The organism is Sphingomonas oleivorans (assembly GCF_003050615.1).
In the GTDB taxonomy this organism is placed as follows: Bacteria; Pseudomonadota; Alphaproteobacteria; order Sphingomonadales; family Sphingomonadaceae; genus Sphingomonas_H; species Sphingomonas_H oleivorans.
Genome location: NZ_NWBU01000007.1, coordinates 168,007 through 225,677, shown reverse-complemented (window position 1 = coordinate 225,677; position 57,671 = coordinate 168,007). Strand labels below are relative to the sequence as shown.

At 66.9% G+C, this 57,671-nt stretch carries 47 protein-coding genes and 1 riboswitch (2 of these 48 only partly in view); of the genes, 27 read left to right on the top strand and 20 right to left on the bottom strand.

The window, feature by feature from the left end; translation table 11 throughout:
• On the bottom strand, nt 1-448 hold the 5' portion of the coding sequence (dapA, locus tag CLG96_RS09270) for a 4-hydroxy-tetrahydrodipicolinate synthase (RefSeq protein ID WP_107967591.1). Its footprint begins 428 nt before the window's first position; the window shows 448 of its 876 coding nt (coding positions 1-448); it begins with the start codon at nt 446-448; its stop codon lies beyond the left edge, outside the window.
• Between the two features lie 47 nt (nt 449-495).
• Between dapA and CLG96_RS09265 the strand changes: the two genes are divergently transcribed.
• Entirely contained in the window at nt 496-2,583 is a 2,088-nt protein-coding gene (locus CLG96_RS09265) for a lytic transglycosylase domain-containing protein (RefSeq protein WP_107967590.1), read from the top strand.
• Between the two features lie 2 nt (nt 2,584-2,585).
• Nucleotides 2,586-3,092, top strand: coding sequence for a transcription elongation factor GreB (greB, locus tag CLG96_RS09260; RefSeq protein WP_107967589.1), 507 nt, complete (start codon nt 2,586-2,588; stop codon nt 3,090-3,092).
• Between the two features lie 18 nt (nt 3,093-3,110).
• On the opposite strand, the gene CLG96_RS09255 is transcribed toward greB, so the two are convergent.
• A complete protein-coding gene (locus CLG96_RS09255; protein WP_107967588.1) occupies nt 3,111-3,680 on the bottom strand; it encodes a TMEM165/GDT1 family protein in 570 nt (189 codons plus the stop codon).
• A gap of 63 nt (nt 3,681-3,743) precedes the next feature.
• Nucleotides 3,744-3,876, bottom strand: a riboswitch (yybP-ykoY riboswitch).
• Between the two features lie 94 nt (nt 3,877-3,970).
• Here CLG96_RS09255 and CLG96_RS09250 point away from each other — a divergent pair.
• On the top strand, nt 3,971-4,372 hold the full coding sequence (locus CLG96_RS09250) for a cupredoxin domain-containing protein (protein WP_107967587.1): 402 nt from the start codon (nt 3,971-3,973) through the stop codon (nt 4,370-4,372).
• Between the two features lie 24 nt (nt 4,373-4,396).
• Here the strand turns inward: CLG96_RS09250 and CLG96_RS09245 are convergent, their stop codons facing one another.
• On the bottom strand, nt 4,397-7,705 hold the full coding sequence (locus CLG96_RS09245) for a PAS domain S-box protein (RefSeq protein WP_107967586.1): 3,309 nt from the start codon (nt 7,703-7,705) through the stop codon (nt 4,397-4,399).
• Nucleotides 7,706-7,944: 239 nt separating this feature from the next.
• On the opposite strand from CLG96_RS09245, the gene CLG96_RS09240 reads away from it, so the two are divergent.
• Together CLG96_RS09240 and CLG96_RS09235 are read left to right on the top strand one after the other, a co-directional pair.
• Nucleotides 7,945-8,703, top strand: a complete 759-nt coding sequence (locus CLG96_RS09240) for a sensor histidine kinase (RefSeq protein ID WP_107967585.1) — start codon at nt 7,945-7,947, stop codon at nt 8,701-8,703.
• Nucleotides 8,675-9,325 (top strand): BON domain-containing protein, encoded by a 651-nt coding sequence (locus CLG96_RS09235; protein WP_107967584.1) that lies wholly within the window; start codon nt 8,675-8,677, stop codon nt 9,323-9,325. Before CLG96_RS09240 ends, CLG96_RS09235 begins: the two co-directional genes overlap by 29 nt.
• A 14-nt stretch (nt 9,326-9,339) precedes the next feature.
• On the opposite strand, the gene CLG96_RS09230 is transcribed toward CLG96_RS09235, so the two are convergent.
• Entirely contained in the window at nt 9,340-10,914 is a 1,575-nt protein-coding gene (locus CLG96_RS09230) for a bifunctional aminoglycoside phosphotransferase/ATP-binding protein (RefSeq protein ID WP_107967583.1), read from the bottom strand.
• 112 nt (nt 10,915-11,026) lie between these two features.
• On the opposite strand from CLG96_RS09230, the gene CLG96_RS09225 reads away from it, so the two are divergent.
• Nucleotides 11,027-11,830 (top strand): universal stress protein, encoded by an 804-nt coding sequence (locus CLG96_RS09225; RefSeq protein ID WP_107967687.1) that lies wholly within the window; start codon nt 11,027-11,029, stop codon nt 11,828-11,830.
• A gap of 48 nt (nt 11,831-11,878) precedes the next feature.
• Here the strand turns inward: CLG96_RS09225 and CLG96_RS09220 are convergent, their stop codons facing one another.
• Nucleotides 11,879-12,382, bottom strand: a complete 504-nt coding sequence (locus CLG96_RS09220) for an Hsp20/alpha crystallin family protein (protein ID WP_107967582.1) — start codon at nt 12,380-12,382, stop codon at nt 11,879-11,881.
• Between the two features lie 283 nt (nt 12,383-12,665).
• Between CLG96_RS09220 and CLG96_RS09215 the strand changes: the two genes are divergently transcribed.
• Nucleotides 12,666-14,462: a PHA/PHB synthase family protein gene (locus CLG96_RS09215; RefSeq protein ID WP_107967581.1), complete on the top strand. Its 1,797-nt coding sequence runs from the start codon at nt 12,666-12,668 to the stop codon at nt 14,460-14,462.
• A gap of 12 nt (nt 14,463-14,474) precedes the next feature.
• Here CLG96_RS09215 and CLG96_RS09210 read toward each other — a convergent pair whose 3' ends face one another.
• On the bottom strand, nt 14,475-15,056 hold the full coding sequence (locus CLG96_RS09210; RefSeq protein ID WP_107967580.1) for an NAD(P)H-dependent oxidoreductase: 582 nt from the start codon (nt 15,054-15,056) through the stop codon (nt 14,475-14,477).
• Between the two features lie 184 nt (nt 15,057-15,240).
• Here CLG96_RS09210 and CLG96_RS09205 point away from each other — a divergent pair, with 184 nt between their 5' ends.
• From CLG96_RS09205 to CLG96_RS09190, 4 genes are all read left to right on the top strand, one after another.
• Complete coding sequence (locus tag CLG96_RS09205) at nt 15,241-17,124, top strand: PAS domain S-box protein (RefSeq protein ID WP_207796649.1); 1,884 nt, start codon at nt 15,241-15,243, stop codon at nt 17,122-17,124.
• On the top strand, nt 17,114-17,764 hold the full coding sequence (locus CLG96_RS09200; protein ID WP_107967578.1) for a response regulator transcription factor: 651 nt from the start codon (nt 17,114-17,116) through the stop codon (nt 17,762-17,764). Before CLG96_RS09205 ends, CLG96_RS09200 begins: the two co-directional genes overlap by 11 nt.
• Nucleotides 17,765-17,836: 72 nt before the next feature.
• Nucleotides 17,837-18,262 carry a response regulator gene (locus tag CLG96_RS09195; RefSeq protein ID WP_107967577.1) on the top strand — a complete coding sequence of 142 codons (426 nt, stop codon included), beginning with the start codon at nt 17,837-17,839 and terminating at the stop codon, nt 18,260-18,262.
• 31 nt (nt 18,263-18,293) lie between these two features.
• Entirely contained in the window at nt 18,294-20,078 is a 1,785-nt protein-coding gene (locus CLG96_RS09190; protein ID WP_107967576.1) for a tetratricopeptide repeat protein, read from the top strand.
• On the opposite strand, the gene CLG96_RS09185 is transcribed toward CLG96_RS09190, so the two are convergent.
• The 7 genes from CLG96_RS09185 to CLG96_RS09155 all read right to left on the bottom strand — a co-directional run bounded on the left by CLG96_RS09185 (nt 20,075) and on the right by CLG96_RS09155 (nt 28,027).
• Nucleotides 20,075-22,219, bottom strand: a complete 2,145-nt coding sequence (locus CLG96_RS09185; RefSeq protein ID WP_107967686.1) for a malate synthase G — start codon at nt 22,217-22,219, stop codon at nt 20,075-20,077. The genes CLG96_RS09190 and CLG96_RS09185 overlap by 4 nt on opposite strands.
• A 19-nt stretch (nt 22,220-22,238) precedes the next feature.
• Nucleotides 22,239-23,558 carry a glycolate oxidase subunit GlcF gene (gene glcF, locus CLG96_RS09180; RefSeq protein WP_107967575.1) on the bottom strand — a complete coding sequence of 440 codons (1,320 nt, stop codon included), beginning with the start codon at nt 23,556-23,558 and terminating at the stop codon, nt 22,239-22,241.
• Nucleotides 23,548-24,735 carry an FAD-binding protein gene (locus tag CLG96_RS09175; protein WP_107967574.1) on the bottom strand — a complete coding sequence of 396 codons (1,188 nt, stop codon included), beginning with the start codon at nt 24,733-24,735 and terminating at the stop codon, nt 23,548-23,550. The genes glcF and CLG96_RS09175 overlap by 11 nt, the downstream gene beginning before the upstream one ends.
• A 2-nt stretch (nt 24,736-24,737) precedes the next feature.
• Nucleotides 24,738-26,228 (bottom strand): FAD-linked oxidase C-terminal domain-containing protein, encoded by a 1,491-nt coding sequence (locus CLG96_RS09170; RefSeq protein WP_107967573.1) that lies wholly within the window; start codon nt 26,226-26,228, stop codon nt 24,738-24,740.
• 257 nt (nt 26,229-26,485) lie between these two features.
• Nucleotides 26,486-26,776, bottom strand: coding sequence for a DUF1330 domain-containing protein (locus CLG96_RS09165; RefSeq protein WP_107967572.1), 291 nt, complete (start codon nt 26,774-26,776; stop codon nt 26,486-26,488).
• Complete coding sequence (gloA, locus tag CLG96_RS09160; protein ID WP_107967571.1) at nt 26,773-27,294, bottom strand: lactoylglutathione lyase; 522 nt, start codon at nt 27,292-27,294, stop codon at nt 26,773-26,775. Before gloA ends, CLG96_RS09165 begins: the two co-directional genes overlap by 4 nt.
• Before the next feature lie 112 nt (nt 27,295-27,406).
• Entirely contained in the window at nt 27,407-28,027 is a 621-nt protein-coding gene (locus CLG96_RS09155; RefSeq protein WP_133175385.1) for a hypothetical protein, read from the bottom strand.
• A gap of 194 nt (nt 28,028-28,221) precedes the next feature.
• On the opposite strand from CLG96_RS09155, the gene CLG96_RS09150 reads away from it, so the two are divergent.
• The 9 genes from CLG96_RS09150 to CLG96_RS09110 all read left to right on the top strand — a co-directional run bounded on the left by CLG96_RS09150 (nt 28,222) and on the right by CLG96_RS09110 (nt 42,625).
• Entirely contained in the window at nt 28,222-28,983 is a 762-nt protein-coding gene (locus tag CLG96_RS09150; RefSeq protein ID WP_107967569.1) for a LamB/YcsF family protein, read from the top strand.
• On the top strand, nt 28,983-29,675 hold the full coding sequence (locus tag CLG96_RS09145) for a 5-oxoprolinase subunit B family protein (protein ID WP_107967568.1): 693 nt from the start codon (nt 28,983-28,985) through the stop codon (nt 29,673-29,675). The genes CLG96_RS09150 and CLG96_RS09145 overlap by 1 nt, the downstream gene beginning before the upstream one ends.
• Complete coding sequence (locus tag CLG96_RS09140; RefSeq protein ID WP_107967567.1) at nt 29,672-30,679, top strand: 5-oxoprolinase subunit C family protein; 1,008 nt, start codon at nt 29,672-29,674, stop codon at nt 30,677-30,679. Before CLG96_RS09145 ends, CLG96_RS09140 begins: the two co-directional genes overlap by 4 nt.
• A 101-nt stretch (nt 30,680-30,780) precedes the next feature.
• Nucleotides 30,781-32,187 (top strand): amino acid permease, encoded by a 1,407-nt coding sequence (locus tag CLG96_RS09135; RefSeq protein ID WP_243395725.1) that lies wholly within the window; start codon nt 30,781-30,783, stop codon nt 32,185-32,187.
• Nucleotides 32,188-32,337: 150 nt separating this feature from the next.
• Nucleotides 32,338-33,879, top strand: a complete 1,542-nt coding sequence (locus CLG96_RS19180; protein WP_243395714.1) for a putative bifunctional diguanylate cyclase/phosphodiesterase — start codon at nt 32,338-32,340, stop codon at nt 33,877-33,879.
• A 134-nt stretch (nt 33,880-34,013) separates the two neighbouring features.
• On the top strand, nt 34,014-36,881 hold the full coding sequence (locus tag CLG96_RS09125) for a S8 family peptidase (RefSeq protein ID WP_107967565.1): 2,868 nt from the start codon (nt 34,014-34,016) through the stop codon (nt 36,879-36,881).
• A gap of 73 nt (nt 36,882-36,954) precedes the next feature.
• Nucleotides 36,955-39,486: an ATP-binding protein gene (locus CLG96_RS09120; protein WP_165799612.1), complete on the top strand. Its 2,532-nt coding sequence runs from the start codon at nt 36,955-36,957 to the stop codon at nt 39,484-39,486.
• A 69-nt stretch (nt 39,487-39,555) separates the two neighbouring features.
• Nucleotides 39,556-39,948, top strand: a complete 393-nt coding sequence (locus CLG96_RS09115) for a response regulator (RefSeq protein ID WP_107967563.1) — start codon at nt 39,556-39,558, stop codon at nt 39,946-39,948.
• An 85-nt stretch (nt 39,949-40,033) separates the two neighbouring features.
• Nucleotides 40,034-42,625, top strand: coding sequence for an EAL domain-containing protein (locus CLG96_RS09110; protein ID WP_165799611.1), 2,592 nt, complete (start codon nt 40,034-40,036; stop codon nt 42,623-42,625).
• 21 nt (nt 42,626-42,646) lie between these two features.
• Here CLG96_RS09110 and CLG96_RS09105 read toward each other — a convergent pair whose 3' ends face one another.
• On the bottom strand, nt 42,647-43,513 hold the full coding sequence (locus CLG96_RS09105) for an HpcH/HpaI aldolase/citrate lyase family protein (RefSeq protein WP_107967684.1): 867 nt from the start codon (nt 43,511-43,513) through the stop codon (nt 42,647-42,649).
• Between the two features lie 266 nt (nt 43,514-43,779).
• On the opposite strand from CLG96_RS09105, the gene CLG96_RS09100 reads away from it, so the two are divergent.
• Nucleotides 43,780-44,568, top strand: a complete 789-nt coding sequence (locus CLG96_RS09100) for a DUF2189 domain-containing protein (RefSeq protein WP_107967561.1) — start codon at nt 43,780-43,782, stop codon at nt 44,566-44,568.
• 85 nt (nt 44,569-44,653) lie between these two features.
• Here CLG96_RS09100 and CLG96_RS09095 read toward each other — a convergent pair whose 3' ends face one another.
• Entirely contained in the window at nt 44,654-45,472 is an 819-nt protein-coding gene (locus tag CLG96_RS09095) for a shikimate 5-dehydrogenase (protein ID WP_107967560.1), read from the bottom strand.
• Nucleotides 45,469-46,461, bottom strand: a complete 993-nt coding sequence (locus CLG96_RS09090) for a LacI family DNA-binding transcriptional regulator (protein WP_107967559.1) — start codon at nt 46,459-46,461, stop codon at nt 45,469-45,471. Before CLG96_RS09090 ends, CLG96_RS09095 begins: the two co-directional genes overlap by 4 nt.
• Before the next feature lie 161 nt (nt 46,462-46,622).
• Here CLG96_RS09090 and ptsP point away from each other — a divergent pair, with 161 nt between their 5' ends.
• From ptsP to CLG96_RS09070, 4 genes are read left to right on the top strand one after another with little or no spacing between them, the layout of a single operon-like run.
• A complete protein-coding gene (ptsP, locus tag CLG96_RS09085) occupies nt 46,623-49,133 on the top strand; it encodes a phosphoenolpyruvate--protein phosphotransferase (protein WP_107967558.1) in 2,511 nt (836 codons plus the stop codon).
• Nucleotides 49,130-50,101: a 1-phosphofructokinase gene (pfkB, locus tag CLG96_RS09080; RefSeq protein ID WP_107967557.1), complete on the top strand. Its 972-nt coding sequence runs from the start codon at nt 49,130-49,132 to the stop codon at nt 50,099-50,101. The genes ptsP and pfkB overlap by 4 nt, the downstream gene beginning before the upstream one ends.
• Nucleotides 50,098-51,822 (top strand): PTS fructose transporter subunit IIC, encoded by a 1,725-nt coding sequence (locus CLG96_RS09075; protein WP_107967556.1) that lies wholly within the window; start codon nt 50,098-50,100, stop codon nt 51,820-51,822. The genes pfkB and CLG96_RS09075 overlap by 4 nt, the downstream gene beginning before the upstream one ends.
• 14 nt (nt 51,823-51,836) lie before the next feature.
• Nucleotides 51,837-53,207 (top strand): carbohydrate porin, encoded by a 1,371-nt coding sequence (locus CLG96_RS09070; protein ID WP_207796648.1) that lies wholly within the window; start codon nt 51,837-51,839, stop codon nt 53,205-53,207.
• Between the two features lie 252 nt (nt 53,208-53,459).
• Here CLG96_RS09070 and CLG96_RS09065 read toward each other — a convergent pair whose 3' ends face one another.
• From CLG96_RS09065 to CLG96_RS18745, 4 genes are all read right to left on the bottom strand, one after another.
• Nucleotides 53,460-54,263, bottom strand: a complete 804-nt coding sequence (locus CLG96_RS09065; protein ID WP_107967555.1) for a MetQ/NlpA family ABC transporter substrate-binding protein — start codon at nt 54,261-54,263, stop codon at nt 53,460-53,462.
• A 25-nt stretch (nt 54,264-54,288) separates the two neighbouring features.
• Nucleotides 54,289-54,954, bottom strand: coding sequence for a methionine ABC transporter permease (locus tag CLG96_RS09060; RefSeq protein ID WP_107967554.1), 666 nt, complete (start codon nt 54,952-54,954; stop codon nt 54,289-54,291).
• Complete coding sequence (locus CLG96_RS09055; RefSeq protein WP_107967553.1) at nt 54,951-55,934, bottom strand: methionine ABC transporter ATP-binding protein; 984 nt, start codon at nt 55,932-55,934, stop codon at nt 54,951-54,953. The genes CLG96_RS09060 and CLG96_RS09055 overlap by 4 nt, the downstream gene beginning before the upstream one ends.
• A gap of 179 nt (nt 55,935-56,113) precedes the next feature.
• Nucleotides 56,114-56,278, bottom strand: a complete 165-nt coding sequence (locus CLG96_RS18745) for a hypothetical protein (protein ID WP_165799609.1) — start codon at nt 56,276-56,278, stop codon at nt 56,114-56,116.
• Between the two features lie 171 nt (nt 56,279-56,449).
• On the opposite strand from CLG96_RS18745, the gene CLG96_RS09050 reads away from it, so the two are divergent.
• Both CLG96_RS09050 and purL read left to right on the top strand, forming a co-directional pair.
• Nucleotides 56,450-56,836: a hypothetical protein gene (locus CLG96_RS09050; RefSeq protein WP_107967552.1), complete on the top strand. Its 387-nt coding sequence runs from the start codon at nt 56,450-56,452 to the stop codon at nt 56,834-56,836.
• A gap of 88 nt (nt 56,837-56,924) precedes the next feature.
• On the top strand, nt 56,925-57,671 hold the start of the coding sequence (purL, locus tag CLG96_RS09045; RefSeq protein ID WP_107967682.1) for a phosphoribosylformylglycinamidine synthase subunit PurL. Its footprint extends 1,473 nt past the window's final position; the window shows 747 of its 2,220 coding nt (coding positions 1-747); it begins with the start codon at nt 56,925-56,927; its stop codon lies off the right edge, out of view.

Sequence of the window (57,671 nt, the reverse complement as noted above, 5' to 3'; positions counted from 1 at the left end):
GCTCCGCCATCGTCTCCACCGTAATGTCCGTCACGGTGCGCGCCGGAACGTTGTAGAGCAGGATCGGCAAGTCGCAATTGTCCGTGAGATAGGCGTAATGCGCGATCAGCCCGTCCTGATTCGGGCGATTATAATAAGGCAGCACGACCAGCGCGGCGGCAGCGCCGGCAGCCTTGGCATGGCGCATATGTTCGAGCGCGACCTTGGTGTCGTTCGATCCGCAGCCCGCGATCACCGGCACGCGGCCGGCGGCCTGATCCACGCACACGGCGACGACATGATTATGCTCCTCGATCGACATCGTGGCGCTTTCGCCCGTCGTGCCGCAGGGCACGAGCGCAGTCGAACCCTGCTCGATCTGCCAATCGACAAGGCTGCGAAATGTCGCCTCGTCGAACGCGCCCGCACGAAAGGGCGTAATCAGGGCAGGAATCGACCCGCTGAACATTCTGCACTCCCTTCACCTCGGGCCGGCCAGGCGTCATAAAGACGGCGATGAATCCCGATCCCGAACGTTGGGCGCCTGATAGGGACGCCTCCACCATCCTGTCCAGCGCCGTGCGACGCGGGGCGCTACCGCTGATGCTGGTCGCATCCGTTGCCGCCGCCGCGGCGACGCTGGGGGATGATGGCCAGATCAGGGGTGAGATTGCGCCGCAGACGAGGCCGGCGACAACGCCGCCGCCCGTGATCATGTCGCGGTCGCCCCTTACGCCGCCGACCGCCGATCCGCTATGGAGCGTGATCTCCAACTGGAGCCGGCTGCGCCAGAGCAGCTCCTATCCCTTTCAGGACTATGCCGATTTCCTGATCGCCCATCCCGGCTGGCCGGACGAGGCGGCGCTGCGCCGCGCGGCCGAACGGCAGATCGATCCGGCCAACTATTCGCCGCAATCGGTCGCGGCCTTCTTCGATCGATTCCCGCCGCTTTCCAGCGCCGGCCGGGCGCGCCGCGCCGAGGCGCTGTTCGCGCTCGGCCGCACGCAGGAGGCGCGCGCGGCGGCGATCGCCGCCTGGACGAGCAACGCGCTCTCCCCGGAAGATGAGGCACGCCTGCTCGGCCGCTTCTCGGCACAGTTCAGCCCGCTGGACCATGACCGGCGGATGGAGCGGCTGTTGTGGGACCGCGCGACCGCGGCCGCCTCGCGGCAGATCGCCTGGACATCCGCCGCGAGGCGGCCGCTCTACGAGGCGCGCCTCGCCTTTCAGATGCGTGCGCCCGATGCTGCATCCCGCGCGCTTGCACTGGGGCCTGGCGCGGACCGTGATGCCGGTTTCATCGCCGATCGCGCGGCATGGCTGCGCGACACGGGGCAGAGCGTGGCCGCGCGCACCTATCTCGCCCGCGCCCGATCGCTCGACGCGCTGCCTTTCGATAGCGAGAAGTTCCTCGAGACATTGCTGACGACCGCGCGGGCGGCAGCCAACGACGATCAGCAGACGCTCGCCTATGACATCGCCCGGCAGGTCGACGATGTCTTCGCGCCCGGCACAGTGATCCGCGACCAGCCCTTCGGCGCGCGCGACGATTATACCAGCCTTGCCTGGCTGGCCGGCATCACCGCGCTCAAGAAGCTCGGCCGGCCGGCGGACGCGATCAGCATGTTCACACGCTACACCGCCGCGTCGCAGACGCCGCAGAGCCGGACCAAGGGCCTCTACTGGGCTGGGCGCGCGGCGCAGGCGGCCGGCGACATGACGACGGCCAATAATTATTATGCGCAGGCCGCGACGCAGATCGACCAATATTATGGCCAGCTCGCCGCCGAGCGGCTGGGCCGGGCGCCCATTCTGCCGCCCGAAAGTCCGCCTGCTCCCGTGCCGGCGATGCAGCGCACCGCCTTCCAGGGCAGCGAGCTCGTCCGCGCCGCGCGCCTGCTCGGCCGGATGGGCCTGTGGCAGGATCAGACGCTGTTCGTCCGCCAGATCGCGCAGAATGTCCGCAACGAGGCCGATCATGCGTTGGCGATCGAGCTGGCGACGCAGATTTCCCGGCCGGATCTGGGCGTGATGGTCTCGCGCATGGCACGGCAGAATGGCGGGCGCGATCCGATCCGCATCGGCTTTCCCACCCTCTCCGTGCCGCCGACGATGCAGTCCCACTGGACGATCATCCACGCCATCACCCGCCAGGAAAGCCAGTTCGATCGGCAGGCGACCAGCCGTGTCGGCGCCAAGGGCATGATGCAGCTCATGCCCGCCACCGCGCGCGAGCAGGCACAGAAGCTTGGCCTGTCCTATGATCAGGCCCGGCTGGCGGAGCCGAGCTATAATGTCATGCTGGGATCGGCCTATTTCGATCGCCTGCTGAATTATTTCGGTGGCAATTATGTGCTGGCGGTCGCGAGCTACAATGCCGGGCCGGGCAATGTGAACAAGTTCATCCGCAACAATGGCGATCCGCGCATGGCGGGCGTGGACGTGGTCGACTGGATCGAGGCGATCCCGCTGTCCGAGACGCGCGGCTATGTCCAGCGCGTGCTCGAAAATGCGGTCGTCTACGATCTCATGAACCCCGGCCGTGCGCGCACGCCGGCGCAGAACCGGCTTTCTCATTATCTGGGCAAGGGAGCGCCGGGCTGATCATGGCGGGCGAGCCCAATTATATCACGCCGGCCGGCTATGCCGCGATGCGCGCGCGTTACGACCATCTGTTCGCCACCGAGCGCCCCGCGCTGGTCGAGACGATCAGCTGGGCGGCGGGCAATGGCGACCGCTCGGAGAATGGCGACTATATCTACGGCCGCAAGAAGCTGCGCGAGATCGACCGCGAGCTCGGCCATCTCTCGCGCCGGATGAAGGCGGCCAAGGTGATCGACCCGGCCGGCCAGCAGGATCGCGGCCGCGTGCTGTTCGGCGCGACCGTGACGATCGTCGACGAGGACGATCAGGAAAGGACCGTCACGCTCGTCGGCGAGGACGAGGCCGATGCGGGCGCCGGCCGGATAAGCTGGCGCTCCCCCCTCGCCCGGGCGCTGCGGGGTGCTGCCGTCGGCGACCTGCGCCGGGTGAACCTGCCGGCTGGCCCTAAGGAGATGGAGGTGCTGGCGATCCGCTATCCGGCCCCGGCCGGGGCGAATGACGCCCGCTGATCGGGGCCCGGCACAGGGTCAGATCAGGCCTGCGGTCTGCACCAGCAGCCACAGGCCGATGACGAGGAAGAGCAGCGCCGCGATCAGGCGCACCACCTTCAGCGGCACCCGCTTGATGAGCTCATTCCCCAGCAACACGGCAGGCACGTTCGCCAGCATCATACCGATCGTGGTGCCGGCCGTGACCATCATCACGTCGTGGAAGCGCGCGCCGAGCGCCACGGTCGCGATCTGCGTCTTGTCCCCCATCTCGACCAGGAAGAAGGCGATCGTCGTCGTCAGGAAGGCACCGAAACGGGCCGGCTTGTCCTCCACATCGTCGAGCTTGTCGGGAATCAGCGTCCAGATCGCCATGGCGATGAAGGAAGCCGTGATCAGATAGCGGAACCACAGGCCGTCGAGCAGCGAAGCCACTTCCGAGCCAACCAGCGCCGCAAGGAAATGATTCGCCATGGTCGCGGCGAGGATGCCGAGGCTGATCGGCATCGGCTTCCTGAAACGGGTGGCGAGGACGATGGCGAGCAGCTGGGTCTTGTCGCCAATCTCCGCGAGCGCGACCACGGCGGTCGAGGTGAAGAGAGCTTCCATCTATGGGCATGTCCGGGGTCGGGCAGAAAGCAGATCCAACGACATCGCGCCTCCCGCCCGACCGGAGCGGAAGCCCGACGCCATTGGTCTCGCCCGAACGGTATTCCGCTCCCCCCGCGCCATGGCCTCTCGGCCAAGCATGTTGACGCAGGGGCCCGTCCGGCGGACGGCTGGCTACTCCCCAGATGACACGCATCCCCCTATCCACGATGCCGGCGGAGAGCAAGCCTTGAACGGGAAAAAGGCGTATATTGCGCGGCCCGAAGACCGTGAGTCCCCGGAGGAGGATAATGTACACGACCTTCTTCGCACCATTGCTGGCCGCCCTCCTGCTGACGGGCACGACAATAGCGCAGACACCCGACTGGTCGAACGCCACCCGCATCGAGATCGACCTGTCCAATTTCAAATATACGCCCGAAACGATCAGGCTTCGGCAGGGCCAACCCTATCTGTTCCATTTCGCGAACCGATCGAGCGGCGGCCATAATTTCACCGCCAAAGCCTTTTTCGCGGCCGCAACGGTCGCACCGGAGGACAGCAAGCTGATCCTGAACGGCAAGATCGAGCTCGACGGCGGCAAGACGGCGGACATAAGGCTGATCGCGCCCGGCCCGGGCAGCTATGAGGTCCATTGCAGCCATTTCATGCATTCGGCCCTGGGCATGACAGGGCGGATCGTGGTGGAATAGCCCGAGGCGGATCGGGATCGGCGATCATCTTGCCCGCCGGGCGCGGGCCGCGACACGCAGCACGCGCGAAAGATCCTCCGCCGAATAGGGCTTGTGCAGCAGTTCGAAGCCGTTACGTCCTTCTTCCGCCAGGACATGGCTGTAGCCGCTCGTCAGCACCACCGGCAGGCCGGGCCAGCGCGCCCGGACTATCCGGCCCAGTTCGACACCACCGATCCCCGGCATCACCACATCCGAAAAGACGATGTCGAAACTGTCGGCGCTCGTTTCGAGGAGCGCCATCGCCTCCTCGGCGCTGGCCGTCCAGATCGGCTCATAGCCCAGCTCATATAATAGCTGGGTCGCAAATTCGCCGACCTGCGCATTATCCTCGACCAGCAATATGCGCGCCTGCTCCGCCGGCCGGCCCTCGGCGACGGGCGGGGGAGTTCCGGCGGGCGCCACCGGCCCCTGCACGCGCGGCAGATAGAGGGTGAAGCTGGCGCCCCGGCCGGGCTCGCTCGCCACCTGGATAGCCCCGCCGGATTGCTTGACGAAGCCATAGACCTGCGACAGGCCGAGCCCCGTGCCCTTGCCCACCCCCTTGGTGGTGTAGAAGGGCTCGAAGATGCGATCCAGCGCCTCAGGGGCGATCCCCTCCCCGGTATCGCTGACCGCGATCGAGACGAAATCGCCGACGACGGGCCGTATCCCCTGCCTGCCCGGCACGCGATCGACGGCCCTGAGCCGGATCATCAGCGTGCCCGCGCCATTCATCGCATCGCGCGCATTCACCGCCATGTTGACGAGCGCGGTATCGAGCTGGCTCGCATCCGCCTCGACGGCGCAGACGGTGCAATCGAGATCGAGCACAAGCTCCACGCGCGAGCCCACCGCGGTCCGGATCATCTCGGCCAGCGTGCCGATGCGATCGGCGACGTCGAACGTCTCGGGCTTCAGCGCCTGCCGCCGCGCGAAGGCAAGCAGCTGGCCGGTGAGCTTGGCGGCGCGATCCGCCGTGTCGGATATGGCGTCGATATAGCGGCGGCGCTTCTCCTCCGGCAGCGCATGGCGGCGCAGCAGATCGGCGGAAGCGCGGATCACCGTCAGCAGATTGTTGAAATCATGCGCGACGCCGCCGGTAAGCTGGCCGATCGCCTCCATCTTGTGGCTCTGGCGCAACTGGTCCTCGGCCTGGCGCAGCGCTTCTTCCTGCGCCTTTTCCGCGGTTATGTCGCGCCCGTCGGCATAGACGAGATCGCCTTCGTGCGAGGTGCGCCACGATATCCAGCGCGGCGACCCATCCTTGTGGCGATAGCGATATTCGAAATTGGTGCGCGCGCCGACGGTTGCCTCGTCCAGCCCCGCCTGCGCCATCGCCACATCCTCGGGCCAGACGAAATCGAGGAAGCTGCGGCCCACCACTTCCTCCGGCTCATGGCCCAATGTCGCCGTCCAGGCAGGATTGATCGCCCGGAAGATGCCATCCGCACCGATCACGACCAGGAGATCACGGCTGTTGCGCCAGATCCGGTCTATCTCGCGCGTCCGCTCGCTGACCTGCATCTCCAGCATCGCGTTCAGCGCGCGCAGCTCCGCCTCGGCGCGCTTCTGGTCGCTGATGTCGATGACGACGCCGATGAAGCGCATGCACCCGGCAGTGCCAAAGGTGGCTCGCCCGCGCATGGCGAGCCACCGCTCGACCCCGTCCTCGATGCCGATGACGCGATATTCGTCCGCGATCAGGCCCGATCCGGCCGGATCGACCGCATCGGCCATGGCGGCGGACATCCGCGCCCGATCCTCCTCGACGCATCCGGCGAGAAAGCTGTCCACGGTCACTTCCGCATCGGGGCCCAGCCCGAACAGCTCGCGACAACGCGCGTCCCAGATCAGTTCCCCCGTGGCGGGACGCAGTTCCCAGGTGCCGATACGCGCCGCCTCGATCGCCAGCCGCTTATGCGCCTCGCTCGCGGCAAGCGCTTCCTCCGCCTTGCGCCGCTCGTCTATCTCGATCACCGCGCCGACATGACCCAGAAACTCGCCGTCGGGGCCGAAACGCGGCGAGCCGGCATCGATCGCCCAGCAATAACCGCCGCTCGCCCGCCACAGCCGGAATTCGAGGCGGAAGCTCTGCTGTGCCGCAACAGCGGCACGGAAGATACCGGCCGTCATGGGCTCGTCCTCCGGATGCGTCGCATCGAGCCAGCCCAGCCCTTCGGCCTCCGCCTCCTTCTGGCCGGTAAATTCATACCATGCCCGGTTGAGATAGGTGCAGCGGCCGTTCGCATCGGTGAGCCACATCATCACCGGCGCATGGTCGGCCATGTTGCGGAAGCGCGCTTCGCTCTCGCGCAGCGCCGCCTCGATGCGCGCTCGCTCGACCGCCTCCCAGGTGCGCCCGGCAACCTCCTCGATCAGCGAGATATCCGCCGGCGACCAGTGGCGCGGCGCGCGGCTATGAACATAAATGGCGGCGATCATCCGCTTGCGCTTCCACAGCGGCACCATCACCATGGCGCCGACGTCGAGCGCAGCGAGGGCGGCGCGCGCCCGCCCGGCCGGGATACGCGGATCGGTCGCCGCATTGGCCAGGACGAGCGTCCGCCCGCTCCGGATCTCGTCCCGCGCCTCGGGCCCCAGCGCATCGAGATCGTGAAGCCCGGGGCCGGCGACGATGCCATCATCGGTCCAGTCGCGTTCGCTATGCAGGAAGCGCGTATCGCCATCGGCCATCTCGCCATAGCCCACGCGGCTGACGCCGAGCTCACGCCCGAGCGCCTCCTCCGCCGCGCCGATCAGTTCCAGCGGATCGGACAAAGCGCGCAGCCGATCGGCCAGCGCGATGCGGAAGGCCAGCCGCTCCTGCGCCACCACCCGCTCCGTCGTCTCCTCGACGATACACAGCACGCCCGCGATCGCGCCGCTTTCATCGCGGACGGGGGAATAGGAAATGTCGAAAAAGGCGGTTTCGGGATAACCGAAACGCTCCAGCTCGAACGGCTTGTCCCTCGCGGTCGCCGTCTCGCCCGTATCCAGCACATGACGCAATACCGGCTCCAGCTCGTCCCACAGCTCCGCCCAACTCTCCGCCCCGGGGCGGGCGAGCGCGCGCGGATGCTTGGCGCCGATCCGATAGGCATAGGCATCGTTATAAAGCGCCACCAACTCCGCGCCCCAGAAGAGCACGATCTGCGCGCTGGACGGCAGGATCAGGTCGACGATCATCCGCAGGCTTTGCGGCCAGTCTTCCGGAGGCCCCAGCGGCGATGTCGCCCAGTCCCGCAAGCGGAGCAGCGAAGCGACCTCGCTTTTGCCCGACGGCCAACGCCCAGCGGATACCAAATCAGCCATATCAATTATTTATCCGCCTTACGGAGGCATCCGTCCAGCATCGCCGGCGTTCCTGCTCCGCTCCCGAGCCGGGAGGAGGGGAAGGCACTTCCCCGCCCCTCCCGCCCATTCGACTCCCGCTTGCGACAATAAGGGAATCCGCCTGCCGACGGAAATGGCGGACGCCTTTAGTTACGGATAATTCCTGATTTTCCAGCGTTTTCGATCGCGCCAACACTCAATCGCAGCAAGGAGCCTTCATGCAGCGTGAAGCCAGACAGGCCGATCAGCTCCGGCGCTATGGTCGCGAATTCATCCACGACCTGCGCAACCTGTTCGGCGTCATCGCGTCCGCACGACATATGCTGGAGGACGATCCCACCACGGAAAGGCGGATGCTGCTGCTCGAGGCGATCGAGGATGCGGCGATGCGCGGCGGCCGGCTCACCACCGATCTGCTCGCGCTCAGCGATCCCGGCGATCCGATCGAGACGCTGGACCTGAACGGCCGGCTGCGCCAGCTGGAGCCGCTGCTCTGCGCGCTCGGCGGTCCGACGGCGGCAGTCCGGATCGACCTGTGTCGCGAGCCGCTTCCCGTGCGGACCAATGCCGCCGGCTTCGAGGCGGTGATGCTGGAGCTGGTCGCCAATGCGCGCGCCGCCCTGACCACGCCGGGCAGAATCCTGATCCGTACCCGCCGCAGGAACGGCAATGCTGCAATCATAGTCGCCGACACCGGCTGCGGCATGCCCCCCCAGATATTGGAACGGGCCCTGTCTCAGATCACCATCGCTTCCGCCGCAGGCAATGGCACCGGGCTCGGCCGCGTCAGGCATTATGTCCACACGACGGGCGGCCTCCTCCGCATCCGCAGCCGGACAGGGCGCGGAACCGTCGTGTCCATCCGCTTGCCGGCGCAGGAAGGCACTGCCAGCAAACCAACAGCCGAAGCGACGCACCGCGGCGCTTCCAGTCCCAAGGAGAAGGAGCATGAAAAGCGACGCTCAATTACAGTCTGACGTGATGGAGGAATTGGAATGGGAACCCAGCGTGGACCATTCCCATATCGGCGTTTCGGCCAATGACGGCATCGTCACCCTGTCCGGCTCCGTGAAAAGCTATGCCGAGAAGCTGGCGGCAGAAAAAGCCGCGCGCCGGGTGCGCGACGTGCGCGGCATCGCCGAAGAGATCCAGGTCCGCTTCCCCTCCGATCCCAAGACATCCGATCCCGAAATCGCCAAGCGCATATTGGATGTGCTGGCCTGGGACGTCACCATTCCCGACGACCGCATCTCGGTGAAGGTCGAGCATGGCTGGGTGACGCTGTCCGGCACGGTCGACTGGAACTATCAGAAAGAGACCGCCAAGAAGGATGCAAGCAAGATCCATGGCGTGGTCGGCATCAGCAATCTGATCGAGGTGCGCCAACTTCCGACGTCGCGCGACATACGCGACCGGATCATGTCCGCCTTCCGCCGGTCCGCCAATCTCGACGCCAATTCGATCAGCGTGGCCACCGATGGCGGCACGGTGAAGCTCAGCGGTCAAGTCCATGCCTGGCATGAGCGCCAGATCGCCGAACGGGCAGCCTGGGCGGCGCCGGGCGTCAACCGGGTCGAGGACAATATCGTCGTCGTCTGATCCGCCGCCGGCGCTCAGGCGGGACCGATCGGGGCCTCGCCCGAGCGCAGCCATTTACGGGCCTCGGCGGCAATCATGTCGGGCGTGCCGTCCGCCTGCACGACATGCCAGTCCGGCGGGATTTCTTCTTCCAGTCGGGATTGGGCAGCAACGACCGCCGCATCCGCGTCGGAGGCGTCCGGCCCCCGCTTGCTCACCCGGGCGATGCGCGCCTGACGCCCGGCGCGGAGCCACAGGCCGAAAAAGGGCGCGCCTGCCCCCTCAGCCACCGCGCGGATCGCGTCCCGCTCGTCCGGCCTGCCGAACACGGCATCCGCAATGACCGCGCTTCCCGCACCAAGCGCCTCGCCCGCCGCAGCGGCGAGCCGCGCATAGACCTGCCTGCTTTCCGCCGCGCCATAGGCATCGGGCGGCAGGCGCCGTTCGGGCGGAAGCCCATGCATCCGCTTGCGGACGACGTCGCTGCGCAGGATGCGCGCGCCGGGCGGACGGCCAAGCATCGCCGCCAGCGCGCGCGCCAAGGTCGACTTGCCCGTGCCCGAAAGCCCGCCGATCGCGAGCAGCCGGGGCGGCACGCAATCGAGAAAGGCGGCGGCGGCGGCGAGATAGGAAGAGGCCCGCGCAGCCGCCCCGGCCTGCCCGCCCCGCGCGGTCGCCGCCTCGACATGGGCGCGAACGGCAGCACGGAGCGACAGGAATAGCGGCATCAGCGCCAGCCCATCCTCATCCTCGGGCGAAAGATCGAGATAGCGGTTGAAGAGGATCGCCGCCCCGTCCCGCTGCTCGCGCTGCCACAGGTCCATCAGCAGAAAGGCCAGATCGTAGAGAATGTCGATAGTCGCCAGCGCCTCGTCAAACTCCAGGCAGTCGAACGGTGTCGGCTCGCCTTCGATCATCGCGATATTGCCGAGATGCAGGTCGCCATGGCCGCGGCGCACCCGCCCCGCCTCCGCCCGCGCTCCGATCAGCGGAGTGGCGACCATCAGCGCATCCATGCTGCGCGCGGCGAGCGCCGCCACCGCCGCGGGATCGAGCAGGTCCGGATAGCGTTCCATGCTGCGGCGATTGGCCTCGATCACCGCGCGAAGGCCGGCTGCCGGCTCCGCCGGCCGCACAACCTCCGCCGCGCCATGGAAGGCGACGAGCCGATCGGCGAGGCGCGTCAGCAGCGCGGCGTCCAGCCGGCCACGTTCGGCGAGCCGGACGAACAGCGCCTCCTCGGGCAGGCGCCGCATCCGCAACAGCCAGTCAATGGGCACGCCCGTGCCACCGATCGCCAGGGCGCCCTGCCCGTCCCGCGCGATCGGCATCACCGTCTGATAGAGCAAGGGCGCCGTCCGGCGGTTGAGCCGAAGCTCGGCTTCCAGCGCCGCATGACGCCGCTCGGGCGTGGAGAAATCGAGATATTCGAAGCGCACCGCGCGCTTCAGCTTCCACGCCCGGTCGCCGGCGAGGAAGACGATGGCGGCATGGGTGTCGATCCGTACCGGCGGACCTTCCGGAAAGGCCTGTCCGCCTTCCAGGAAGGCGATCGTCTCTTCCTGCTCCGGCGGATTCCGGCCCGACGCCGCCTGCCGCCTATCTTCCATCAGGCCAGCCTATCCGGACGATCGCCGCGCGGCATCCGTAGAGTCCCTGATTTTGGGTGTCCCGCTTGCAGCCTAGCCTGTCCGCTGCGGCGGCGCGGTGATGGAGGCCGGGATGAAGAATATTCTGCTGCTTGTGCACGAGGATGCCGGCCAGGAAGCACGGCTGCAGGCGGCGCTCGACATCACCCGCGCGCTGGGCGGCCATCTAAGCTGCGTCGATGTCGTCCATATCCCCCTGCTGATGGGCGATTATTACAGCGCCGCCGGGGAGGCGATGCTGCTGGCACAGGAACGCTCGCGCGAGGCGGGAAATCGCGAAAGGCTGGAGGCGCGGTTCGCCCATGAAGGCATTTCCTGGGACTGGATCGACTGTGTCGGCGACATGGCGGATTGCGTAACGCGCGCCGCGGGTCTCGCCGACCTGATCGTCGTCAATCGCCAGTTGCAGGCGACGCCCGTACCCGACATGCGCAGCATCGCCAGCACCGTGGCGATCCGCTCGCGCAAGCCGCTGGTCGCCGTGCCCGAACAGCAACGGGGCTTCACGGCGGACGGCAGGGCGCTGATCGCCTGGGATGGATCGCCGCAGGTGGCTACAACGATGCGGGGCTGCGTACCGCTGCTCCGGCTGGCGAGCGCGGTCCGCCTGTTCGAGGTGGAGGAGGGATCGCGTGGCATATCGGCGGAGGATGCCGCCACCTATCTTTCGCGCCACGACATCCATGCCGCGATCCGGCGCATACCCGATCAGGATCGCGCGGTCGATCGGCTGATCCTCGAACAGTGCGAGGAATATGGCGCAAGCTATTGCCTGATGGGTGCCTTCGGTCATGCCCGGATGGCCGAGGCGCTGTTCGGCGGCGTCACGCGCAGGATGCTGGGATCAAGCAAGCTCCCACTCGTTCTCGGCCATTGAAAGGGGCTACCTGAGGCTACCCGCCCGGCCAGCTTCGAGCGGCTCGGCTCAGAGCGTCTCGACCGCGATCTTCCGCCCTTCCTGGCCGGCCTTCGACACGCGGGGGAGCGTGATGGTGAGCACGCCATTCTGCGCCGTCGCCTTGATCTGTTCCCGATCGACCCTCTCCGGCAGGCGCACCGAACGCTCGAACCGGCCATAGGAACGCTCGGAGAGATAATTGCCCCTCTCCCCTTCGGCACGGCAGGTCCGCTTCTCTCCGGAAATCTGGAGGAGATCATCCTTTATCTCGATCTCCACATCCTTCGGATCGACACCCGGCACCTCGATGGTCAGCCTGAACGCATCGTCCGTCTCGGTCATCTCCGCAGCCGGCACGGGCATGCCGGCAAGGCGCTGGGCCATGCGGAAGCCATCGCCGAACGGCAATATTCCAGACCAGAAGCGGTCCATTTCCCCCCGCATCCAGCCGAAGGGATCGGTCAGCGCCGGCATGACGCTTTCAACCACGCTGGGAACATTGGCTTCCGTCTGCACGTCGTCGCGAGCCATCGTCCAATCCTTTCTCGATCTTTGCGCGAACGTCCGGAAATCGGTCGAAAACTAGGTGGGGCACCATGGCCGCCCCATCCGCAATGCTACGTAGACTTCCGGCAAGACCCTTGCCGTGCGGCATGTTAGGATTGCGGGACTATTCCGAACGCGATCTCCTCCGGCGACGGATTCGATTGCGGGCCCGGCAATGTGGCCCGCGGGTCCATAGGTATTGTTACCGAATTCGCCTGCCCCGCCCTTCTTCTATCGGGCCGGCAGGAGCCCCGGGGGGCGGGAGCAGATGGTGAGCGATTCGCCCGATCCTGACCAAGCCGGTCCTGACCAGCGTCAGGCGGAGAGAGAGGCCGATCCGCTCGCCGAGCTGGCCGAGATGATCGACCGATCGACGGGTGCGGCCATCGCCCGCTTCACCGGCGGCCTCGCCCCCACCACGCTGGGCGAAGCCTTTGCCGACTGGGCGACTCACCTCACCGCCTCGCCCGGCCGCCGGCTCCATCTCGCTGCCGAGGCGGGGCGCAAGGCGATGCGCCTCGCCGACTATTGCGAGCAATTAATATCGCGCGGCGCCAAGGCCGAGCCCTGTGTCGCGCCGTCGCCCCAAGATCATCGCTTCGCCGATCCCGCCTGGCAGCACTGGCCCTACAATATCATCCACCAGGCCTTCCTGCTGAACCAGCAATGGTGGGACGATGCCTGCCGGGGGATCGGCGGCGTCACCGCGCGGCATGAGGCCGTGCTGCGCTTCGCCGTCCGGCAGATGCTCGACATGGTCTCGCCATCCAACTTCGCGGCGACCAACCCGCTGCTCCAGCGGCGCCTGCTCGAATCGGGCGGCGAATGCCTCGCCAACGGCGCCTTCCATCTGGCCGAGGACCTGCTGCGCGGCGTGCGTCACGAGCCGCCGGCAGGCGCCGAGCATTTCCGCGTCGGCGTCGACGTCGCGGTGACGCCGGGCCGCGTCGTCCATCGCAACGCGCTGATCGAGCTGATCCAATATGCCCCCGCCACGGATAGGGTCCGCCCCGAGCCGCTGCTGCTCGTGCCGAGCTGGATCATGAAATATTATATCCTGGATCTGTCGTCTACCAACTCGCTGGTCCGCTATCTGGTCGCGCGGGGTTACAGCGTCTTCGTCATTTCCTGGCGCAATCCGGGGCCTGACGACCGCCATCTGGGCATGGAGGAGTATCGCCGGCTGGGCGTAGCGGCGGCGCTCGACGCGGTCATGGCGATCAGCGGCGCGCGCGCCGTCCATATGGCCGGCTATTGTCTGGGCGGCACGCTGCTCGCCATTGCCGCGGCGGCGGCGGCGCGCGACGGCGACGAGCGCTTCCACACGCTCAGCCTGTTCGCGTCGCAGACCGACTTCAGCGAGCCGGGCGAATTCGGCCTGTTCGTCGATCCGGCCCATGTCGCACTGCTTGAAAGCATGATGTGGCAGCAGGGCTATCTCGACAGCCAGCAGATGGTGGGCGCCTATCAGATGCTCCATTCGAAGGATCTGATCTGGTCGCGTCTGATCCGCGAATATCTGATGGGCGGGCGCGAGCCGATGACCGACCTGATGGCGTGGGGCGCAGACGGCGCCCGCATGCCCCATGCGATGCATTCGACCTGCCTGCGTGCGCTGTTCCTGAACAATGATCTCGCGCGTGGCCGCCACAGAGTGGACGGCCGCCCCATATCGCTCGGCGACATAAGCGCGCCCGCCTTCGTGGTCGGCATTGAGCAGGACCATGTTGCCCCCTGGCAGTCGGTTCACAGGATCCATCTGCTGACGGACACGGAATTGACCTTCCTCCTCACCAGCGGGGACCATCATACCGGCATCGTCGCCGATCCCGGCCATGCGAAGCGGCATTACCGGCTGATGACGCGCGCCGGGGACGGCGCCTCGCTCGATCCCGACATCTGGTATGAGCAGGCGGACGAGCAGCCGGGCCTGTGGTGGCCCGAATGGGCGGACTGGCTGGATCGCCATTCGGGGCCGCTCCAGCCACCGCCGCCGCTCGGCAATGCGGAACGGGGCTTCCCCGCGCTCGAGCCCGCGCCCGGCACCTATGTCCACCAGAAATGAGCGGGCACCTGGTCAGGCGCCCGCCTCGCCCATGCCGAACATCTCGTCCAGCCAGGCGGCACGCTCGGTCGCGCTGCCTTCGACATTGCCGATCAACGTATGATGCACCGGCCGAATGCCCACGAAGCGCAGCACGTTGCGCTCCAGGCTCTTCACGCTGTGGGCGCCATAATAAAGGCGGTAGAAGATGGCGGGCATCCCCATGGTGACGATCAGATGGGCGGAGCGGCCCCGGAGCAGCTTTTCCGGAAGCCTGTTGCCTTTCGGGCGGAAGGCGAAGCCGGGGCGCATCACCTGCTCGAAGAAGCCCTTGAGCAGCGCAGGCACGTCGCCCAGCCAGAGCGGATAGAAAATGGCGAGATGGTTGGCCCAGCGCACGGCATCCTGCGCGTCGCATATCTCTGGCGCCACGGGATTGCCTTCCCAGTCATTGCGGGATGCGATCAGCGCGAAATGCATCGATGCGATGTCGAGCCGGCGCACCTCATGGCCAGCGATGCGCGCGCCATCGCCATAGGAATCCGCCAGCGCATGCACGAAATGATGGCTGTCGGGATCGGGATGCCCATCGATGATGGTAATGCGCTTGGCCATGGCGCGATGAGGCCCCCGCCTGCTTCGGGCGGCAATAGGTAGAGTCACGAGTGCACCGGCATCCGGCCTCCCGATCTTTGCGCCCGCACCGTTCGCGTATAATCTAGCCCCGCATCGACCCGTCAGCGCAGGAAACACCCTGCGCCGCGCCGGAGCCCGATGCGCGCGAGGACGGATGGCGGACATGCCTTCTCCGGTCGAAAGCTGGCGCCGCGCTGTTTCCGGCTATGGCGCGGCCATTCTCTGCGTGCTCCTGGCCCATGTCGTGCGGCTGGCCTTCCAGCCCTGGCTGATCGATCGATCGCCTTATCTCCTCTTCCCCGTCGCCATTCTCGCCGCCGCCTTCTATGGTGGCACGGGCCCGGCGATCCTTGCCACGCTGGCGGCGGCAGCACTCGGCACCATTTCCTTCGGCCCAAGCGGGCTGCATGTCGCCCATCTCGCACAATTGCTCAGCTTCCTTGCCGCCGCTTCGGGAATCATCCTGCTGCGCGCGGCGATGGGCAGATGGCGCAGGCGCGCGACGCTGCACGACGAACATGCCGCCGGCGGGACGCGCGACACGGGCCAGCTCAATGACGAGCTCAACCTGCTGATCGACGGCGCGGTCAACTACGCCATCTACATGCTCGATCCCGAGGGCCGGGTGACGATCTGGAACAAGGGCGCGGAACGGCTCACGGGCTGGAAAGAGGGAGAGGTGATCGGCCGCTCCTGCGCGCTCTTCTATCCGGCGGAAGAGGTGACGGCCGGCAAGCCCGCCCAGGACCTCGCCCGCGCGCGCCGCGACGGAAAGCTGGAGGAGGAGAATTGGCGGGTCCGCAAGGACGGATCCGAATTTCTCGCCCATGTCCTCATCACCGCGCTCTACGACGAATTCGGAGCGCTACGCGGCTTCGGCAAGGTGGTGCGCGACATCACCGACCAGAAGGCGAAGGAAAGCGCGATCCGCGCGAGCGAGACGCATCTCCGCTCGATCCTCTCGACTGTCCCGGATGCGATGATCATCATCGACGAGCGCGGCGCCATCATGTCCTTCAGCGCCGCGGCCGAGCGGCTGTTCGGCTATTCGGAGACCGAAATCAGCGGCATGAATGTGAGCTGCCTGATGCCGTCGCCGGATCGCGAACGGCATGACGACTATATCGCCCATTATCTCGCCACGGGCGAGCGGCGGGTGATCGGGATCGGCCGCGTCGTCATCGGCATGCGGCGCGACGGCAGCACCTTCCCCATGGAGCTTTCGGTCGGCGAGGCGGCGGTCGACGGCCGTCGCATCTTCACCGGCTTCATCCGCGACCTGACCGAACGGCTCCAGACGCAGGAGCATCTGGAGGAGCTGCAATCCGAGCTGCTCCATGTCTCGCGCATCAGCGCCATGGGCGCTATGGCATCGACCCTGGCGCATGAGCTGAACCAGCCGATCACCGCCGTCACCAACTATGTCGAGGCGGCGCGCGACCTGCTCGCCCGGCCCGATCCGGACGATCTGCCGATGATCCGCGAGGCGCTGGACGAGGCCGCGTCCGAATCGCTGCGCGCGGGCGACATAGTGCGCCGGCTGCGTGAATTCGTCTCGCGCGGCGAGGTCGAGAAGACGATCGAGGAACTGCCCGAGCTGATCGACAAGGCGGCCACGCTGGGCCTTGCCGGCACGCGGGAGAAAGGCGTGGAGGTCAGCCTCGATCTCGGGGCGGAGGCAGCATCCGTCCTGGTCGATCGGGTGCAGATCCAGCAGGTGCTGATCAATCTCATGCGCAATGCGATCGAGGCGATGGGGGACAGCCCAGTGCGCCGCCTGTCGATCGCCACCCGGGATCAGGGCCCAGGCCTCGTCCGCGTCACGGTCGCGGACACGGGGCATGGCGTCGCTCCCGCCATCGCCGATCAGCTCTTCCGCGCGTTCGTCAGCACCAAGCGCGAAGGAATGGGCCTCGGCCTGTCCATCTGTCGGACGATCGTAGAGGCCAATGGCGGTCGCATCTGGCTCGAAACGCCGGAACAGGGCGGATCCATGTTCCATTTCACGCTGGTGAAGGCGCAGTCGGAGAAGATGGATGTCGGATAGGCGCATGATCCACATAGTGGACGACGAGGAGTCGATCCGCCGCTCGGCCGGCTTCATGCTGCGGACGTCGGGCTATTCGGTCACGACCTATGCGTCCGGAGTCGCTTTCCTGCGCGAGGCGCGCACCGCCGAGCCCGGCTGCGTCCTACTCGACGTGCGCATGCCGGAGATGGACGGGCTGGACGTGCAGCAGGCGCTGGCCGATCGCGGCATCGCCATGCCCGTGGTGGTGCTCACCGGCCATGGCGACGTTTCGATAGCGGTGCGCGCGATGAAGGCAGGCGCGGTCGATTTCATCGAAAAGCCGTTCGAAAAGGCACTGCTGCTCGCCGCCGTGGCGGCCGCGTTCAGGAGGCTGGACGAAAGCGGCGACCGCGCCGAGCGCGCAGCCGAGGCACGGCTCCGGATCGCGGCACTCACGGCACGCGAACAGGATGTGCTGAAGGGACTGGCGCAGGGTTATCCCAATAAGACGATCGCCTATGATCTCGGCATATCGCCGCGCACCGTGGAGGTGCATCGCGCGAACCTGATGAACAAGCTCGGCGTGCGCAGCCTGTCCGACGCGTTGCGCATCGCCTTCGCGGCGGGACTCGGCGGAGAGACATCGAACGAAGAACAACATAGGAACACTACGTAGCGACCGCGACGGCCATTCGCGTCATCGTTCCGCCTGATCGGGCCCCTTCGGGCCGGCTGGGCATGAATTGCGATGAACGTGGAAAGCGCCGCTCCGTATGAAGCGGAGCGCCCCCGACTGTTGCTGGTGGAAGATGATAGCGGGGTCCGGCGATCGATCCAGCTCCTGCTCCAGGCGCGCGGCTTCGATGTCCGCGCCTATGCGGAGGGATCGGCCCTGCTGTCCGATCCCGGCCCCCAAATGGCCGTCGGCCTGATCGCGGATTATCGGCTGCCGGAGCTGGAGGGGCTTTCCGTGTTGCGCTCGCTGCGCGCCACGGGTTGGGACGGGCCTGCCATCCTCATCACCGCCTATCCCTCCGAAGATCTCACGGAGTTGGCGAAGGCGGCAGGCTATGACGCGGTGCTGGAAAAGCCGCTGGCCGAGCATCTTCTGGTCGAAACGACGCTGCGCTTGCTCGGGCGCCGTCGGGGAGACGGGAGCACCGTGCCACCCTGAAACATAATCAGACTGGCGAGGAGAGCCTGTGATGAACACCGTTCCGAAATCACTGGCGCTGGCAGCCGCAGCCATGCTGCTGACCAGCGTGACGCCTGTCGCCGCCCCCTCGTTCTCGGCGGAAATGCTGGGACGGCTGGATCCTTCCCCCCAGCTCGGTTCGATCTGCGGCCGGCAGGGGATGCGGGGCCAGGCGCTCCGCGCGCGGCTGCAACTCGCCGCCGCTTATCAGCCAGCACCCGCGATGAGCGACGATCCGGTGACGTTGCTGCCCGGATTGGGCAATATCCGTTTCCGGATCAGCACCGCGAACGACATGGCGCAACGCTATTTCGATCAGGGGCTGGCCCTTACTTATGGCTTCAACCATGCCGAGGCGATCCGCTCCTTCCGCGAGGCACAGCGACTGGATCCGCGCTGCGCCATGTGCTGGTGGGGCGAGGCGCTCGCCCATGGCCCCAACATCAACGCACCGATGGCGCCGGAGGTGATCGCTCGCGCCGTCGTCGCCTCGGGCCGGGCAAGCACCTTGAAGCGGGGCGCCACGCCCGTCGAGCGGGCGCTGATCGACGCGCTGGCCCTGCGCTATTCCGATGATCCCAAGGCCGATCGCGCCGCGCTCGACCGGCGCTATGCCGATGCGATGCTGGACGTCGCCCGGCGCTTCCCGCAGCAGGACGATGTCGCCCTTCTCGCCGCCGAGGCGGTCATGGACACGCGACCCTGGGATTATTGGGAAGGAGATGGCCGCACGCCCAAGGGGAAGATCGGCGAGGCGATCGGGCTGGTCGAAACCGTGCTCGCGCGCAGCCCCGATCATCCGCAGGCGGCGCATCTCTACATCCATCTGATGGAAGCCTCGGCGGAGCCCGCGCGGGCCGAGGCGGCGGCCGACCGGCTGGCGCGCCCGCTGGCGCCCAATGCCGGGCATCTCGTCCATATGCCCGGCCACCTCTATTTCCGCGTCGGCCGCTTCGCGGATTCGATCCGCGTCAATGTCGCGGCGGCGCGGGTGGACGAAGCCTATCTCGCCCGATCGAAGGAAGCGGGCATCTACCGCTTCGGCTATTATCCCCACAATGTGCACTTCATCGTCACCTCGGCGCAGATGGCGGGCGACATGGAGACGGCGATCCGCGAGGCGCGGCGGCTGCGCGCGATCCTCAACACCGATGTTTCGGCGGCCATGCCCTGGGTGCAGCCGGTCGATGCCGCGCCCTATCTCGCTTATGCGCAATTCGCCTCGCCCGCCGAGATATTCGCGCTGCCGCCGCCCGATGCGCGCCTGCGCTATGCCACGGCCATATGGCATTATGCGCGCGCCGTCGCCCGCGCACAGCAACGCGACGATGACGGCTTCGCAACCGAGCTGGCGGCCATCCGCGAGATCCGCGAGACGACCGATTTCAAGCCGATGGAGGATCAACTCGTGCCCGCCTCCCAATTGCTGCGGCTGGCCGAGCTGGTCGCGGCCGGGCGGCGCGCCTATGCCCATGGTCGCTATGAAGAGGCGGTGGTCCTCTATGAGCAGGCGGCGTCGCTCGAGGATGGGATACGCTATATGGAGCCGCCCTTCTGGTATTATCCGGTACGCCAATCGCTCGGCGCCGCGCTCTTCCGCGCGGGGCGGCTGAAGGATGCGCGGCAGGCGTTCCTGGCGGCGCTCGCCCAATCGCCCAATAATGGCTGGGTGCTCTTCGGCCTCGCTGCCACCCACCGCGCACTCGGCGACCGCGTCTCCGCCGCGGCGGCGGAAACGGCGCTCGAACGTGCCTGGCTGGGCGATCGCCGCTGGCTCAGGATGGATCGGCTCTAGGCATCCGCCTGCTGCTTGGCCTTCGCCCGATAGGCGTGGAGCAGCGGCTCGGTATAGCCGTTCGGCTGCTCCACCCCCTCGAACACCAGCGCGCGCGCAGCCTGGAAGGCGAGGCTCGCTTCCTCATGGCCCGCCATCGGCCGGTAGAGCGGATCGCCCGCATTCTGCGCGTCGACCTTCGCCGCCATCCGCCGGAGTGCCGCATCCACCTCCTCGCCCGAACAGACGCCGTGGAGCAGCCAGTTGGCGATATGCTGGGAGGAGATGCGCAAGGTCGCGCGATCCTCCATCAGGCCGATGTCATGGATGTCGGGCACCTTGGAGCAGCCGACCCCCTGATCGATCCAGCGCACGACATAGCCCAATATGCCTTGCGCATTATTGTCGAGCTCGTCGCGCACCTCCTCCGGCGACCAGTTGGTGCCGCGGGCGAGCGGGAGAGTGAGCAGCTCGTTTAGATCCGGAACGGGATTTCCAGCGAGCTCGCGCTGGCGCGCGAAGACGTCGACTTGATGATAATGCGTCGCATGAAGCGTTGCGGCGGTAGGACTGGGCACCCAGGCCGTGGTGGCGCCGCTCTTCGGATGGCCGATCTTCTGTTCCAGCATGTCGGCCATGCGGTCGGGCGCGGCCCACATGCCCTTGCCGATCTGCGCCCTGCCCGAAAGACCGCAGGCAAGGCCGATCGCCACGTTGCGCGCCTCATAGGCCGCGATCCAGGCACTGCCCTTCATCTCCGCCTTGCGGATCATCGGCCCGGCCTGCATCGAGGTGTGGATCTCGTCGCCGGTGCGGTCGAGAAAGCCGGTGTTGATGAAGATGATGCGTTCCTTCACCGCGGCAATGCAGGCGGCGAGATTGGCCGACGTCCGCCGCTCCTCATCCATCACGCCGACCTTGAGCGTGTTGCGGCCGAGGCCCAGCAGATCCTCGATCGCATCGAACAGCCGGTTGGTGAAGCCCGCCTCCTCCGGCCCGTGCATCTTGGGCTTTACGATATAGACCGATCCCGTCCGGCTGTTGCGAAAACGGCCCAGCCCCTTCAGGTCGTGAAGCGCGATCAGGCTGGTGACGATACCGTCCAATATGCCCTCAGGCGCCTCGCTGCCATCCGCCAGCAACAGCGCAGGCGTCGTCATCAGATGGCCGACATTGCGCACGAACAGCAGGCTGCGGCCATGGAGGCTGAGCGTCGATCCGTCGGGCGCGGTATAGCTTCGGTCAGGCTCCAGCGCGCGCGTCATCGCCCGCCCACCCTTGTCGAAGCTGGCCTCGAGGTCACCCTTCATCAGCCCCAGCCAATTGGCATAGGCGGCGACCTTGTCCTCGGCATCGACCGCCGCGACCGAATCCTCCAGATCGACGATCGTCGAAAGCGCCGCCTCCAGCACCATATCCGCGATCCCCGCGGGATCGTCCCGCCCGATCGGATGCGCGCGGTCGATGACGAGTTCGATATGCAGGCCGTTGTGGCGGAAGAGGATCGCGCTCGGGTTCGCCGCATCGCCGCGATGGCCGGCGAAGAGCGAGGGATCGGCAAGCGCCGGCACCAGCGCCCCGCCCTCGACCGAATAGCCGTTCACATCGGCATGGCTGCCGGATGCCAGCGGCACCGCATCGTCGAGAAAGGCCTTCGCCCGCGCGATCACCTGCGCGCCGCGTTCGGCATCATAGCCGCCGGGCCTGGGCGCGCCGGGCAGCGCATCCGTGCCGTAGAGCGCATCATAGAGACTGCCCCAACGGGCATTTGCGGCATTGAGCAGAAAGCGCGCGTTGAGCACGGGCACGACGAGCTGCGGCCCGGCGAGCCGCGCCACCTCCTCATCCACATTGTCCGGCGAGACGGTGAAGGGCGCAGGCTCGTCGACCAGATAGCCGATCTCGCGCAGGAAGGCCTGATAGTCGCGCTGGTCGATCGGCTGGCCGCGCCGCCCGACATGCCATGCATCGATCGTCGCCTGTATCTGGTCCCGCTTTGCGAGCAGTGCGCGATTTTCCGGCGCGAAGCGAGCGAATATCTCCGCCGTTCCCTGCCAGAAGGCATCCGGCGTGATGCCCGTGCCCGGCAGTGCCTGTTCCTCGATGAAACGGACGAGCGATGGCGCGACCCGCAGGCCCGCCCGATCGATGCTATCGCCCATCATGATCCCCTCCTGTCCTTTATTTCACGCCATGTTTCCCGATATCGGCCCTGTCGGCAAGCGCCTCCGGCATGGGCCCGCCTGCCGCCCAGTCGAGCAGCTCGACGATATGGAGGACGGGCGCGGACGCGTGCTGGCCGATCTGCACCGCGCAGCCGATATTGCCCGTGACGATCACGTCCGCCTCCAACCGCGCGATATTCGCTGCCTTGCGCTCGCCCAGCCGACCGGCCAGCTCCGGTTGGAGAATATTGTAAGTGCCGGCCGAACCGCAGCAGAGATGCGCCTCCACGGGCGTACGGACCTCGAAACCCGCCCGGCTCAGCAGCCGCTTCGGCGCCTCCGTCACTCCTTGCCCATGCTGGAGCGAGCAGGGCGGCTGATAGGCGACCGTCAGCCCTGGCGCGTGGCCCAGCGGCAGCTCCGCCATATCGAGCAGCTCGCTCACATCCTTGGCCAAAGCGGAAACGCGCGCCGCCTTTTCCGCATAGGTGGGGTCGTTCCTGAGCAGATGACCATAATCCTTGATCATCGTGCCGCAGCCGGATGCGGTGACGATGATCGCGTCGAGCCCCCGCCCTTCGATCTCGCGCGTCCAGGCGTCGACATTGCGGCGGACCGAGGCGAGGCTGTCCTGCTCGCGCCCCATATGGTGGGTCAGCGCACCGCAGCAGGTCTCGCCTTCGGCGAACAGCACGTCATGGCCGGCGCGGTTGAGCAGCCGCACGGTGGCGGCGCGGATTTCGGGCCGCAGCACGGGCTCTGCGCAGCCCTTGAGCAGCGCCACTCGGCCCCGCGATTGCGCCGCCGGCGCATAGGCCGAGCTGGGCCGCTCCGCCTCGCGCGCCGGCGCCAGCGCCAGCATCGCCGCGACCGGGCGGAGCGCCGGAATGGCGGCGAGGATCGGCCGCATGGGCCGCGCGACCCGGGCGATCCGAAGCGCGGGCCGGATGCGATGCGGATGCGGCATCATCCAGGCGAGCAGGCGGCGCAGCAGCCGCTCCGTCAGCGGCCGGCGGTAGCGCGTCTCGATATAGGTCCGCGCATGATCGACGAGCCGCATATAGTTCACGCCCGACGGGCAGGTCGTCATGCAGGAGAGGCAGGACAGGCAGCGATCGACATGCTTGACGACCTGCGGCGTCGGCGCAGCCTCCGTCTCCAGCATTTCCTTCATCAGATAGATGCGCCCGCGCGGCCCATCCAACTCGTCGCCCAGCAGCGCATAGGTCGGGCAGGTAGCGTTGCAGAAGCCGCAATGGACGCATTTGCGGATTGCCGCCTCGGACGAGGCCATCGCCGGATCGGCGAGCTGGGCGGCGGAAAATTCAGTCTGCACGGGGCCTCTCCGGAAAGCGGCCCGTCTCGAAGACGCCGGCCGGGTCGAATGCTTGGCGGATGCGGCGCGATAGGGCGGCGACGCCAGGCGCCTCGGGATGGAGCGTGGGCACGAGCGCGCGATGCTCGGCCGGCGCACGCACCAGCATCGCATGTCCGCCCGCCGCCTCGGCCGCCCGCCGGACCAGGGCCGCATCGCCCCCGAAGCTCAGCCAGACGAGCCCGCCCGCCCAGTCGAAAAGCCAGCGCGCGCCCTGCCCCGCCAGCGCGGACGTAACCGCACAGCCGCCGCTCGGCGGCACGTTGATCCGCCAGAGGGGCTGTCCGTCGTCGAGCGGCGAAAGATCGCGCAGCCGGCGCCACAGCCGGCCGGCCTCCGCCTCGCCCAGCCGCTCGACCGGGCCCATGGCCGCGAGCAGCCCGGCGAGCATAGCGAAGCGCGCCTCCACCGAAGGGCGAAAGCCGTGGAGACGGAAGGCCGTGACGGCCCTTCCCGCATTCACCTCGGCCGGCAGATGCGCGGCGGCGGCGACATTGGCGGTCGATCGCATCGCCGTCGCCATGGCGGCCTGCGCCGCCGCATCCGAACGGCCGGACAGGATCAAGGTCGCGCTCGTCCGCCCGGCGGGCACCAGCCGCAGCGTCAGCCGCGTCATCGCCGCCAGCCGGCCCCAGCTTCCCGCCATCAGCTTGGGCAGATCATAGCCGGTGACATTCTTCACCACCCGACCGCCCGCGACGAAATGCTCGCCGCGCCCGGACACCGCCTCGAATCCCAGCAGATGATCGCGCGGGGCGCCCATCGACAGCCGGTTCGATCCGGCGACGCCCGCCGCGACAACGCCGCCGATCGTCGCGGCGCCCGCCGGCCGGCCGAAGATCGGGCCATGGTCGAAAGGCTCGAAGGCCAGCATCTGCCGCTCCGCCGCCACCAGCGCCTGCACCTCGGCGAGCGGCGTGCCTGCGCCCACCGTCAGCACCAGCTCCGCCGGATCATAATCGATCACGCCGGCAAATGCGCGCAGATCGAGGATCGCGGCGTCGCGCACGAGCGCGCCGATTTCCGCCTTGCTGCCGCCGCCGCGTATCTCCAGCCGCCTGCCGGCGGCCGCCGTCTCGGCGACGATATCGGCTAGGTCGCGCACCGTCACCGGCAGCAATATATTCCTGTCCGCCATGTTCAGAAGCGCGGCAGATCGGGAAATGGCAGCTTTCCGCCATGGACATGCATCCGGCCAAGCTCGGCGCAGCGATGGAGCGTCGGGAAGACCTTGCCCGGATTGAGCAGCAATTCCGGATCGAAGGCGCATTTCACGCGCTGCTGATGCGCCAGATCGATCTCGGAGAACATTTCCGGCATCAGGTCGCGCTTCTCCACGCCCACGCCATGCTCGCCGGTCAGCACCCCACCGACCTCGACGCACAGGCGCAAAATATCTTGCCCAAACGCCTCGGCCCGTTCGAGCTGCCCCTGATTGGCGTCATAGAGGATGATGGGATGGAGATTCCCGTCGCCGGCATGGAAGACGTTGACGACGCCCAGCCCATAATCCTCGGACAGTGCCGCGATCCGCCGCAGCACATCGGGCAGGCGCCGGCGCGGGATGGTGCCATCCATGCACAGATAATCGGGCGTGATCCGGCCGACCGCAGGAAAGGCCGCCTTGCGCCCGGCCCAGAAGGCCAGCCGCTCCGGCTCGTCCCGCGCCATGCGCAGCAGCGTCGCGCCATTACGCCGGGCGATGCGGGCGACCTCCTCGATCAGATAAGCGCATTCCACATCGGGCCCGTCCAGCTCGACGATGAGCAGCGCCTCGACATCGAGCGGATAGCCGGCCTGCACGAAGGCCTCGGCGGCGTGGATAGCCGGCCGGTCCATCATCTCCATGCCCGCCGGGATGATCCCTGCGGCGATCACGTCCGCGACGCACTGGCCCGCGCCCTCGACGCTCGGAAAGCCGATCAGCGCGGCGCGCGCCGTCTCTGGCCTGGGCAGGATGCGCAGGATGATCTCGGTGACGACGCCCAGCATGCCTTCCGAGCCCACGACCAAGCCCATCAGGTTGAGCCCCGCCGGATCGAGTTGTCGCCCGCCCAGCCGCAGCACCTCTCCCTCCATCGTCACCAACTCGACGCCGAGGACATTGTTGCTGGTCAGCCCATATTTCAGGCAATGCACCCCGCCCGCATTTTCCGCGACATTGCCGCCGATGGAGCAGGCGATCTGGCTGGATGGATCGGGCGCATAATGAAAGCCCGCCTCCGCCACCGCCTGGCTCACCGCCAAATTGGTGACGCCCGGCTGCACCACCGCGATCCGGTCGTCATAATCCACTTCCAATATGCGGTTGAGCCTGGATAGGCCGAGCAGCACCGCGTCCGCCAGCGGCAGCGCCCCACCCGAAAGCGAGGTGCCCGCGCCACGCGGCACCACCTTCACCCCCTCGCCATGGCACCAGCGCAATATGGCCGAAACCTGCTCTGTCGTCTCCGGCAGCACGACGACAAGGGGAGGCTGGCGATAGGCGGTCAGCGCATCGGTTTCATAGGGGCGCAGCGCCTCGGGCGCGCTGATCACGCCTTCACCCGGCACGATCCGGCGCAGCGCCGCGACGATCCGATCGCGGCGGGCAAGCACGGACTGATCGGGCGCGGGCATCGTCAACGGCATGATCCGTCCTCTTCGGCATCGTCCCAAAGCGACTTCCGCCTGGATTGAGTCACCGCGCTCAGGCCGAGCCTGTCGAAGCCTGGGTCGAGTCCGTCCGACCCAGGTGAGTCTCAGCACCCTTCGACAAGGCCAGGGTGAGCGCGGTCAGGTGAAAGCGGTCAGGTGGAAATGCTCTATCCCATCCTGCCCCGGGCCGGTAGACGATCGAGACGGAAAGCGGCTTTTCACCGGGGGAAAAGCGATCCCTATACTGCCGCTCAGTCCACGCCCTCGACGATCACCGCGCGGCCATCCGCCCCGGCGAGGCGCAGCTTCAGCGCCTCCTGATAGGCAGGGCTGCGATACCAGGCCTGCGCCTCCTCGAAGCTCGGAAAGGCGAGCACCACCACCCCTTCCGTCTCGGGCCCTTCGAGCACCTCATGCCGGCCATAGCGGGCGACCGGGGTAACGGCATGGCCCGCCCGCGCGGCGGCCGCGGCGGGGGCATAGGCGGCGAGCGCCGCCTCGTCCACCGTGCGATCGCGGAAGATGATCACATAGGCGGTCATTTGCCTGCCTCCTGCGCGGCGATCGTGGCCGCCATGCCTCGGGCGGACAATATCTCGATCCAATAGCCGTCCGGATCGGTGATGAAGGCAATGCCCTTCATCCTGCCGTCGTTCGGCCGCTTGACGAAATTGACGCCCAGCTCCTCGAAACGCGCGCAGGCCGCGTCCACGTCCGGCACGCTGATGCCGAGATGGCCGAAGCCGCGCGGATCGGCATTGCCATGATGATAGCCGGGGAAATCGGGATCGCTCTCCGTGCCCCAATTATGCGTCAGCTCCAGCGTCGTCTCGCGCCGGAAGATGAAGTCCGCCCGCTCCTCCGGATCGGTCGGGATCGATTCGCTGTCCTTCAGATAGGCGAGGAAATAGAGCGAGAAGCGCATCTCCTCGAAATCCAGCTTCTGAAGCAGCGCCATGCCCATCACGTCGCGATAGAAAGCCAGTGAGGCTTGCGGATCGCGCACGCGCAGCATCGTCTGGTTGAACCTATATTCCCTGGTTGCGGCGTCCGCCATCATGGTCTTCCTTCCAGCCGATCAGCTATCGTCGATCGGCGCGGGATAGCCGCTATGGCCGCGCTCGTCGCCCCCTGGAAGGTCGATCAGTGACAAGGATCCGGCGGGCGCCCGCTCACATCACGGGCGCCATCGTGTCCATATTGGTGGCGTCGGGCATGCAGGCGAACCGCTCGGTTATGGCCCTGCACGCCTGCATGCCAGCACGGCTCAGCCCCATGACGCAGCCGAGCATCGCTTCCGTGGTTTCACGCGCCCACAACTCCTGCGCCTCCAGCCGCTCCTCGGGCGTCCTGGCCGTCGCCAGCACATTGACGAGAGCGGACGTGGCCTCGCTATAGCGCCGCACGGCATCACTGATTTCGCGACTCCCGCACGCGACGGTTTCCGCCGCGACCATCGTTATCGCCACCATCTCGTCCGCGCCCGGCATCGAGCGGTGCAGGCTTTCCGGTACCCATTCGCCGGCACCCTCGATATTGGTCGCCGAGGGACGGCGCGGCCGGGGCGGCGTCATGCCATTTTCCGCGAGCTGCGCGATCATCAGCGGTACGTCACGTGGTGGATCGACGCTCTCGCGGGGCGGCGCATTGCCCCGCTGCGTCACAAAGCTCTCGGGATCCGGACGGCGGCCTTGGGAGGCCTCGGCGGAAAAGTTCGCCGTGGGGAAGGGCATGATTACCGTCTGGCCGGCTTCTTCCTGGCTTTTGCTGCCACTGTCCATAATCTCGGTCATTTTCGCCTCCTGCATTGCGGATGCGACCGACTCCCGCATGGGGCCGGTGTAGAATATACGGAATCTGGCAAGTGGCGAAATTTACGCAATCACCTGGATCATCCAGCGCACGCAAAGCACGCCCAGGGGCTCCACCCGCGGCGATCCCGTCGCTATGCTGCCCGGTCTAGAATGTTGTCGCAAGGGACCGGCGGATGCGGCGGATCGATCTCAATGCCGATCTCGGCGAAGGCTATGGCCCCTGGCGGATGGGCGACGATGCGGCGATGCTCGCTATCGTCACCAGCGCCAACATCGCCTGCGGCGGCCATGCCGGCGATCCGGAAATCATGTACGAAACCTTGTCGCTGGCGCGCGAACGCGGCGTAGTCGTGGGCGCGCATCCAAGCTATCCCGATCGCATGGGCTTCGGCCGGCGCCGCCTGCCCTGCACGACGGGCGAGATTGAGCGTTTCGTCGCGGCGCAGGTGGCTGCGCTGATGGGCATCGCCGCGCTCGCCGAAACCCATATTGCCTATGTGAAGCCGCATGGCGCGCTTGCCAATGTCGCCACGGTCGAGCGCGATGTCGCCGCCGCCATCCTCCGCGCCGTGCGCGCGGTCGATCCTAAGCTCGCCATTCTCGCAATCTCCGGAACCATGCTGGAGCAGCTCGCCCGCGAGCAGAATATCGCCGTCTATTCCGAGATATTCGCGGATCGCGGCTATACGGCCGAGGGCAATCTCGTGCCGCGCGGCCAGCCCGGCGCGCTGATCGATGATGCCGACGAGGCCGCCGGCCGGCTGGTGCGCTTCCTCGAAACCGGGCTGATGCCGACGGTCGACGGCGGCGAGAAGCGGCTGGAGGCCCATTCCATCTGCATCCATGGCGACAGCTTCCATGCCGTCGCCATGGCCCGCCGCGTCCGTACCGCGCTCATGGCAGCCGGCGTCGAAATCGCGCCCTTCATCGGCTGATGACGACCATTGGGCCCAGCTTCCCCCGCCTTCGCGCGGTAGGCGATAGCGGTCTGCTCGTCGAATTTGGCGATCGCATAGATAAGGCGGTCCATAACCGGCTGCTCGCCTTCGACGCGGCGCTGCAAGCCGATCCCTTCATCGGCTTCACCGAAGCCGTGCCGGCCTATGCCTCGATCCTTGTCGGCTATGATCCGCTGCTGACGGAACCAAGCGCGGTCGAGGCGCATGTCGCGCGGCTGCTCGATCATTGCGGGACGGTCGATGTGCCGCATCGCCTGCATGAGCTTGCGGTCTGCTACGATCGGGAATTCGCGCCCGATCTCCCTGCGCTTGCCGAACGAGCCGGCCTGTCGGTCGAGACGGCGATCGCGGCGCATCTCGCCGGCGACTATCGCGTCTTCCTCTACGGCTTCGCGCCGGGCTATGCCTATCTCGGCGGCGTGCCCGAGGCGATCCGCCTGCCCCGCAAGGCCGAGCCGGTGCGCGACGTGCCCGCCGGCAGCCTGATCGTCGCCGGGCCGCAATGCATCGTCACCACGCTTACCATGCCGACCGGCTGGTGGATCATCGGCCGATCGCCCACCCCCATATTGCGCGCGCAGGCGGAACGCCCCTTCCTGTTTGACGTGGGCGATCGGGTGCGCTTCCGCCGCATCGACCGCGCGGAATATGAAAGGCTCGCGCCATGAGCCGCGCCGTGCTGATCGTCGAGCAGGCGGGCGCGCTCACCACTGTGCAGAATGGCGGCCGCAGGGGCCTGCTGCGCTATGGCGTGCCCGCCTCGGGCCCGATGGACCGCGCCGCCTTCGCCATCGCCAATGCCGCGATCGGCAATCCGCCCGGCAGCGCAGCAATCGAGGTCTCGCCCGGCGGCCTTGTGCTTCGCTGCATCGAAGGCGCGGTCGGATTCGCGCTCGTGGGCGGGGGCTTTTCGGCGGCGATCGACGGCCGGGCGCTCAATGGCTGGAGCGCGGCAATGCTCACGCCCGGCGCGCGTCTCACGATCCGGGCAGGCGAATGGGGAAGCTGGGCCTGCCTCGCCCTTGCCGGCGCGCTGGCGGCGCCCCTCTGGCTCGGCAGCCGCGCCACCCATGCCGCTTCGGGGCTTGGCGGCGGGATGATCGTTGCAGGCGCGCGCATCGAGATAGAAGATGCCGCCCCGCGCGAGAACCGCCTCGGCCCGATCGCTCCCTTTCCGGAGGAGCAGGGCGCGATGCGCCTCGTCCTCGGGCCGCAGGATCGCTTCTTCTCCCCCGAGACGATCGCGGCGTTGCTGACGGGAACGTTCCGGGTCACGCCCGCCTGCGACCGGATGGGCTATCGGCTGAAGGGCCCCGCGCTGCCGGTCGCCGCGCTGCTCGACATGCCATCCGAGGCGCTGCCGCGCGGCGCGGTGCAGGTCGCCGGCCATGGCGATCCGACCGTGCTGCTCGCCGATCATCAGACGACCGGCGGCTATCCCAAGATCGCCACGCTCATCTCCGCCGATCAGGATCGCTTCGCCCAGCTCCGCCCCGGCGATCCCCTAACCTTCCACGCGATCGACGCCGATGCGGCAGTGGCGCTCGCCCGAAAACGGCATACGGCGCTGACCCGCCACATCGAAATGCTCGCCAAGGGCCCCGTGCCGCTGTCCGAACGGCTCGCCCGCACCAATCTGGTCGGCGGCGTAGTGGATGCGCTGCATCCCTGATCCTCCGGATTTCCGCGCGCCGTGCCGAGAACGGGATGGATCGACCCCACCGAAATGTTCTAGGAACCTCATACACCTTAATGGGGGGAGGAAGCGTGGCCTTGGAGTGGAACCGGCGAAAGTCGCTCGATGCGGTGACGCAGCATGAGGAGCATCATCGCCTCATCCCCACTCTCTCCTGGCCGCATCTGATCGCGCTCGGCGTCGGCGCGATCGTCGGCACGGGCATCTATACGCTGATCGGCGTGGGCGCGAACCTCGCCGGGCCGGCGGTGATCCTCTCCTTCGCGCTCGCCGGAATCGTCTGCGCCTGCGCGGCGCTCGCTTATGCCGAGATGGCGACGATGATGCCGGCGGCGGGCAGCGCCTATACCTATAGCTATGCCGTGCTGGGCGAGATCATCGCCTGGGTCGTGGGCTGGAGCTTGATCCTCGAATATTCGCTGGTGGTGAGCGCCGTCGCGGTCGGCTGGTCAGGCTATGCGGTGGGCTTCCTGTCCGGGCTCGGGCTCGATCTGCCGACGGCGCTCACCGTCGGGCCCCATGCGGGCGGGCTGGTCAATCTTCCGGCGGTGGCGATCATCTTCGTGGTGGCGGGCCTGCTGATGCTCGGCACGCGGGAGAGCGCTACGCTCAACGCCATCCTCGTCGTCGTGAAGGTGATCGCGCTGATCGTCTTCGTCGCGATCGCGCTGCCCCATTTCGATGCCGCCCGATTCGAGCCGTTCATGCCCTATGGCTTCGCCAAGCAGATGCACAACGGGCTGGAACGCGGCGTGATGGCAGCCGCCGCGATCATCTTCTTCGCCTTCTACGGCTTTGACGCCATTTCCACGGCGGCGGAGGAGACCAAGCGCCCCGAGCGCGATCTCGCCATCGGCATCGTCGGATCGATGATCGTCTGCACCGCCATCTATATGATCGTCGCCGCCGCCGCGATCGGCGCATTGAGCTACACAATTTTCGCGCAGAGCCCCGAGCCGCTGGCGCTGGTGCTGCGCGAGCTAGGCCAGGGCAAGGCGGCGGCCGTCATCGCCGCGGCAGCTGTGGTCGCGCTGCCCACCGTGCTGCTCGCCTTCCTCTACGGCCAGAGCCGCATCTTCTTCGTCATGGCACGCGACGGACTGCTGCCGCGCAGCCTCGCCGCGGTGAATCCGCGCACGGGCACGCCCGTCCTCATCACCGCGATCACGGCGGCGCTGGTGGCGGCGCTCGCCGGCATCGCGCGCCTCGACGAGATCGCGGCGCTCGCCAATGCCGGCACGCTCGCCGCCTTCACTGCCGTCTCGGTCTGCCTGCTCGTGCTGCGCCGTCGCGAGCCGGGGCGGAGGCGGATATTCCGCACTCCGCTCGCCTGGCTGGTCGGCCCGATCGCGATCGGCGGCTGCCTCTATCTCTTCCTCAGCCTGCCGAGTCGCACGCAGCTCTGGTTCCTGGCGTGGAATATCGGCGGGCTGTTCGTCTATCTCGCCTATGGCCGCCGCTCCAGCCTGCTCGCCCGGATATGAACCGGGCCCGCCTCTCATGTCCGCTCCAGCGACAGAGCGACGGCATTGCGTCCCATCGATCCGCTTGGCCGGTTCCGAGCCCTCGGTTGTGCCAGCGCCGGCAGGCACAAATTAACGCACGTTTCTATCCAGACATGCTAGCTTGACGGCGTGCTGCCTTCCCTTCTCTTCCTTGCGATCGCGCTCTGCCTCGCAACCGGCCTGTTCGCAGGATGGGCCGCCCATGCACATAGCGCCCGAAAGAGGGAAGCGGCGCTGCTCCAGAAGGCGATCGACCGGCTCGTCGCGGGCGATACGGCCATCCGCCTCAATCCCCATCGCTCCGAATCGGCGACGAGCTTCAACCTGCTGGCGCAGACGCTGGCCGACCAGCGTTTCGGTGAGAACCGGCGCGGCTCGACCGACCTGATGGAAGGACTGCTCAACCGCACGTCGCTCATAGGCGCGGAGAGCGCGACGGAGATGCAGCTCTTCGTCGCCATCGTCGGCATCGACGGTTTCGCCGATCTGCGCCACAAGATCGGCTATGCTCTTGCCGGCGATGCGGTGCGCGAGCTCGGCAAGCGCATCCGCCAGAATATGCCCGGCGCCCGGCTGGGCCGGCTTGGCCGGACGACGATCGAGTTCGGCTTCGACGCCGCCGACTGCCGCGCCGCGGAAGCCGAGCTGACGCGGCTCGTGAGAAAGCTCGAACAGCGGCTGGACCTTGGCGGCCATATGCTCCAGCTCACCGTCACCATCGGCTTCGCCGGATCGGACGAGAGCGGCGCCAGCGAGGCCGCGCTGATCGAACATGCCGAGCTCGCGCTCGCGCGTGCGCAGGACCTGCACGCCAAGCTCACCCTGTTCAGCATGCAGGATCATGCCGATCTTTCGGATCGGCTGGCACTGATGCGCGATCTGCGCGGCGCGCTGGCGCAGGATCAGATGTTCCTCTGCTACCAGCCCAAGCTCAGGGCGCGCACCAATCATGTCGACGGGGTGGAGGCGCTGCTGCGCTGGCGCCATTCCGAACGCGGCGTGATCCCGCCCGATCAGTTCATCCCGCTTGCCGAGGAAACCGGCCAGATCCGCGCGCTCACCGAATGGGTGCTGGAACAGGCGCTGCGCGATCAGGCACACCTGCGCGACGCAGGCCATGAAATTTCCTTCTCGATCAATATTTCGGGCCGCCTTCTCGCCGAGCAGAGCTTCGCCGACTGGGCGCTCGCCACAGTGCGCAAGGCGCATGGGCGGATCGCCTTCGAGGTGACCGAGACGGCGGTGATCGACGATCCCGATGGCGCGCTGCGCAACCTTCGCGCCTTCGCCGACGCCGGCATCTGGATCGCGATCGACGATTATGGCTCGGGCCTTTCTTCGCTCGCTTATCTGAAGGCGCTACCGGCGAACGAGCTGAAGATCGACAAGATGTTCATCTCCGGGCTGACGAGCAGCCATCGCGATCCGCTGCTGGTGCGCTCGACGATCGAGCTCGCCCATGCGCTGGAGATGGAGGTGACGGCCGAAGGCGTCGAGACGCCGGCGGCGCTCGCCCTGCTGCGCGTGATGGGATGTGATATCGTCCAGGGCTTTCTGATCGCGCGCGCCCTGCCGATCAACGAGCTCGAGACTTTCCTGACGCGGCAGCATCACAGAAGCGATCCCCACAGCCTCCCCACCTTCAAGCGCCCGGGCAGCTTCTGGAAATAGTTTCGTTTAAAGAACAATCTGGCTTGGCGCGGAAAGAAAAGCGACTATTAATCGTTTCTTAACATTGTCCGCTTAACGCTTTGAAGATTTCGACTAATGGTCCGGTGGGGAAACCGGAAACAGGGGACCGAACCATGCCGCTCGACAAGCGCTATTTTCGTCGCACGCTCGCCATATGTGCCATGGCCACGACGGCCCTTGCCGCAGCGCCCGCCTTGTCGGCCGAGGGCGACACGACGATCGCAACCAGCACCGTCGCAAGCAAGCCCGTGCAGCCGCGCTATGGGATCATCCGCCCCTTTTACGGGATCATCCGTCCCTTCTACGGAATCATCCGTCCGTTCTACGGCATAATCCGGCCTTTCTACGGAATTATCCGTCCCTTTTACGGGATCATCCGCCCGTTCGGCAGCGAGGAAGAGATCAAGCCTTTCTGGGGCACGATCCATCCATATGGTGCCAATGCGGACGGCGTCACGCCCGGCTGGGGCGAGATCGGCGCCTTCTGGAACGAGCTCCATCCCTTCGACGCGCAGGAAGGCGACACGCCGGCGATCGCCGGCGAGATCGGCAGCCTCGTCAGCAAATCGGCGGACTTCTGGGGCGCCGCGGTGCAGGCCAAGACCGGCAAATCCTTCAACGAAGGCTTCGCGGACGCGCTGCTCAGCAAATATGGCATCGATCCCAATAATCCCGCCTCGCTGGAGGGGTTCAACGATGCCCAGCGCGCGCTCTTCTATCTCGACTGGTATGATGGGCTGATGCAATATTCCGGGGTCGACCATGTCGATCACTGGATGACGACCATCAACTGGAACCCCGCGCTCACCCAGATCCAGGGCGAGGGCAAGGACAGCGTCATCGGCCTGCTCGATTTCAGCGTGAAGGACAAAGACCTTCAGGGCAGCATCACCCGCTATGATGGCGTGTCGGATTTCAGCAACGGCCATGGCGCCGCGGTCGCGAGCCTGCTCGTCTCGGCGCATGACGGCAAGGGCGTGATGGGCATCGCGCCCAAGGCTTCGGTCGTTGCCTACAACCCGTTCGACAGCAGCGGCACGGCGAGCTGGGAGGATGTCCGCAACGGTGTGCTGGCGCTCAGCCAGAACGGCGCCAGCATCATCAACATGTCGCTGGGCGTGCCGGATTGGACGCTGCATCCGGACTGGAACCGCGTCTTCTCCGATCCGGAAGTCGCCCGGGCCGCCCGCAGCAGCGTGTTCGTGATCGCTGCGGGTAACGAAGGCGTCAGCCAGACGCAGAATGTCGACTGGAACTTCGCCACCAATCCCAATCTGATCGTGGTGGGCTCGGTCGATCCGACCGAGGAGATTTCCTATTTCTCGAACAAGCCGGGTTCGGCCTGCCTGCTCGACCAGGGCGTCTGCAAGCCCGGCAACGAGCTGAAGAATCGCTTCATCGTGGCCCCCGGCGAGTTCATCCTGGTGTCCGACGACAAGGGCGGCGTCACGCGCGCCTCCGGCACCTCCTTCGCAGCACCGCTCGTCTCGGGCACGATCGCACTGCTGCACGATCGCTGGCCGTGGCTCGCCAGGCATCCGAAGGAAAGCGTCGACATCGTCCTGAAATCGGCCCGCGATCTCGGCGCGCCGGGCGTCGACGAAGTCTATGGCGTCGGCCTGCTCGACGTGACCGCGTCCCAGTCCCCGCTCAATTTCAACAATCTGCGCTGGTATCAATATGAAAATGGCCAGCTGAAGGAACAGTCCGCCACCAGCATCCGCACCGCCGGCGTGCAGGAAAAGTGGGAAGTCAACGGCACCTATTTCTATGCCTTCGAGCGGATCGGCAGCACCTTCCGCGACTTCGCCATCCCGCTCTCGTCCAAGCTGGTCGGCCAGTCTGTGCTCTCGGCCAATGGCAGCTACGAGCAGTTCCAGACCTATATCTACAGCCGCATGACCGACTGGATGAAGACGGGCTTCGCCGGCAGCCGGAAGGGCTTCAACAGCTTCGCCAGCTACAGCGCGCCGGTCAGCAATCCCTATGGCTTCAACATCACCATGTCGATCGCGCCGCGCACGCCGATGCTCGGCTATCGGCAGAGCAACCTGCCCTACCAGTCCTCGCTGGAAGTGAGCGCGCCGGACGACAAGGCGGCGTTCCGCTTCGGCTATGGCGACGGCGCGGTGGCGCTCGGCGGCCATGAGGGCTTCGGCCTCGTCTCCGATTATGACAGCGCGTTCGGCGGCGTGAACCCGCTGCTCGGAATGGCGTCGGGCGGCGGCTATGCCAATATCAATCTCGCGCTTTCCAGCCGCTGGTCGGTCTCGGCCGGCGCGACGCAGCGTAAGCTGATCCGCGACCTCAACAACCGGCCGATCATGGAGCAGCTCACGCTCGCCGGGGTCGATCCCTATGAAGCGGGCGCGCAGCATGTCTCGGTCCGCTATCGCGCCAATGACCGGGTGACGCTGAGCGGCAGCATCACGCGGCTGCGCGAGAGCAACTCGCTGCTCGGCGTCCAGTCGATCGATCCCACCGATTTCGCGAACGGTTCCACTACCGACGGCGTCACCTTCGGGGCGGAAATCGCGCTCAGCGGCGATCTCAGCCTGTCCGGATCGGGCACGATCGGCCGCACGCAGCAGAATGATGCGGGCAAGCAGAATATCGCGGTTGGCGATGGCGGGCTGATCTCCTCTTCCTATGAGGTGGCGCTCACCAAGGAGAAGATCTTCGACGGCCGCGACCGCGCGCGGTTCAGCATGTCGCAGCCCATGTATCTCGAACATGGCAAGCTCGATTATACCAGCGTGCAGGTGATCGATCGCCAGACGGGCGAGATCGGCCCGGTGACGAACAGCGTCGATATCGCCACCGGCCAGCGGCAATATGTCGCGGAATTCCTCTATGGCCGATCGATGTTCAACGGCACCGGCGAGATGAGCCTGTTCGGCCGGGCACATCTGCGCCCCGGCGCCACGACGCAGGCGAGCGCGAACTATATTGTCGGAGGACGGCTGCGTTTCGGCTTCTGACGGTTTGACGGCGTAGCCTAGACTTTGCCTTCCATGCCGCCCAGGCGGTATGAGATGGGGAGGAGGAGTTAGCGTGAAGCGCCACGCCGTCATGACCTGTCTGGTCCTTGCTCTGCTTATGGGCAGCGGCGTTTCCGTGCGCGCGCAGCATCCAAGCCCCCCGGAGACGGCCAGCTCGCCGGGGCGACAGTTCGACAGCCGGATCGCTTCCGCCAAGAAGGCGATGATGACGGACCCCGAGACGGCGTTGCGCGGCGCGCGCGACGCGCTCACGGCGGCGCGCACCATTCCCTATGAACGCGAACGCACCATCGCCATCGCGACGGCGCAATGGCTTTGTGGCGAGGCTTTGATCCGGCTCAATCAGCCCGAAAAGGCCGAGCCCCTCCTCGAAGAAGCGCTGCACGCCATATCCAGCATCCATCCCGGATCGAAGCTGCATGGCGATCTTGCAATGTCGCGCGGCGCGCTCTTCGCCGTATTGGGGCGGATCCAGCCTGCGCTTCAGGATTTCCAGCGCGCGCACGACATCTTCCGCGCTGCCAATGATCCGCGCAGCCAGGCGATCGCGCTGCAGAATATCGGCTCCATCTATGCCGACGCAGGCGATTATCCCCGCGTCCTCAAATATTTCGCCCAGTCGTCTGAAATCTATGACGGCGATCCCTCGCTGACGCTCTCCGTGCACAACAACCGCGCCTTCGCCCTGAAGGAGCTGGGTCGGTTCGGCGAGGCGGAGAGCGAATCCCGGCTGGCGCTGCGCGCGGCGACGGAGCTTGCCAGCCCCCTTCTCGAAGCACGGATCCTGACGAACATCGCACAAGTGCAGCTTCTGGGCGGCAAGCTCGCCGCGGCTGAAGCCAATATCGCCCGCGGCTTCCGCATCGCGGATCGCAATCCCTCGGCCGCCGGATGGAAGCCGTTCCTCTGGGGCGTTGCTGCACAGGCGGCGGCGAAGCGCGGGCAGATGGAACAGGCGGCGCGGCTGCTGGATCGGGCATTTGAGGGCATCGAGATCGGCAGGACCAGCCTGCCCTATCGCGACTTTCACGAGACGGCCTATAATGTCTATGCCGCGCTCGATCGGAATGAGCTCGCGCTCGCGCATCTCGAAGCCTATAAGCGGCTGGACGACGAAGCGCGCACGCTTGCGGCGTCCACCAACGCCGCGCTGATGGCCGCGCGTTTCGATTTCGCCAATCAGGACCTCCGGATCGCGCGGCTCAAGGCAGGCCAGCTTCAACGTGACATCCTGCTCGCCCGGTCGCGCGAACGATTGCATGCGACGGTCTTGGCAGGGTTTCTGACGACGGCCGTGATCGTCTTCTCGCTGCTGTCCTTTGGCTTTTTCAGGATCAGGCGCAGCCGCAACGAGGTGCGTGCCGCCAATGCCGGCCTCAGCGAGGCGAACCAGGCGCTGGCAAAGGCGCTGAAGGCCAAGACCGAATTTCTCGCGACCACCAGCCATGAGATCCGCACCCCCCTGAACGGCATTCTCGGCATGACGCAGGTGATATTGGCCGACCGGCAGGTCGCATCCGACCTGCGCGAGAAGATCGAGCTGGTCCATGGCGCGGGCGAAACGATGCGCGCGCTCGTCGACGATATTCTCGACGTCGCGAAGATGGAGACGGGCCATCTCACCATTCATCGCGACGACATGGACCTGCGGCGCGTGCTGGAGGATGCGGCGCATCTCTGGCGGGGGCAGGCCGCCGCCAAGGGCGTCGATCTTAGGATTGACCTGGAGGACTGCCCCGAACGAATTGTCGAGGATGAGACGCGGCTGCGCCAGATCGTCTTCAACCTCATGTCCAACGCGCTGAAATTCACCGATGCCGGATTCGTCTCGCTGACGGTGCGCTGCGAGATGCGCGACGGCGGCGAACGGCTGCTGCTCGACGTCGCGGACAGCGGCAGCGGCATTCCGGCGGACCAGTTGGAGGAGATTTTCGAATCCTTCCGCCAAGTGGACGGGGGCATGACGCGGCGGCACGGCGGCACGGGTCTCGGCCTCGCCATCTGCCGCAATCTGGCCCAGGCGATGGGCGGCGACATCGGCGTTTCGAGCAATCTCGGCACGGGATCGATCTTCATGCTCGACCTTCCGCTCACCCGCAGCCTGACGGCCGATGCGCCGGCGGCGATGACGCCCACGGAAAGCGCTCGACCCGAGAGCCTGGCGGAATGCGCGCTGCTGCTGATCGAGGCGAACCCCCTCACCCAGAGCGTGCTGCGCGCGGTGCTGGCGGGGCAGGTCCGCTCGATCGAGGTGGTCGCCGATCTCGGCGGAGCGCTCGCGGCCCTCGGCGCCGGCCATTTCGACCATATCCTTGCGGAGACAGGCTCGATCGCCGCCGAGGGGGAGGATCCGACGGGCCCGGTGCGGACGATCCTGGAAGCGGCCGGGCGCGCGCGGCTCAGCCTGTGGTGCCAGGATCCGGGCGAGGAACGGCGCGCCGCGCTGCTGCAGGCCGGCGTGGACCAGATCCTTCTGAAGCCGATCGCGGCGGGCGAGCTTGCCGCCGCGCTCCAGTCCATCTGGAACGGCCGCGAAACGGCCCGAATTTCGGTGTCCGAGCCGCATCAAGCGGCCGCCGAATAGCTGTGCAAATGCGACGAGATTGTTAAGACGATCCTGTTGCGATTCGGGCGGGGGGTCCATAGGCGCCACATGCAAATTCTCTTCGTCGAAGATGATCCCATGAACCGGCGTGTGGTGAAGGACATGCTGCGCGTCGCAGGCGCCGAAATGGCGGAGGCGGAAAGCGCGGAGATCGGCCTCAGGATGATCGACGAGGGCGCGTTCGACATCATCCTGATGGATCTGCGCATGCCCGGCATGGACGGGCTGACCGCGATCCGCCTGATCCGCGAACGGACGGATGACAAGGGCAAGGTTCCGGTAATTGTGGTGACGGCGGATACGGCGCTCAACCTGCGCGCCAACTGCATCGCCCAGGGCGCGGACGAGGTGCTGCTGAAGCCCGTGGCGATGAATGCGCTGTTCGACGCGATCGGCCGGATGATCGCGAAGCGATCGGATCGCGGAATCATATTGTCATGATGGCATGCCGGGGCCGTCGGTGAAATTTTTCGAGGACGGGGGTCGGGATCGGAAATCTGCGCGTGCGGATGTGAACGGGACGAAGATGGACGATAGCTGGTCCTCGCAAAGGAGGGTCGATCACGGCCCGCGGATCGAAACGACGCCGTCGCGCACCATCGATCCGCATGGCTCCACCATGGTGGAGCTGATGACTGCGCTTTCCATGCCAGCCTATCTGACGGACGCGGACGGCTGGATCACCTCCTATAATGAGCATGCCGCCGCCTTATGGGGACAGCACCCCGCGCCCGGCAGCACCCGCTGGTGCGGCGCGGCGCGGATGATGCGCCCCGACGGCTCCGTCCTGCCGGCCGAAGCCGGCCCCACTGCCCAGGCGCTGCTTTCGGGGCAGAACGCCGCAGGCGTCCAGTGCGTGGCGGAACGCCCCGATGGGACGCGCATCCCCTTTCTCGCCTTCGCCACGCCGCTGTTCAACGATGCCGGAGCGATTTCGGGCGCGATCACCGCGATGGTCGATCTCGGCGCGGGCGGCGGCGATCCGGCGGCGCTCATCGCCGACGAGCGCTACCGCCTCGTCATGCGCGCGACCAACGACTGTATCTGGGACTGGGATCTCGTCTCGGATCGGATCACCTGGAACGAGGCGCTGGAAACCCAGCTCGGCCATGCCACGCAGGGCGGCGTGACCTCCGCCGACTGGTGGAAGGAACATATCCATCCCGCCGACGAAGCCCGCGTCATCCAGGACATATTCGCCGCGATCAGCCATGGAGACAGCGGCCGCTGGTCCGCCGAATATCGCTTCCGCAGGGGCGACGGCAGCTATGCCGAAATCCTTGATTGCGGCTATGTCATCGTCGACGAGAATGGCTGCGCCACGCGCATGGTCGGCGCGATGATGGACCTTACCGACCGCAACGAGGCCGAACGGTCGCTGCGCGAGAGCGAGGAGCGCTATCGCTACACGATCGAGCTCAGCCTGCAGATCCCCTGGTCCGCCAATGCCGAAGGCGTCGTCACCGAGATCGGCCCGCGCTGGCAGGCGCTGACGGGCGCGCTGCTGTCCGACGTGGTCGGGCGCCATTCGCTGCCGCTGGTCCATCCCGATGACCGCCCACGGCTGGACCGGGCGTGGGGCGAATGCGTCGCGACGGGCCGGCCGCTCGACAATGAATATCGGTTGCGCCTGTATGATGGCAGCTATCGCTGGTTCCGCTCCCGTGCCGCCGCGCGGCGCGACGAGGCGGGCGATATCGTGCGCTGGTACGGCACGATCGAGGATATTCATGATCGTCGCATCGCCGAGAATAATGTGCGCTGGACGGCGCATCATGACGGGCTGACCTCGCTGCCCAACCGCACCGCCTTTCAGGAGCAGCTCGAACAGGCGATCGCGCAGGCCGCGTCGCGGGGAACCCGGATCGGTCTGCTGCTGCTCGACATCGATCATTTCAAGCTGGTCAATGATCAGCTCGGCCATGATGCGGGGGATGCGCTGCTGCGCGCCTTCGCCGATCGCCTGCGCGCCAACCTTCCCGAGGCCGATCTGATCGCCCGGCTGGGCGGCGACGAATTCGCGGTCGTGCTGCGCGATATCCGGTCGACCGATGATCTCTGCCGCGTGATGGAGCTGCTGACCGCCAATCGCGACGGCCCCTTCCTCTATGGCGGCCAGGCGCGGCATTGCCATGCCAGCATCGGCGGCGCCACCTATCCCGAACATGGCCGCAATGCCGACGAGCTGCTGAAAAGTGCCGACATCGCGCTCTATGAGGCGAAATCCACCGGCCGCCAGAAATATTGCCTGTTCGAAAGCGGCATGCGCGTGCTGCTCCAGCGGCGCGCGTCGATCCTGTCGCAGGCACGCCGCGCGCTGGACGATGATCGGGTCCGGCCCTTCTATCAGCCGAAGATCGATCTCGCCTCCGGCCGCGTGGCGGGGCTGGAGGCGCTGCTGCGCTGGTATCATCCCAGGCTGGGGCTGCAACTGCCCGGCCTCATCGCCAGCGCCTTCGAGGATCATGAGCTCTCCTTGGCGCTCGGCAGCCGCATGCTCGAACAGGTAACGGCCGACATGCGGCGCATGCTCGATCGTGGGATCGATTTCGGCCATGTCGCGCTGAACGCCACCGCCGCCGAGCTCGAAAATGGGGACTATCCGGACCGCGTACTGCAAAGGCTCGCGGCGCTCGACATCCCGCCGCACCGGCTGGAAATCGAAGTGACCGAGACGGTGTTCCTCGGCCGCGGCGCGGACGGCGTCGGGCGGGCGCTGTGCGCGCTCAGCGCGGCCGGGATCAGGCTCGCGCTCGATGATTTCGGCACGGGCTATGCCTCGCTGTCGCACCTCAAGCAGTTCCCGATCGATGTCATCAAGATCGATCGCTCCTTCACCGGCGCGCTTTCGGACAATGCGCAGGACGCCGCCATCGTCCGGGCGATCATCGGCCTGGGCAAAGGCTTCAGGATGACGACGGTGGCCGAGGGCATCGAAACGCGGTGGCAGGCGGAGAATCTGCGAGAGCTCGGCTGCGACATGGGCCAGGGCTATTTCTTCAGCAAGCCGCTGCCCTATGACGTGCTGGCCGGCTTCCTGCGGGAGCATAGCGCGTCCTGCCAGAGGAAAGACCGCGATGCCGCACTCGCCGAGGAGGAGCCTACCCCCTCGGCCTGATCCGGAAGCTCCCCTTTCCGCTCAGCCCGCCGCGATCCGCTCCGCCATGCGCCGCAGCCGCCGCGCCTGTTCGAGATGGAGCAGCTCCGCCATCCGCCCTGCCACGCGAATCGCGCCGCGCCCGGCATTTTCCGGCCGGGCAAAGGCCTCGATCACCGCATCCGCCCAGGCGAGCTCCTCGGCGTCGGGCGAGAATATCGCATTGCACGGGCCGATCTGATCGGGATGGATCAGCGTCTTGCCGTCGAAGCCGAACATGCGTCCCTGCGCGCATTCGGCACGAAAACGCTCGATATCGGTGAAGTCGTTGCACACGCCGTCGAGCACCGCCAGCCCATGCGCCCGCGCGGCCGCGACCGCGAAAGTCAGCACCGGCAGGAAGGGCGTGCGCTCGGGCGTCAGCATCGCGCGCATCTCCTTGGCGAGATCGTTGGTGCCGAGCACGAAGGCGCCGAGCCGCGTCGTCGCCACCGTCGCCGCGATCGCATCGAGCCGGGGCAGCGCCGCGCAAGTCTCGATCATCGCCCATAGCCGCATCCGCCCGCCCGCACCGTCGAGCATCGCATCGCAGGCGGCGATATCCTCGGGCTCGTTCACCTTGGGCAGCAGCACGGCGTCCGCGCCCGCCGCCGCCACCGCCGCCAGATCCGCCTCGCCCCAGCGCGTATCGAGCCCGTTCACGCGAATCACCAGCTCGCGATCGCCATATCCGCCGTCGCGCACCGCCTCGACCGCGTTCAGCCGCGCCGCCTCCTTGGCGTCCGGCGCCACCGCATCCTCCAGGTCGAAGATCAACACGTCCGCCGGCAGCGTGCGCGCCTTGGCGATCGCCCTGGCGTTGGAGGCCGGAAGAAAAAGCGCGCTGCGGCGCGGCCGGGCATCCTGCATCATTGGCTTGTCCTCTCTCGCATAAGCGGGCGCAGGGCCCGCACATGCGCGCCTATGGCGGCGCTCGGCAAGGCTTGCCCATGATTCGAGTCTCGCGACTGCCGGCCCGGGAGGAAAGGCCCGATCGGCTTTCCCCCGGACTTAAACAGGTATATTATTCGCCTTTGGCCCGCTGACGACATGTCGCGGCATGGCCGCGACATCGCCGCTCCGGACTTGATCCACCGTCACGGGCGCTCATGCCCGCGAACAGCGGAGAGCGATCGATGGGCATATTATCCGCGAACCATCAGACGACGTCGCAGGCGCCCGTCGTCAGACGGATCAGCATGGCCGATCTCAACTGGGCGCTCAGGGAGGGCTGGCGGGATTTCCAGGCGAAGCGCGGGGACCTGCTGTTCATCGGCATCCTCTATCCGCTGGCCGGCCTGATCGCCGCGACTTTCGCGCTCCGCCAATCGCTGTTGCCGCTGCTCTTCCCGCTGGTCGCGGGCCTGTCGATCATGGGCCCGGCGGTCGCGGCCGGCTTCTATGAGCTCGCGCGCCGGCGCGAGGAAGGGCATGATCCGCGCTGGCGGCATTTCTTCGATGTGTTGCGCGGCCCCTCGCGCGGGCCGCTGCTGGCGCTCACCGCCCTCCTCCTTATCCTATTCTTCGGCTGGCTGGCCGCGGCATGGACCATCTATCAAGAGATATTCGGCGCGGCGCCGCCGGCTACCCCGGGCGACTTCCTGAGCCGGCTGTTCACCACGTCCGAAGGCTGGACGCTGATCCTCGTCGGCAATCTGACGGGCTTCGTCTTCGCGCTGGTGACGCTTGTGATCAGCGTCGTTTCCTTCCCGATGGTGGTCGATCGTCCGGTCGATCCGGAAATCGCGATCGCCACCTCGGTTCGGGCGGTGATGCGCAATCCGCGCGAAATGGCGGCCTGGGGATTGCGCATCGCCTTGCTGCTGCTGATCGGCAGCCTGCCGCTGTTCATCGGGCTCGCGGTCGTGCTTCCCGTGCTCGGCTACAGCACCTGGCACCTCTATACCCGGCTGGTCGAGCGCTAGCCGGACTGCCGCCTTGACCCGCTGCGCTCAGGATGAGCACGGTCAGATGACAGACGATCTAATCCGCCTCCGCCCGATGCCTTTCTCAGCCCTGCGCGAAGCGCGCCGCCGCCGTCACCTGCTCCTCGCTCGGCCGGACGCCCGTATAGAGGACGAACTGTTCCAGCGCCTGCAGCGCGATCACCTCGGCGCCGGTGATGACGAACTTATCCAGCTCGCGCGCCTTGCGGATCAGTGGCGTTTCGGGCGGCAGTGCCACCACGTCGAACACGATCTTCGTATCGGCGACCACTTCGGGCGCGAAAGCCAGATCCTCCGCCTCGGCTCCGCCGGCCATGCCGATCGGCGTCACATTGACGACCATCGACGGCCACCCGCTCATCTCGCTCAGCCATTCATAGCCACAGCTTTCCGCCAAAGCGGAGCCCGCCTGCGGATTGCGCGCCAGGATCGCGCCGGAGGCATAGCCCGCGTCGCGGAACGCGGTCGCAACGGCCTTGGCCATGCCGCCGCTGCCGCGCAGCACGAAATCCGTGTCCTTGGGCACGGCATGCCGATCGAGCAGCGTCCGTATCGCGATATAGTCGGTATTGTAGCCGCGCAGATAGCCGTCGTCATTGACGATGGTGTTGACCGATCCAATCGCCGCCGCCGACGGATCGAGCTCGTCGATCAGCGGGATGCACGCTTCCTTGAACGGCATGGAGATGGCGCAGCCGCGCACGCCCAGCGCACGGATGCCGCCGATCGCCGCCGGCAGGTCGCCCGTCGTGAATGCCTTGTAGATATAGTTGAGGCCCAGCGCCTCATAGAGATGGTTGTGGAAGCGCGTGCCGAAATTGCCCGGCCGGCCGGCGAGCGACATGCACAGCCGGGTCTCGCGGTTGATCGAAAGCTTGCTCATCCGATATTCCTCCCCTTGGTCGATCCACGGACGACGCAGCGTCCCGCCAGCATCACCTTGCGCGGCGCCGTGTCCGGCGCGTCGAGCCGATCGAGCAGCATCGCCATCGCGGTGCGGCCGATATCCTCCACCGGCTGCTCGATCACGGTCAGCCCCTCGCCGACCAGCTCGGTCCAGGGCTCATTGTCGAAACCCGCAAGGCCCATGGCCTCCGGGACGGACAGGCCCGCCGCGTGGAGCGCGCGGCAAACCCGCATCAGCATCACGCCGTTGCTGGCGATCAGCGCGTCCGGCGGCTCGGGCCCGGTCATCAGCCGCGCCACCTCCGCCTCCACCGCGCCATAGCCATGGTCGACGAAGCTCGCCATCGGCGACAGGCCCAGCCGCGTCATCGCCCGGACATAGCCGTCATGCCGCTCCACGCCGGTGGTGCTCGCCGCGCCAAACAGGCCCGCGATCCGGCGATAGCCCTGCGCGTGGAGATGCTCCACCAGCGTCATCGCCGCCTGCTCGTTGTTGAGCACGACCGCGTCATGCATGCGCAGCGGGATCGAACGGTCGATCAGCACCATCGGGAAATCCTGGCTCTCGCCCGCCACCCGATCCGCGCTCGGCCGGGTCGGCGCCAGAATCACGCCTGTCACCCGCTCCTCATGCATCAGGCGCAGATACATGTCCTCCCTGGCCGGATCCTCGTCCGTGTTGCACAGGATCACGCGCAGGCCCCGCGCATAAGCGGCATCCTCCACCGTCCGGCTCACCGCCGTGAAGAAGGGATTGCGTATGTCGGCGACGATCAGACCCACCGTATTATTATGCCGCGATCGCAGCCGGCGCGCGGACAGATTGGGGTGATAGCCGGTCGCCGCCACCGCCGCCTCGACTCGGGCGCGCATTGCGGGATCGACCGCCCTGCCCCCAAGCACACGGGATACCGTCGCGGGGGAGACGCTGGCGAGTCGCGCCACATCCTTGATGCCTACAGCCATGATCCTCGAAAACGTTTCCTGTTATCTTTGTCAGTCATCCTACGGCAGAAAAGCCGGGATGCAAGCGTCGTCAGACAGTTGGTGATGACGCCGAGTTGACATAAGGACAGAAATCGTTTTCTGCTACGGGAATAATCTAGTCGCTTGGAGAGGGCGCCGATATGTCACCTTTGCTTGCCGGCGGGTTCCTGCCCGCTGACCTCGTTCGCCTTAACGCCAGCCCGTCCTCCAAGGAGGATGCGATTCGCGAGGCGGGGCAATTGCTCGTCGCGGCCGGCTGCGTCGATGCCGATTATGGAACGAGCATGGTCCGCCGCGAGGCGGTGGCCAACACCTTCCTCGGCCATGGCGTCGCCATTCCCCACGGGCTGGGCGAGGATCGCGGGCTCGTGCGGCGCGACGGCATCGCCGTGCTGCAGGTGCCCGACGGCATCGAATGGAATCCGGGGCAGACGGCGCGGCTGATCGTCGGCATCGCCGCCCGGTCGGACAGCCATATCACCATCCTGCGCCGGCTGACCCGGCTGATCCAGGACGAGGCCCGGCTGGAGCGGCTGTTCACCACCGCCGATCCTTCGGAAATCGTCACCGCGCTGGCCGAGGATGCCGCGCCCGCCCCTGCGGCAGCGCCCGCCATCGACCTTGCCGAGCGGCTCGACTGGACGCTCGATTATCCGACCGGCCTCCATGCCCGCCCCGCCTCCATCTGGGTCGAGGCGGCGAAGAACTCCGGCTTCCGCATCCAGGTCCGCCATGGCGACGAGGCGGCGGACGCGCGCAATCTCGTGGCGTTGCTCCAGCTCGGGCTCAAGGCCGGCGACGTGGTGACGCTGTCCGCCTCCGGCACCGACGCCGCCGCGGCGCTCGCCCGCTTCCGCGATGTGGTGGCGAGCCTCAGCGCGCAGGAAAAGGCCGATGCCGCCCGCGCCGCCGAGCGCGCCGCGGTGCCCGTGCGCGGCTGGACCCCGCCGGGTCGGCCGACCGCCATCGCCGGGATCGGCGCCAGCCCCGGCCTCGCGATCGGCACGGTGCATGTGCTGAGCGCGCAGAATCTGGCCGTGCCCGATCAGCCGGTGGCGCTGGGCGACGGCGCCGCGATCTTCAACGACGCGCTCGACCGCACGCGCCTGCAGATGACCGCGCTGGTGGACGACACCACGCGCCGGCTGGGCGCCGCCGATGCGGCGATCTTCAAGGCGCAGGCGACGCTGCTCGACGATACCGACCTCATCACGCTCACCTGCCAGCTCATGGTCGCGGGCCATGGCGTCGCCTGGTCGTGGAACGAGGCGGTGGAGCGCATGGCGGGCCAGCTTTCGGCGCTAGGCAATCCCGTGCTCGCCGCACGCGCGGCGGATCTGCGCGATATCGGCCGGCGCGTGCTGGTGCAGATCGATCCGACGCTGCACAGCGGCTCGCTTACCGATCTGCCCGAGGGCCCCTGCATCGTCCTCGCCCCCGATCTCTCGCCCTCCGACACGGCGGGGCTCGACATGAACCGGGTGATCGGCCTCGCCACCGCGCAGGGCGGGCCCACCTCGCACACCGCGATCCTCGCGCGCACGCTCGGCCTGCCGGCGATGGTCGCAGGCGGCGCGGCGCTCCTCGAAACCGCGCCGGGAACGGCGGCGATCGTCGATGGCGATGGCGGCCGGCTCTATCTCGATCCGTCCGAAGAGGATCTCGCCTCCGCCCGCGCCTGGATCGATGCGCTGGCGAAGAAGCGCGCCGAGGAGGAGGAGCAGCGCAGCCTGCCCGCACGCCTCACCGATGGGCATCAGGTCGCGATCGGCGCCAATGTCAACCGGCCGGATCAGGTGCCGCTCGCCCTTGCCCAGGGCGGCGAGGGCGTCGGCCTGATGCGCACCGAATTCCTCTTCCTCGAACGCGGCGACACGCCCAGCGAGGACGAGCAATATGAAACCTATCGCGGCATGATCGACGCGCTCGACGGCCGTCCGCTGATCGTGCGCGCGCTCGATATCGGCGGCGACAAGCAGGTCGCCCATCTCAACCTGCCGCATGAGGAAAATCCCTTCCTCGGCGTGCGCGGCGCGCGGCTGCTGCTGCGCCGGCCGGACCTGCTCGAGCCGCAGCTTCGCGCGCTCTATCGCGCGGCGAAGGGCGGCGGCGATCTTTCGATCATGTTCCCGATGATCACCTCCGTGCCCGAGGTGATCGCGCTGCGCAGCCATTGCGAGCGCATCCGGGCCGAGCTCGATGCGCCCGCCGTGCCCATCGGCATCATGATCGAGGTGCCCGCCGCCGCGATCCAGGCGGACGTGCTGGCCGCGCATGTCGATTTCTTCTCGATCGGCACCAATGATCTCACCCAATATGCGCTGGCGATCGACCGTCAGAATCCCGATCTGGCGGCGGAGGCGGACAGCCTCCACCCCACCGTGCTGCGCCTGATCCGCATGACGGTGGAAGGCGCCAGGCGCCATGATCGCTGGGTGGGCGTGTGCGGCGGCATTGCGGGCGATCCGTTCGGCGCGGCGCTGCTCACCGGCCTCGGCGTCGCCGAACTGTCGATGACGCCGCGCGACATCCCCGCCGTGAAGGCCCGGCTGCGCGAGAGCGATCTCGCCACGCTGGAGGCGCTGGCGGCCAAGGCGGTCACGGCGGAAACCGCCGAGCAGGTCCGCGCGCTGGATGGAGCCGGGGCATGACCGTGCTCACCGTCACGCTGAACCCCGCGATCGACCAGACGATCGCGCTCGACAGGCTGGTGCGCGGTGCCGTGCATCGCGCCCATTCCGTCCGCTACGATGCGGGCGGAAAGGGCGTGAACGTGGCGAGCTGCCTTGCCGACTGGGGCGTGCCCGTCGCCGTCACCGGCCTGCTCGGCCGCGAGAACGCCGCCGTGTTCGAGGCGCTGTTCGCCGCGAAGCGAATCGACGACCGCTTCGTCCGCGCGGACGGCGTCACGCGCACCAATATCAAGCTGGTCGATGATGAGGAGACGACCGACATCAACCTGCCGGGGCTGACCGCCACGCCGCAGGCGCTCGACGCCGTCACCGAAACGGCGACCGCGCTCGTCCGGCGGGGCGACATCGCCATCCTGTCGGGCAGCCTGCCGCTCGGCTGCGCGCCCGATCATTATGCGCAGCTCATCGCAGCGCTCGGCGAAAGCGAGATGCGCGTGATCCTCGATGCGAGCGGCCCGGCGCTCACCGCCGCGCTCGCTGCCCCGGTCCTGCCCTTCTGCATCAAGCCCAACCGGCATGAGCTCGCGGCCTGGGCGGGCACGTCGCTCGACACGCTCGACGATCTCGTCGCGGCGGCGCGGCAGCTTCATGCGCGCGGCGTGGCGCTGGTCATCGTATCGATGGGCGCGGAAGGCGCGCTGTTCCTGTCGGATGAGGCGACGCTCGTCGCGGGCCTTCCCGCCGCCGAGCTCGCCAGCACGGTCGGCGCGGGCGATGCGATGGTCGCGGGGATCGCGGCCGCGCTGGTGGAAGGCGCTGGGCTCGAACGGATCGCGCGGCTCTCGACCGCCTTCGCGGTCGCCAAGATCGGCCGTGCCGGCCCGCATCTGCCCGATCTCGCGACGGTGCGTGCGCTTGCCGACGAGGTGAATATCCGCGTGCTGGAAAAAATAACGGATACGGAAAAAATGGGAGAGGTGCGATGAGCAGAATATGGGCGGTCGTCGCGGCCGGCGACGCGCAGGTCGCGGGCGTGCTTGCGGGCGAGGCGCTGAAGAGCGCCGCCACCGCGCGCGGCCGCGTGATCGAGGTGGAGGTGCGCACCAATGATGGCGTGCTCAATCCGCTCCATCCCGATACTGCATCGGGCGATATGTTCCTGTCGGTCGCGCCCGAGCCGCTGAAGGATGACCGCTTTGCGGCGCTTCCGCAGACGAGCATCGGCATCGATCGCGTGCTCGCCGATGCCGGCGGGGTAATCGATGGCCTTGCCCCCGGCGCCGCTGCGCCGGCCGTCGCGGCGCCCGCCGCTGGTGCGGGAAAGATCGTCGCGATCACATCCTGCCCCACGGGCATCGCCCACACCTTCATGGCCGCCGAGGGGCTGACCCAGGGCGCGAAGACGCTGGGCATGCCCATTCGGGTCGAAACGCAGGGCTCGGTCGGCGCGCGCGATCCGCTGACCGATGCCGAGATTGCGGATGCCGATATCGTCATCATCGCCGCCGATCGCGAGGTGGATCGGTCGCGCTTCGCGGGCAAGCGCGTCTTCCTGTCGGGCACCAAACCCGCGATCAACGACGGCAAGGGGCTGATCACCCGCGCCCTGGCGGAGGCCAAGGTTCAGCCGGGCGGAGCCGCCGCCGGTACCGCGAAACCCGCCCGAGCCGAACGTGCGGGCCCCTATAAGCATCTGATGACGGGCGTATCCTTCATGCTGCCCTTCGTGGTGGCGGGTGGCCTGCTCATCGCGCTCGCCTTCGCGCTCGGCGGCATTTATGCCGACAGCCAGGAAGGCACGCTGGCCCATGCGCTGTTCCAGATCGGCGCCAAGGGCGGCTTCGCGCTGATCGTCCCCGCGCTTGCCGGTTATATCGCTTATTCCATCGCCGATCGGCCGGGCATCGCGCCGGGCATGATCGGCGGCATTCTCGCCGCCAATCTCGGCGCGGGCTTCATCGGCGGCATCGTCGCGGGCTTCATCGCCGGCTATGGCACCGATTTCCTGAACCGCAGCATCCGCCTGCCCAAGAATCTCGAAGGGCTGAAGCCGGTGCTGATCCTGCCGGTGCTCGGCACGCTGCTGACGGGCCTGTTGATGATCTATGCGGTCGGCGCGCCGGTCGCCCAGCTGCTCAGCTTCCTCACCGAATGGCTGCGCGGCATGCAGGGATCCTCGGCGATCATCCTCGGCCTGCTGCTCGGCGGAATGTCCGCCTTCGACATGGGCGGTCCGGTCAACAAGGCGGGCTATGCCTTCTCCACCGGCCTGATCGCCAGCCAGGTCTATACGCCCATGGCGGCGACGATGGCCGCCGGCATGGTGCCGCCGCTCGCGCTGGCGCTCGCCACCAAGCTGTTTCCGAGCCGCTTCACCACCGAGGAGCATGAGGCGGGCAATGCCGCTGCGGTTCTGGGCATCGCCTTCATCACCGAAGGCGCCATCCCCTTCGCCGCGCGCGATCCGTTCCGCGTGCTGCCTGCCACGATCACGGGATCGGCGATTGCCGGCGCCATCTCCATGGCGGTAGGCGCGGAGCTCAAGGTACCGCATGGCGGCATATTCGTGCTGCCGATCCCCGGTGCGGTCACGCATCTGCTTGGCTATGTGATCGCGATTCTCGCCGGGACCGTGGCGGGCGCGATCCTCGTCGGCATCCTGAAAAAGCCAGTCAATATAACGCCGGCGGCTGTGCAGCCGGCGTGAAAGGGAAGAAGAAAATGAAAATTAGCCTCTCATTCGCCGGGATGTTCGCCGGCGGGGTGGCGCTGTGCATGTCGCCGGCGGCTGCACAGCAGCAGCCCGAAACAGGCGTTGCCGGTGCCGCCGAGACGCTCGGCATCCAGCCCGAAGCCGCGCCCGAACCCTGGCAGCCGCTTGCCGATAAGGGCATCAAGCTGAGGTTGGACTATACCGGCCAGGCCGCGACCAACGTTTCGGGCGGCATCCGCAAGGATGCGGCCTTTGCCGGCCAGCTCCTCTGGGGCGCGGATTTCGACATGGAGAAGATCGCCGGGATCGACGGCGGCGCGCTCCATTTCGCCATGACCCAGCGCCACGGCAAGAGCCTCTCCAGGATCGCGATCGGCAACAACACCTCGGTGCAGGAAATCTACGGCACGCAGAACACGCATCTGGCGCTGCTCACCTGGGAACAGAAGCTGCTTGATGACAAGCTGATGATAGAGGCTGGCCGCACATCCGCGAACATCGCCTTCCTGACCTCGCCAATCTACTGCAATTTCCAGAGCAATTCCGCCTGCGGCAATCCCACCTTCGTCTTCAAGACGAGCAATTTCACCTTCTGGCCAGCCTCGAGCTGGGGCGCGCGCGCAAAGGGCTGGTTCAACGACCGCGTCTTTGCCCATGTGGGCGTCTATGAGGTGAATCCCGATCGCAAGCGCCGGGGCGATCATGGCTTCAACTTCGGCATCAAGAACGCCACCGGCGTGATCGTGCCTTATGAGATCGGCTATTCGACGACCTTCGCCAATGATCGCCTTCCGCGCAATTATATCATCGGCGGCTGGTTCGATCGTGGCGACTATAGCGATCCGCTGCGTGACGAAGCCGGTGGTCTCGCGGTTCTGACAAACCGGCCCTATGCCACGCGTCACGGCCGCTCGGGCGTCTATTTCCGCTTCGATCAGATGATCACCCGGCCCGATCCCCGATCCGAACGCGGCCTCACCCTGTTCGGCGTGGCGATGTTCGGCACATCGGGCCGGCTGGTGGAGAAGAGCTTCTTCGAGCTCGGCCTGCTCCAGACGGGCACCTTCCCCGGCCGCGACAAGGATACGCTCGGCTTCGTGATCAATGATCAGCGGTTCAGCGACCTCGCGCTCGAAAATATCCGCGCCGCGCGTGTCTCGGCCGGCGGCTCGCCGGATCTGCCGCGCCATCAGATCATGATGGAGCTCGCTTATGGCGCGCAGCTCAGCCCGGCGATCCGTATCTCGCCGAACCTCCAATATATCATCAACCCGGACCAGACATCTGTGCCGTTCCGCACGCGGGACATAAAGGACGCCTTCGTCTTGGGCTTCAAATTCACCATCGACGCGCCGACGCTGCTCGCCGGCCGGCGATAAGCCTTCCCCTTCGCCCCGGCCTCTCGCCGGGGCGAAGGCTCATTTGCCCGATCTCAGCACGGACCATCCGCCCGGCCATATTCCTCGACGACCAGATCGATGAAGCGGTCGTTCAAAACGAGCTCGACCTCCGCCAGCACCAGCTGGCACCGCTCACTTTACACGATCCGGCACCACACAGGTTACAAGGGTGACGCCGTCAGGTGAAAGACACTCCGAAGCATAGTCCCGACGGCAACACGGCTGGGCTACTCAGAAGGCTGGAACCACCGCGCCCTGATATGTTCGCTCGATGAAGCTGCGCATATCCGCGCTGGTCAGCGCAGCGACAAGCTTCTTCACGCGCGGATCGTCGCGCTTGTCCGCGAGCCCCACCAGGAAATTGACATAAGGCGACTTGCTGTCCTCGATCAGCAGCGCGTCGCGGACGGGGTTGAGCTTGGCGTCCAGCGCATAATTTGTGTTGATCATCGCCAGATCGACCTGATCGAGCACGCGCGGCAGCGTCGCGGATTCCAGCTCCCGGATCTTCAGATTCTTGGGGTTCACGACGATGTCGCGCACGGTGGACAGCGGATTGGCCGGATCCCTGAGCCCGATCAGCCCCGCCTTGGCAAGCAGCAGCAGCGCGCGTCCACCATTGCTCCCCTCATTGGGGATGGCGACGGTGGCACCTTGGGGCAGCGCATCGAGGCGCTTCACCCGCTGCGAATAGCCACCCAGAGGCTCGATATGGATGCCTGCGATCGCTTCCAGCTTCGTGCCGCGCGCCTTGTTGAATTCGTCCAGATAGGGCTTGGTCTGGAAATAATTGACGTCGATCCGGCGCTGATCGACCTGCAGATTGGGCTGCACATAATCGTTGAATATGTGGATATCGAGCTTGAGCCCCTGCTTTTCGAGCGCGGGCTTCACATGCTCCAATATCTCGGCATGGGGCACGGCGGTGGCCGCGACGCTCAGCGTCGATGCGTCGCCGCCCGCAGGCGTCCCGCCGCCCGAGCAGGCCGAGGCGAGAAGCAGCAGCGTGGCTGCGAGAATATGGCGGCGGTTCATTCGCATGCTCCCTTGGGAAAGCCGGTCAGCGGCGCGTGAAATGCAGGACCAGCCGGTCGCCGGCGGTCTGGAGAAGCTGGACGAGCAGAAGCAGCGCCGCGACGGTGACGACCATCACATCCGTCTGGAAGCGCTGATAGCCGAAGCGGATGGCGAGATCGCCCAGCCCGCCCGCGCCCACCACGCCTGCCATTGCGGTGAAGGAGACGAGCGCCGCCGCCGTCACGGTCGCCGCCGCGATGATGCCGGGCGTCGCTTCGGGCAGCAGCGCGCGGAACACGATCTGCCGCGTCGTCGCCCCCATCGCCTGCACGGCCTCGACCGTGTTGCGGTCCACCTCGCGCAGCGCAGTCTCGACCAGCCGCGCGAAAAAAGGTGCCGCGCCCACCACCAGCGGCGGGATCGCGCCGGCCACGCCGAGCGAGGTGCCGACCAGCAGCACGGTGAGCGGGATCATCACGATCAGCAGGATCACGAATGGCACCGAACGCAGCAGATTGACGATCGCCGCCAGCAGCGCATTGGCCGCCCGGTTCGCCAGCAATTGCCGCCTGCCCGTCAGGAACAGCAACACGCCCAGCGGCAAACCCAGAAGCAGCGTCAGCAGCAGCGATCCGCCAAGCATCGCCAGCGTGTCGAGCGTCGCCTGGCCGAGGTCGCGCCAGTCGATATTGACGAACCAGCCGCTCATGCCGCGAGCTCCTCCAGCTCGGCGCATGCCGCAAGCCGCGCCAGCGCCTGCTCCGCATCGCGCCCGCCGACCGCGAGCAGGAGCTGGCTATATGGCCGGTCCCGCGTTCGCCCGATCCGCCCGTCGAGAATGGTGAGGTCCACCTCCAGCCCGCGCGTCGCCTCCGTCAGGAAGGGCGTCTCCGCCGCCGCGCCGGTCAGCGTCACGCGCACCCGCCTGCCCCCGGCCTGCCGCACGGGCGTCTCGCGATGTTCCGCCTCGGCGATCAGCGCGCGAGTCACGGGATGGGAAGGCTTCAGGAACAGATCCGCCACCGCCCCGATCTCCACCACGCGGCCGCGGTCGAGCACGGCCACCCGGTCGCAAATGTCGCGCACCACGTCCATCTCATGCGTGATGAGCAATATGGTGAGCCCCAACTCGCGGTTGAGTCCGTCGAGCAGCGCGAGGATCGACCGCGTCGTCTCCGGATCGAGCGCGCTCGTCGCCTCGTCGCACAGCAGGATGGCGGGATCGGTCGCGAGCGCGCGCGCAATGCCCACGCGCTGCTTCTGCCCGCCCGAAAGCTGCGCCGGATATTTGCGCGCATGATCGGCAAGACCCACCCGCTCCAGCAGCGCCGCCACCCTGGCCTTGATCTCCGCCCCGGATCGATCGCCCGCCAGCTTCATCGGCAGCGCCACATTCTCCGCCACGCTGCGCGATCCGAGCAGGCCGAATTGCTGGAAGATCATGCCGATCCGCCGACGCAGTGCGCGCAGGCCCTCGCCCTCCAGCGCAGTCACATCCTGCCCGTCGATCAGCACACGCCCCGCGCTCGGCCGTTCGAGCAGGTTGACGAGCCGGATCAGCGTCGATTTGCCTGCGCCCGATCGGCCGATCACCCCGAATATCTCGCCCCGTGCGACCGTCAGGCTCACGCCCGCGACCGCCGCCGCCTCGCCGCCAAAGCGCTTATGGACGTCCTGAAGTTCGATCATGCCGCGCCCCGCGCCTGCGCGGCCGTGGCGGGCGCGTGGATCAGGGAGTGGCTCGAAGGCTGATGGAATATGGCGCGGTCGATCATGGGAAGCCCGGAGGAGAAAGCCGTCTTCCCTACCGGCGAACTAGAATTTTGTCACGACCGCCGCGCAGCCCCCCGCAAGCGATACGGATCGCCTCAAGCGCCGCCAATACCCTCGATCACCTTGCCCGTGCCGCCGCAGCGCGGACATTCCTTGCTGTCGACCCGGCCGGTGCCGCGACAGAGCGGGCAGATATTCTCGCCGGTGCCGGGCGTGCCGGGGGGTGCCACGTCGCCTGGGTTCAGGGGCTCTTCGGCCATGTCATATCTCCGCAGCCAATGGCTGCCACAATGGCCGGCTGCACGATCCGTTCCGCATCATGCGGCCTTTCCGAAACATTCCACTTTTCACGAATATCGCGCGACAAATTGCCCGAAATTCGGCGATTTCGGCTTGACGTGCCATGCTGCAACCGCGAAGTTTCTGCTGCTATGCAAAACCGAACCCGTCTCCTCGCCGCGGCGCCGCTCGGCGCGCTCATCCTCCTCGCCGGCTGCAATTCGCAGCCCGAGACGATCGTCACCGGCACGGTCGATCCCACCGCGAATGCGGTGAAGGCCGCGCCGCCGGTGACGCTGCCGCCGTCGCTGCTCGCCAGCCGCACCTATCGCTGCAAGGACAACAGCCTCGCCTATGTCGATTTCTTCAGCGACAATGTGACGGCCGATTTCCGCAGCGAGAAGGGCGGCACCGCCACCAAGCTCACCGCGCCCGAAAAGGGCAAGGCCTTCGTCGCGGACGGCTATTCGGTCAGCGGCAGCGGCACGGCCGTCGAGATCACGAGCCCGGGCAAGGCCAGCCAGAGCTGCCACGCCTGAGGCTTGCGGCCATCGGATGAAATTTCGGGCCGGCGAGGCAACTCGCCGGCCTTTCGATTTCATGCGGGCTCGGCTATCGGGCTCGGCCATGAGCGCGAACCAACCAGCCATCACCCCGGCCGTCGTCGCCGAGCACGGTCTCTCCCCGGAAGAATATGAGCGCGTCCTGCGCGCGCTCGGGCGGGAACCGAACCTCACCGAGCTCGGCATATTCTCGGTCATGTGGTCCGAGCATTGCTCGTATAAAAGCTCGCGCATCCACCTCAAGAAGCTGCCGACGACGGGTCCGCAGGTGATCCAGGGCCCCGGCGAAAATGCCGGCGTCATCGATATCGGCGACGGGCAGGCCGCCATCTTCAAGATGGAGAGCCACAACCATCCCAGTTACATCGAGCCCTATCAGGGCGCGGCGACCGGCGTGGGCGGCATCCTCCGCGACGTCTTCACCATGGGCGCGCGGCCGGTGGCAAATATGAACGCGCTGCGCTTCGGCCGGCCGGACCATCCCAAGATGCGCCATCTGATCGCGGGCGTCGTCTCGGGCATCGGCGGCTATGGCAATTGCGTCGGCGTGCCGACCGTCGGCGGCGAGGTGAACTTCCACGCGGCTTACGACGGCAACATCCTCGTCAATGCGATGACGGTGGGCGTCGCCGAAACCGCCAAGATCTTCTATTCGGCGGCCTCGGGCGTCGGCAATCCGATCGTTTATGTCGGCTCCAAGACGGGGCGCGACGGTATCCACGGCGCCACCATGGCATCTGCCGACTTCTCCGAGGATTCGGAGGAGAAGCGGCCGACCGTACAGGTGGGTGATCCCTTCACCGAGAAGCTG

Coding starts and splice junctions, on each gene's coding strand:
- CLG96_RS09190 (WP_107967576.1), top strand. CDS start 18,294: ATGAACACCGTTCCGAAATCACTGGCGCTGGCAGCCGCAGCCATGCTG.
- CLG96_RS09200 (WP_107967578.1), top strand. CDS start 17,114: ATGTCGGATAGGCGCATGATCCACATAGTGGACGACGAGGAGTCGATC.
- CLG96_RS09210 (WP_107967580.1), bottom strand. CDS start 15,056: ATGGCCAAGCGCATTACCATCATCGATGGGCATCCCGATCCCGACAGC.
- CLG96_RS09215 (WP_107967581.1), top strand. CDS start 12,666: ATGGTGAGCGATTCGCCCGATCCTGACCAAGCCGGTCCTGACCAGCGT.
- CLG96_RS09170 (WP_107967573.1), bottom strand. CDS start 26,228: ATGCCGTTGACGATGCCCGCGCCCGATCAGTCCGTGCTTGCCCGCCGC.
- CLG96_RS09255 (WP_107967588.1), bottom strand. CDS start 3,680: ATGGAAGCTCTCTTCACCTCGACCGCCGTGGTCGCGCTCGCGGAGATT.
- CLG96_RS09150 (WP_107967569.1), top strand. CDS start 28,222: ATGCGGCGGATCGATCTCAATGCCGATCTCGGCGAAGGCTATGGCCCC.
- CLG96_RS09225 (WP_107967687.1), top strand. CDS start 11,027: ATGAAGAATATTCTGCTGCTTGTGCACGAGGATGCCGGCCAGGAAGCA.
- gloA (WP_107967571.1), bottom strand. CDS start 27,294: ATGATGGCGGACGCCGCAACCAGGGAATATAGGTTCAACCAGACGATG.
- CLG96_RS09235 (WP_107967584.1), top strand. CDS start 8,675: ATGAAAAGCGACGCTCAATTACAGTCTGACGTGATGGAGGAATTGGAA.
- CLG96_RS09245 (WP_107967586.1), bottom strand. CDS start 7,705: ATGGCTGATTTGGTATCCGCTGGGCGTTGGCCGTCGGGCAAAAGCGAG.
- greB (WP_107967589.1), top strand. CDS start 2,586: ATGGCGGGCGAGCCCAATTATATCACGCCGGCCGGCTATGCCGCGATG.
- CLG96_RS09065 (WP_107967555.1), bottom strand. CDS start 54,263: ATGAACCGCCGCCATATTCTCGCAGCCACGCTGCTGCTTCTCGCCTCG.
- CLG96_RS09220 (WP_107967582.1), bottom strand. CDS start 12,382: ATGGCTCGCGACGACGTGCAGACGGAAGCCAATGTTCCCAGCGTGGTT.
- CLG96_RS09165 (WP_107967572.1), bottom strand. CDS start 26,776: ATGACCGCCTATGTGATCATCTTCCGCGATCGCACGGTGGACGAGGCG.
- CLG96_RS09175 (WP_107967574.1), bottom strand. CDS start 24,735: ATGGCGGACAGGAATATATTGCTGCCGGTGACGGTGCGCGACCTAGCC.
- pfkB (WP_107967557.1), top strand. CDS start 49,130: ATGACCGTGCTCACCGTCACGCTGAACCCCGCGATCGACCAGACGATC.
- CLG96_RS09075 (WP_107967556.1), top strand. CDS start 50,098: ATGAGCAGAATATGGGCGGTCGTCGCGGCCGGCGACGCGCAGGTCGCG.
- CLG96_RS09095 (WP_107967560.1), bottom strand. CDS start 45,472: ATGAGCAAGCTTTCGATCAACCGCGAGACCCGGCTGTGCATGTCGCTC.
- CLG96_RS09185 (WP_107967686.1), bottom strand. CDS start 22,219: ATGGGCGATAGCATCGATCGGGCGGGCCTGCGGGTCGCGCCATCGCTC.
- CLG96_RS09125 (WP_107967565.1), top strand. CDS start 34,014: ATGCCGCTCGACAAGCGCTATTTTCGTCGCACGCTCGCCATATGTGCC.
- CLG96_RS09230 (WP_107967583.1), bottom strand. CDS start 10,914: ATGGAAGATAGGCGGCAGGCGGCGTCGGGCCGGAATCCGCCGGAGCAG.
- CLG96_RS09115 (WP_107967563.1), top strand. CDS start 39,556: ATGCAAATTCTCTTCGTCGAAGATGATCCCATGAACCGGCGTGTGGTG.
- CLG96_RS09070 (WP_207796648.1), top strand. CDS start 51,837: ATGAAAATTAGCCTCTCATTCGCCGGGATGTTCGCCGGCGGGGTGGCG.
- CLG96_RS09055 (WP_107967553.1), bottom strand. CDS start 55,934: ATGATCGAACTTCAGGACGTCCATAAGCGCTTTGGCGGCGAGGCGGCG.
- CLG96_RS09250 (WP_107967587.1), top strand. CDS start 3,971: ATGTACACGACCTTCTTCGCACCATTGCTGGCCGCCCTCCTGCTGACG.
- CLG96_RS09090 (WP_107967559.1), bottom strand. CDS start 46,461: ATGGCTGTAGGCATCAAGGATGTGGCGCGACTCGCCAGCGTCTCCCCC.
- CLG96_RS09240 (WP_107967585.1), top strand. CDS start 7,945: ATGCAGCGTGAAGCCAGACAGGCCGATCAGCTCCGGCGCTATGGTCGC.
- CLG96_RS09050 (WP_107967552.1), top strand. CDS start 56,450: ATGCAAAACCGAACCCGTCTCCTCGCCGCGGCGCCGCTCGGCGCGCTC.
- CLG96_RS09105 (WP_107967684.1), bottom strand. CDS start 43,513: ATGCAGGATGCCCGGCCGCGCCGCAGCGCGCTTTTTCTTCCGGCCTCC.
- CLG96_RS09060 (WP_107967554.1), bottom strand. CDS start 54,954: ATGAGCGGCTGGTTCGTCAATATCGACTGGCGCGACCTCGGCCAGGCG.
- CLG96_RS09140 (WP_107967567.1), top strand. CDS start 29,672: ATGAGCCGCGCCGTGCTGATCGTCGAGCAGGCGGGCGCGCTCACCACT.
- CLG96_RS09145 (WP_107967568.1), top strand. CDS start 28,983: ATGACGACCATTGGGCCCAGCTTCCCCCGCCTTCGCGCGGTAGGCGAT.
- ptsP (WP_107967558.1), top strand. CDS start 46,623: ATGTCACCTTTGCTTGCCGGCGGGTTCCTGCCCGCTGACCTCGTTCGC.
- CLG96_RS09100 (WP_107967561.1), top strand. CDS start 43,780: ATGGGCATATTATCCGCGAACCATCAGACGACGTCGCAGGCGCCCGTC.
- CLG96_RS09110 (WP_165799611.1), top strand. CDS start 40,034: ATGGACGATAGCTGGTCCTCGCAAAGGAGGGTCGATCACGGCCCGCGG.
- CLG96_RS09195 (WP_107967577.1), top strand. CDS start 17,837: ATGAACGTGGAAAGCGCCGCTCCGTATGAAGCGGAGCGCCCCCGACTG.
- CLG96_RS09205 (WP_207796649.1), top strand. CDS start 15,241: ATGCCTTCTCCGGTCGAAAGCTGGCGCCGCGCTGTTTCCGGCTATGGC.
- CLG96_RS18745 (WP_165799609.1), bottom strand. CDS start 56,278: ATGGCCGAAGAGCCCCTGAACCCAGGCGACGTGGCACCCCCCGGCACG.
- CLG96_RS09155 (WP_133175385.1), bottom strand. CDS start 28,027: ATGACCGAGATTATGGACAGTGGCAGCAAAAGCCAGGAAGAAGCCGGC.
- CLG96_RS09265 (WP_107967590.1), top strand. CDS start 496: ATGAATCCCGATCCCGAACGTTGGGCGCCTGATAGGGACGCCTCCACC.